Below are 57671 nucleotides of genomic sequence, written 5' to 3'. Positions count from 1 at the left end.
TTCAATCCCCTCTTCCTTGAACCCCTCGGGGTACTTTGCCTTGAGCTCCTCTTGGAGATGGGCCATGTTTTGCATGCCTTCTTGCAGATCAGCCAGAGTGATTTGAATGGTCTGCACATCATTAACGCGAAAAACTGACAAAACCTCCACGGCTAAGGTCTGGACTGGTTTTACAAAAGCAACCAGCGCTAGGGCGGATGCTATGGAAACTGTGATGAGAAGCTTTTTCTTCATGGATGGAATCCCTCCGTTTCTTAATGGGTCAAGTGTAGTATAGCTCCGGAATATGACCTGAATGTGTCCTGAACGCTTCCTGATTGAAATTTTATAGGCAATCATAGTATGCTTGTCTTTAGGGAAGCAAAGGGTATCACTATGCAGTGACGGTTAAGTACCGTAAAACAGCAAAAATTAACAATGACAATTAAGTAAGTTAAAATAGTATAGAGCCAAGACTATCTAAACCCTTTCGACATTCCAGCTGCCTTTGATTTCTATAGTGCCGACTCCGGCACTATATGGTAATACTATTTATGTTCGATCTAATCTTCATCTGGTCACACTGGGGTCACACTGAGGTCACATACGCCAGAGACACTAATATTTACAGTCAGTCATATGCCGCAACTAGTCTCAAACCACGAATACATTAAATACAAGTTCACACTTATACTTACCCCAATAAACTAGCATCTACAGAAATAGTTTTTACACGAATAAACAAGCATTCACATAGAGAAGTAACGTTTTCCCGTGATAAAGGGGGCAGATTATGTTTCACATACTGGTTGTTGAAGATAATGCCAACATTCGAAAGCTGATGGCCGCTCGTCTTGAGCAAGAAGGCTATGTCATCTATCAGGCGGATCATGGCCGAAAAGCTCTAGAAATTCTCGATATACAGCATATTGATTTAATCATCTGCGATATTATGATGCCGCAGATGGATGGTTATGAACTCACCCAAAGCCTGCGGGAGGCGGATTATACGGCTCCGATCCTTATGGTCACTGCCAAGGAGAGCTTTGAGGACAAAAAGAAAGGCTTCCAGTTGGGCTCAGATGATTATATGGTCAAGCCCATTAACCTGAACGAGCTGGTCCTCAGAGTCGCCGCCCTCCTCCGGCGGGCCCGCATCTCCACGGAACGTAAAATCACTATGGGAGATATTGTTCTTGATTACGACACCCTGACCGTCACCACCAAGGATACTGTTCATGAATTACCCAAGAAAGAGTTTTATCTTTTGTTCAAGCTCTTGAGTTATCCGAAGCAGATTTTTACCCGCCAGCATTTATTGGATGAGATCTGGGGGATGGATACGGATGTGGACGAGCGAACCGTGGACAGTCACATTAAAAAACTACGCAAGAAATTTGAATACCTAGAAGAATTCAAGATTATGACCATTCGGGGCTTAGGCTATAAGGCGGAGAAAAAAATATGAAAAGTTTTACAACGTCCATACGAGCGAAATTCACTCTCTTATTTATCAGTATTCTATGTTTATCCTGCCTCGTTTCCTTAACCTTTATGATTGTTGCAGCCTATCATTTTCATAGGTTAGGAACCATCAGCCACCAAGGAAGTATGGTCTTTCTTTTAACGGCGACAGTTGTTCTTTGTGTGGTTATCGGTTCGATACTGATGATTTTTGCTTCAAAACACTTTACGGGACCAATCAAGCTTATTAGCGACAGCACTAAGGTGGTTGCCAAAGGGAACTTTGATGTGGAAATCCAGTATAAGAGTGAAGATGAGATCGGAATCCTGGCAAAGAATTTCAACCTCATGACCCAAGAACTCCGGAGTATGGAGTATCTCCGCAAGGATTTTATTAGCAATGTCTCCCATGAATTCAAGACCCCCATCGTGTCCATTCAGGGCTTCGCCGAAATGATTAAAGACGAGAACCTCCCTCGGGATAAGTTCGAGGAATACACAGATATTATCATCCAAGAATCACGCAGATTGAATAACCTTTCCGCAAATATGCTGCGCTTGTCTAAGCTTGACTATCAGGTGATTCCAGATAAAAAAGTCATTTTTTCTCTGGACGAACAGATCCGCAAAACCCTCCTGCTCTTAGAGGAGCATTGGTCGGCTAAGTCTATCCACTTGGATATCGATTTGGCGAAGGTCAACTACGAAGGAGATGAGGATCTCATCCAGCAAATATGGATCAACCTCATCGGCAATGCCATTAAGTTCTCTCATCCTGAAGGGACCCTCACCATTACTCTGCAGAAATCCCCGGATTCTGTTAGGGTAGTGATCAAGGATGAAGGGATCGGCATGGCGCAGGAGATTCAACCTCATATCTTCGAGAAGTTCTACAAAAGCGACACCTCGCGCTCGGAGGTCGGCAACGGCCTAGGACTGGCAATCGTCAAACGGATTGTGGAGATCTGCCAAGGTACCCTTTCCTTTGCTAGTGAGGAGAGTTTGGGTACAAGCTTTCAGGTCACCCTACCTAAAGCAGCGAGTGTCTCGCCGCCGAAGTTAATATAACAAAGGGTGTGACTTCAGATTGCGGCGATCGTGATAGGATTAACAATATCTTTATGGTATGATTATAAAAAGATTTCACCTTCTAGTAATCTTAACGGAGGGGTTTGAAACAATGAAATATATCAATTTCACAAGGGAACAGCTTCTGGAGCGTATCGAGGCCGTAGAGCTACTGAATAGTGAATTGCTGAGGGAAAAAGAGCAGGAAACCAAGCTAGAGTACGCTTGGAGCGGCAATCTTGGACATTGGTATTGGGATATCAAGACTAATACAGTGACATTTAATCCACTCAAAGTAACTAATTTGGGCTATGACAAAAGCGAAATACCAGAGCATGTTACTTATCAGTTTTTTACTGATAAACTTCATCCGGAAGATTTCCAAAAGACGATGGATGCTATGCTTAACCACTTACATGGAAAAGCAAATGTATATGAGGCTGAATATCGGATTCTCGCTAAAGACGGAAAATATAGATGGTATTATGATCGCGGCAAAATAACACAATATGACGATAGTGGCAAACCAAAATTTCTTGCCGGAATTGTTTTTGATATTTCTGAAAAGAAAGAGTTGGAACTGGAGCTACAAATCAAAAATGAGATTCTAGCAGAGCAAGCCACAATTGATGTACTAACAAAAATCAATAATCACAGGTCACTAATTGATCGCTTAAGATCTGAGATAGCCGATGCGAGCAGAATGGCTAAGCCTTTGTCTATAGCTATTTTTGACATAGATGATTTCAAAAAAGTAAATGACTGTAACGGCCACATATGCGGCGATCAGGTACTTGCTGATGTTGCAGCTCTTTTTAAGAAAACCATAAGAGATACCGATTTTGCAGGAAGATATGGCGGAGAGGAATTCATGGTTATATTTACGGACACCGATCTGGCCAAAGCGGCAAAAATATCAGACCGGATTAGACAGTCTGTCGAAGGTTATTTCTTTGTAAACGATTTGAAAATAACAATAAGCGGCGGTGTAGAGCAGTACAAAGGAGAAGATCTTACAGAGCTTATTCATTCTGCAGACATGAAATTATATGAGGCCAAAAAGAAGGGGAAAAATAAGATAGAGCCTATCTATTGAACTTTATCCCATCAAGATTTCAAAGTCGCCTTAAAACATCAAAGGGCATCATCAAGAGAAACCTAGGTTTCCGCTGATGATGCCCTTTACTACTCTAGCACTATTCGTACTATTTTTAAGTCTACAGCCTACTTCGCCGTCGGATCCTCCATAATCCCCATAAAGAGCGGGCTATTGGTCTCCCAATCGACGATGGCATAGACAAAAGGTCGATCAAAGACGACTTGGGTGAGGTCGATGGGGGCGCTGGTCGCCTCCATTCCTACTCCTGTCACAGCAGCCGCTTCCGTGCCCTTCTCATCTACTTTGATAAAGGTCTTATGCTTGACTTCCCCGATAAAAAGATCCTTCGTATGTTGCTTACTCATCAAGGAAAAATCCGCTTGATTGGGATCAAAGGCGATTTCCATCCCTAAAGTGGCTAGTTCATTCTTCATCTCATCCTCATAACGACTCTCAAACTTCGGCAAGGAGAGCTGAATGTTCTTCATTTCTTTGCTATTGATTAATTTAAACATTTCGGCAACCGATAGCTGATCGATAAATTCCCGGGGAGATTGGCCTGACTCAGGTAATATCCCGACAAAAGCAAAGCGTTCATCCACATAGGGTAAAATGATTCCGGTTGCTTCTTTCCCTTGAAAATAATCGATATTTCCGCGTCTGTTCATAAAGGGAACTTCGACACTGCCGGTGGGGGTAGTGAAGCTACTTGGGTGGGTTTTATCCGCCTTAAACTGATCCTTCCAGTCCCCTTTGAAGTAGATGGCGTTGATCAGATACATCATGAGATCTTCATTTGTTTCCTCGAGGATCTTATCGATGGTCCCTTCTGTCTTTTGCTCCACCCATTTATTGATTACCTTAGGTGCTGAGGGATCACTAAAATCAAGGGTGCTGATCCCCGCCTGATAATAATCCCCATTGGTTTGTAAAAAATTCTGGTCCGCTTCATAGCCTTCTCGAACCCAGATGGAGTTGGCGATATTTACCGCGACCTTACTATCTTTATTCATCAAGGAATTGCTCCAAGTAGCGAGTCCGGCGTTAAGATCCTCCAGTTTTAGGTTTTGGGCAGACAGCGCCTTGAGCATGGCCTCCTTGGTCGCCCCCTCGGCACCATTTAAAGTCATCCCTAAAACAAGGTAGATAGAGGGGGCTGAGATCATCACATTGCCCTCATTTTCCTTGCTTTCCTTGAACATATTCCAGGTAAAGTCCACCAAAGCCTGATTTAACTCGGCATCCATCTTAGGCGGCAATTGGACATTGTTTCCCTTGATTCCTTTCATCAAATCTCCAGACCCAACCGCTGAATTCGTGGTACAGCCAGTCAACGTCATCCCTAACATCAATGCCACTAATAGCCAAGTTATTATAAATTGCTGTTTACGATTCATAGACTTCGCCCTCCTTTTGCTATTAAGACGTAATTACGAGGTGAAACTTGGCAAAGAAGATGAGGGTCTGTCAAATTACTTACATTTGGTAGCACCCAAATTCCCAAACGTTTGGGAATTTGGCGAAAGATGATATCAAGAATACACCTTAGGAGGGCAATTTTGGGGCTGTGCTTTTTAGGTGATGATTATTGTTTTGATTCCTTAACCTGACTGAAACTATATCCAGGGGACACCATTTCAATCGACTTCATTTGTGTTTGAGCAGGAACTCCTTCCGGGATTTCAAAAAATTGATAGAACTCTGTCAGGTCCATCTTTAAGCCCTCGGCCGCTTCGCGTATGGTCATCGAACCTTTAATGCCACTCACATCGACCCCCGGTTCCTCTTTACTCCCTTCTGGTTCACCTTCGGTCCCCTCTGGGACAGCTGCAGCACTCTCCTCTAACTCAGCCTTCTCTTTCGCAGCATCAAAGTCATAATCCGGAGCTTCCCCAGAAATTTCGTTCATTTTTGTCAGCTTGGAAACGTGCTCTGGTATTTCGAGCCTTTCATAAACTTCAGGCAAAGATAAACCTGTAGCTAATGCCGCCTCCTCAATGGTGTAATACCCTTTAACCTCAGAAACGGGAATAGTCTCTCCTTCTTTTAACGGAGCAGGTATCGTCTGAAAGTTCCCCGTCGCATCGGCTACGAGAACCGTGCCAAAGAATAAACCAGCGACCATTGCCAGTGTTAGCAAGGGATGGCTGACCTTATGAGCGACTTTAACCTCCAAGGCACCCTTTTTGGGACACGCGAGAACACATTCATTACAACTGATACACTCCGCATCCGTAACTTTGACGGCTTTTTCTACATCAATATTAACTGGACAGGCCTTATTGCATTTTTTGCAGTTTATACAAAGGTTATCATTTCTCACGACTTTCGTGGGGCTGAACTTCCCTAAGATTCCATATAGGGCACCAGCCGGGCATAGATACTTGCAAAAAAATCGGTCATAAATCAATGAACCAACTACGGTTATCCCGAGCAAAATAAAACCAATAATCGCTTTGGGGTCCTCTTCAATCGCTTCAGGAATCGTTGTAATGTGCCCATAGGCAACATAGGGGTCATAAGGAGATATCCAAAGCGTGCCATAGTACCATGCCATGCCGACCATCAGGATTAAAATAAAGTACTTCAGATATCTTAAGGGTCGGTCAATCACTTGTGGTACAACTCGGCGTTTCTTGAATAACTTTATCCCCAAACGAGCAAATAGTTCTTGCAGCGCTCCAAAAGGACAAAGGAGACCGCAGAAACTCCGTCTAAAAAGAAGAGCTAAGACAACGGTTAGAACGAGCATAACCACAGTTCCGGAATATATCTTTTGGATATAGCTTCCCATAAAAAGAAGGGTATAAAGACTTTCTAATCCTCCGAGAGGACATAAAGCATGGGCGGATGGCGATTTACCCCCGCCAAGAACCTGATGCATAATGGATTCGTAAGTAACTAACCCGAGTATACCGATCAAAACCAACATCCTAAGCCACTTAGCGACCTTGTTAAGATTGAAGCTCGTCTTCGTGTCTAGCTTCGTATTCAGACTCATCATAAACACTCCCTCAATTAAACTTTTGTACTTATGTTCATTATTATAGGGAGTGAATGTGGCAAGACTTTGTCATTAGTTTTAATCAATTATGACATTATTCCGTAACACAAAGGAGTTCATGAGGCGGTAATTAGTTTTTTACGGTGAAAGTTAGGAAAAAAAAAGGGCATAATCAAAACGAAATTCAAGTTTTCATTTTGATTATGCCCTTTATGAGGAGTGGTGGAAAATATGACTATTCATTGTCTGAAGAATGCAGTTTTCGAACCATTCCAGGTGTAGAGTGGGCGTAGGATTTGAACACACGAGACATGGTAATGACGTTCGTATAGCCTACTCTCGTTGCAATTTCAGCGACTGGCAGGTCCGTTTCTTTCAGCAATTGTGTCGCTTTTGTTACTCTTAGATGATGCACATATTCCAAAAAGCCAGTCTGATTATACTTTTTGAACATCCTGGTAATGTTGGACGGGCTTGTGCCAAAACGATCTGCGACCGAGGCTGAACTGAGGTTAGGATCCTGGAAGTTCTCTTTTATGAATGCCTTAATCTGCTCAAAGCGTGAGTCAGAATTCCGATTATCGCCTAATTTGCAGAATTTATCCAGACAGGTTTTCAGCAATTCACGCAGTTGCTTAGAGTTTTGTGCTTCCTTGATCTGTTCAACGTAGCCATGAATGATTTCCTTACGGATGTCGCCCGGCAGGGCTATATCATAAAATGCTAATGCAATCGTATCGACCAGAACGGAGAATTCTATATCTTCTTTTTCTAAAGATCGTCCTGCACGCTCCGAAAATTGATAAAGTATCAGATCGTACTGATTCAAAGTATTTTTGAGCGAAAGTGCTACGGTATAGTCGGACAGTCTTTGTAGTTGTAATAAATTTGGGACCGTGGATTTTTTCTCGTGTAGGATATCTTGTATCTCATCGTAGCGCTGGATAGTACCATATCTCTCTAGGAGTGTGCAGTATTCCGCCACAGCCTTGACCTCACTGTAGCTACGACGTAATTGCCGGACGGATTGATGGGGTTTGCTGATATAGACGGAAATGCTATATTTCACTTTTGCTTGTAGCTTAAGAAACTCGGAAGTTAGGTCATTGCAATCCTTTTCATCAAGTCTAAAAACAAGATAAAGAAGATCGTCCTCCCAAGTGGGTTGGAGAGCATCGTAGCCTACCCGATAGAATTCATCCATTACTTTACCCTCGAAATCGCTTTCCTCCGGAAATTCACCCTTTTCAGCTGTGTCAATACGGATAGCCGCCACCGCCAAGGTGCTTCCGTTGTCATTGATCAACATATCAGGCAAACAATCTTCATAGCCTTCAATGCTTTGCCCTTTCAGCAAGCGCAATATACAATTTCTGGATATCGTTAGATTTTGCGTTTTTATTTTAGTGTCCATTGAATCGAGTGCATCGGCAAGAATACGGTAGTCATCCCTTATCACGCCGCTGTTATTATGTGGTAGTCGTGATATCAGAGCATCAAGGGGATTATATGTTCTTTTCACGAAAAGCAGGGCAAAAGTAAAACATATAACCAACACGCAGAATGCACCGATACAAAGAAATAAGATTGCCATACGCTGCGATTCGTCGATCACATCCCTGGTATAAAGCACAAACTTGGTATGATTGTCTGCATTATAGAGGTAATAACATAGATAACTGTGCCCATTATGTACAAAGGAAAAGGTTCCCTTATCTTCATTTTCCAGCAAATTGTAGTCGTATAACTGACTCAACGTCTGCTTTTCCGTAACCGGCAGACTGTTCCCAAAGATGTCATAATAGGTTACTTCATAGTCGGGCAATAACTTCGTAAGATCATCCGAAAGATATGAATTAGGCCGTCCTTTGGGACCGTAGGAGCGTACGTGCAGGAAATGGACCTCCGGCGTAATAGCAGAAACGAAGGTTGCGTGGTGATCACCATTTTTGTCTGTAATGTATCGGTTGTAAGAATAGTCAATATCCGATGCCTTTATCCCTTCGATTGCCTCGAATACGATAGGATTGGCATAGTTGCGGGCATCCATGCTCTTTTTTTCTGTTCCCATCAGATAGTCGCTATTCTCGAAATAAAGATACCAACTGCGTAAATCAGAAGGATCGGCAGCTTTCAGAGAAGTCAAAAGTTGTTCGGCACGTCCTACATCGGGGCTATAGTTCAATGTATTTAGTTCTCCCAGCTTTGAGAGAAGCACATACTCGTTTTTCAACGCTCTTACCTGGACGGAAAGTCCACGGGCAGGACTTATGGTTTGCGAATACTGAATCTGCGACTCAAGTGCAACGGAAAGTGTGGCTTGTTCTGCTATCCCGGCATGTTGCAACGCATTAAGACTAACAATCAGCGCCGCTAGCACAGGTATCACGATGAATGCTATCAACAGCACAAGAAGAGTATAAAAGGACTTCCCTTTATGCAGCTTTCCATATATATTTATTCTCATCAGTTTAGCCACCTAACTTAGTACTTGCATTTATTCACCTATTAACAATTTTTCAGCTCGGCCCATTTTACCCTTGAGAATCTGTCTTCATAATGAAATAATCAAAATTGTGAAATTTTTGTGTCTTTTCTCTTTATTGTATCTAAGATTAAATGAATGTGAAAGTGAAAACTTTCGATTTGGTTAAAATAGAAAGGAGACTACTAAGCAATGAGTACAAACATGACTCGTAAAGAATTTATTAGGAACGCTGCACTGGGTGCAACCGCTGTCATGACTGCAGGACTTGTTGGTTGTAGCAACGCTACGTCTAGCAGCGCCTCGAAGGAAACCTCTGTTCCCGATTGGATGCCTCCTAAATGGGATTACGAAACCGAGATACTCGTCTGTGGATATGGTGGTTCCGGTGCCATCACTGCAATCAGAGCTACCGATAATGGCGCAAAGGTACTGATTATTGAGAAGCAGAAGCAAGATATCGAAGGAGGTCCAATCCATCAAACCAACTCTTTTCGGATGTCAGCATCAGCTATGATGTCCTTCAAAACCGAACAGGGAGCCATTGATTACCTCACCGAGACTTCCTTCGGCCGCACTCCTGATGACGTAATAAAGTCCTGGGCTAAATACGCTACCAGGACTGCCGATTATCTTAAAAGCCTCGGTGGCAATCCGCGAAATAACGGCGACAAAACCAGCGAATATCCTGAGGAACTTCTCCCGTCCGCTCGCACCTATGACCAGTACATGTTTGCCAATAGGGGCTTGGAGATGTGGGAAGTAATCGACAAGGCCTGTAAAGACCGCAATATTCAAGTAGTATTCGAAACACCTGCAAAGAACCTTATCCAAGATTACGACGGCAAAGTCGTGGGCGTTGTTGCCACACAAAATGGTCAAGATATCTATATCAAGGCCACCAAAGCCGTTATCCTTTCAACTGGTGGCTTCGAGTATGATTTCGAGATGCTTAATCAGTATGTATATTGCAAACCTGTACGCTTCTATGCCAACCCCGGCAATACTGGGGACGGCATTAGGATGGCACAGATAGCCGGTGCAGATCTTTGGCATATGTACTTAATAGGTGGTCGATTGATTCCCTTCATCGATGAACTTGGTCACGGCGTTATGGGCGGCACTCCTACTCCCTCCTTTCTGGTCAACAAGTACGGCAAACGCTTTATGCGTGAGAACTGGAAGTCTCATTCTGCTGTACTTGAAAGCTTTGTCTTCAGCACCGATCTTTGCGATTTTCCGAATGCCCCCTGCTTCTCTCTCTTTGATCAGAGTGCAGTCGATGCTGGCACTGTTGTTGGTACATCCATGGGTTTACTAAAAATCGGCCAATACCAGTGGAGCAAAGATAATAGTGCCGAAATCGAGAAGGGCTGGATTTTGAAGGGCGATACCATTGAGGAGCTTGCCGGAAAGATGGCGGCTGATCCAGATGTTGGCAGCCGCATGGATCCCGCAGTCCTTGCCGAAACTCTTGCCACCTATAATAAATATGTTGAAGCTGGTAAAGATCCCGATTTTGGCCGCAGCACTGCAACCCTGAAAGCAATCACAAAAGCACCCTACTATGCACTGAAACTGTATCCCGGTGGTGTCAATACCTTTGGTGGCCCACGCCGCAATGCGAAAAGCCAAATCGTTCGTCCGGATGGTACCGAAATCCCACACCTCTACGGTACTGGCGAAATGGGCTCCATTCTGGGCTTCCTGTACAGCGGCGGCGGATGGAACATCTGCGAATGCGTCACTTCCGGTCAGCTCGCAGCAGACAATGCCGTCAACGAGACTCCTTGGGAAGAGTTAGCTAAGAAATAATTCAACAAAAAATGCAGAGCCTCCATGTTAATTACCACTTTTACACGGGGGTTCTGCATTAAACCTTATGGATGTTTTTACAAAGGCCAATCGCATTCATCCTTCACTTCATCCTCATAACTGCTCTAAAGCTTCGGCAAGGAGAGCTGAATGTTATTCACTTCTTTTAGACGCCTTGAGCATAAGCATCCTTGGACGCTCCCTCGGCACCATTTAAAGTCATTCCTTTGCTGCTTTAATCGACGCACCTCTTTTTTAAGAGACCATATTTCTCGTTCAATTTTATAAACCAGGCGGCCACTTGCCCTTGAATTAAAAAGGCGAGAGAAACCATTAACGCTGCATTCGACCCAAAGGCCGTCGCTGCTAAGCCAATCGAAATAGAAAGGTTGCGAAGAACGGTAGAAAACACTAAGGTTAAGGCCTCTTTCTCGTTGAAGAATCTTCGTCCGATGAGTATCGCCAAGAGATAGTTGATTGCATAGAACACTAGCTGAACACCCAAAGCCATCATAAAAATATCGAGATGTTGAGCAATTCGTTTCGCGTTCATACTCATACTGATAAAAATAATCAGCAGCATCCCCCATGTACTTGAAGCAGGCAAAAAGGGTTTAATCTGCTTTTGAAAATGCTCCTGAGTGTATCGCTTCATGAGATATTTATACGTTAGCATTCCAAAAATCAAGGGAATTAAAATGACTAAGGCAATCGTTTTAAGGGTTAGGAGAACATCGACGGGGACATACTTGCCTACCATAAGATAGAGATATCCCGGAGCCAGAACCGAGCCAAGAAGTAATCCTGAAGTAGTGAATTGAATAGCTGCAGGCACATTCCCTTTTGCCAGCATAGTAAAGGCAATGGTCATATTACTCGTCGGTAGCAATGCGGTAATTGCAAGACCTGCAAAAAGCTGGGGGTCTTCTAACAGGAATCCCGTTCCCAGCAAATACGCGACCCCGGGAATAACTAAGAAATTTAACCCCATGACAGTTAGAAAAAGTTTACCATGAGACAAATTGAAAACTTCTTTACCCTTAAATCCTATCATTGTCGGATAGATCATGAACATGGTAATAGGCAGCACGAATTGTTTGAGGAGGCTTGTATCCACCCATATCCCTATCAAAAACCCAAGTATCAGCATCATTGGAATAGCTAAAGCGATGTTCTCTGATGGCCAAAAGAACCATCTTTTTAGTAAGCTAGGTTCATTTGTACTCATTCTTAATCCTTCCTCCTCTAGTCTTTTACTTTTTATTTACATAACTCTTTTCTTTTACTTAACTTATTTTTTTACTTGCTTCTAGATGAGAACATTATACCCCCTAGGGGTATAATAATATATATTCTAGATTAATTCAATATGGCAGGAGTATTATTCTTCAGAGAGAACCTCATTGAAATAATGCCACCGTAACGGCAGGGTGCGGTCATTCGAATACGTAATAAACCTTATAAACAGGTCGCCGATTCAATTGTTTATAAACATTCTAAATTTATCTTGACATCTCTCCAGTAAAGAAGGAAACACCCCCATAGAGATTAACCAAGATGTTAACTTCTATGTGGTTGAACTGGATGCTGGCGGAAAAATCGATTTTCCAGTAGCCAAAAGCAGACAGGCTTATTTAGTCCAAATCGAGGGTTCCTCCGTCGTTATTGATGTACACCTTGAGGAAAGGGACGCCCTTGAAATCCTCGAAGAGGATATCACCATAACCGCCCAGAGCAAATCCCACAACTTGGTGATAGAAATGAAAAAACCGCAGTAAGGACCAATTGATAGGGTGCGACCCGAGATGGTCCGTCAGATGTACTAAAGCAAATAGCCCCCCTACCCCTATGGATTTAACGAGAAGACGACTCAAAATCAGATGAATTTTGAGTCGTCTTTTGTAGGTCGGGAAATATAATAGTAGAAATAAGCAGCCTTATTATCCCGCCAGCAGCACGATTGGTATGGACGCCTATCCTTATAAGCTACGCAGGGCATCGATCGGATTCAGCTGACTTGCTTTCCTCGCTGGGGCATAACCAAAGACAATGCCCACTAATCCAGAAAAGCCTACCGCCAGTAGAATGGTGGAAATTGAAATGGAGAATTCTGTACCAATAAAAATAGATGCAACATAGGCAATGAGGGCCCCCAGTATTAAGCCAATCATGCCACCCACAATGGAAAGGAATATGGATTCGATCACAAACTGAAGCTGAATTCGGTTGGGTGTGGCTCCTAAAGCCTTGCGCAAGCCGATTTCCATCGTTCGTTCCGTGATAGATACCAGCATCATATTCATAATACCGATGCCCCCCACCACCAAGGATATCGCAGCGATTCCGGCCAAGAGCATGGACATCATGGCCATCATCGTTTGGAAGGATTCAATCATATCTCCCATATTAAAGATGGTGTAAGCATTCTCCTTATAGTTAAAGGCTGGATTAAGTACCCCCTTGATTTCCGTGACGGTATCATCAGCGAGGGTGGTATCTTTCAGGAAAACATCTAAACTAGAAATACTCTTGACCCCTAAACTGCGCAAAGCCGTGGTATAGGGGATGACCACGGAGTCATTATTGGACCCCAAGCTAAATCCACTGGAAGCCTCTAAGGTGCCAATCACCGTATAGGTCGTCCCGTTCACAACCAGCTCTTGACCCAGAGGATTAACCCCATAATAAAGTTTCTCGACAATATCACTACCGAGAACCGCAACTTGATTTTTACTCTCTAAATCCAAAACATTAATGGGCCTGCCACTTTGCAGCAGGCTTGCATCCGTTTTAAAATAAACCTCGTTTTTACCCTGAATGGTTACATTCTCCAGGACCTTTCCGTTAGAGATAATTCCAGTCCTTCCTGAGATCGTTGGTGATACCCCGCTAATATTTCCGACTTGGGAAATGCTCTTTAAATCTTCATCATTTAGTCCCTGTTTTAGCGGAGTACCCATGACGTTGACGGTGACTTTGTTTGCACCCAGCTCCGTGACCTGATTGCTGATACTGTTAGTTGCTCCCTGTACAATAGTAATCAACGCAATGATCGAAGCAACTCCGATGACAATTCCTAGCATAGTCAAAAAAGAACGCAGTTTATTTCTAATAATGTTTTCATAAGACATCTTGATACTTTCCAGCAGCATCCATCACCCCTCCTTTTATATGATTCATACTATTTTTCTCCAAGAGGACCAAAAATATAGTGATAAAAAATAACATTAAAAAATAGATGCCTTATCGACATCTATTTTTTGTTTAAATAGATATTCTATTGATGAGAAGGGGATTCTATTACCCAGGAGAATTGGCTGGCATCTTCATCGAAGATTTCCAAGTCTGAGGGAATTCGAATCAGAATCCCTCCTGCGCCCATATGCATCGCGCTGCTTTCGTGGGGATTTCTTAGCTCGGGTTGGAACTGACTCACGGTAAAATTGTCATTAAAATTCTTAAACACGATCTTTTGCCGGTCAAGGGAGGGGTCTGTTGCCGAAGCTTCGATCTTAAGTGTCCCCTCCTCTAAGGATATCCTAGGCGGGGCAACCAGCTTGGTGAAATCAATGGATCTGCCATCAACGGTCCTGACATAATGAGGCGCAACATAGGTATTGACTTCGATGATACCATCGGCACTGGCTTTGCGCTCTAGATAGATTTGCTCATAGCCCGTATAGCCTATCTTACTAATTTTTAATTGTGGTGCATTTACTTCTTCTACCTTATAGGTCAACGTACCGTTCTTATATACCCCATCTTGCTCCTCGAAGCGCCCACCCTCGGGAAGATCATATTCCCACCCACCCGCTGACCAATCACTGGGTGCTTCTGCTAAGAGCTCCTTACCTTTTGCATTGGGTGATTGAAAGCCTTCACTTTGATTCAGAAAAGCTGCGAAGAGGGCCATGAGGACCAGCACACCGAAGTAGACACCTGCCGTCAATAGATTGCTTTTCCATTTGCTTCTTTTATTCAGCTTCGGATTGATGTCCTTCATCTTTTTACCTCCGTTTGCCGTGAGATAAGGATACTTAGCCCAAAAAGTAGAACGATGCTGCCGATCACTTTACCCACAAAGAGTCCCAAAGAACTTTCCCCTGTATAAAAGCTCAGGAGATTGCCCATTTGAAAAGCAAGGATGCGTATATAACCGAAGCCAAAAGCGAAGAGAGTGATCCAAAGAATGATCCCCAGCTTCTTGCTCAAGGACTGGCTAACCGTCTGAATAAAATAGGCACCTGCCCCCAAGAGCAGCAAATACAAACAGGCGACCAAGGAGCCCAAGAGGAGATCCCCGGGTACAATCTGCAACCCACCAAAGAGGAATTCCGATTCTTTGAGGGTCATAAGCAGGAGAAAGCGTTGGGGTATTGTCATTAAAGTGGCGGTTATGCCGGCGAAGACCGCATAGGTCAATATCAGCAGGATATTTGAGAGATGGCTGGTAACCCGGTTATTTACTACTGAAAACTCTATGCTTTGATACGGTTGGGAAATCAGAAAGGAAGAGACTACCACCATCCAAATAAACGAGAAGACTAAGAAGACATCTCCGGAATACGTGTTGACAACGACCTGCAGGAATTCATTACTTGAAGACATACCTCCACGGGACCCTAGGGAAAACAGGAGACTCAATAGTTGGATAAAGACAAGAGTAAGGATCAACCCTGAATGTCCCTTGAGCTTATAAAGATATTGCTTTGCGGTAATCTGCTTCAAACTGACGGGTGCTAGCCTAACCTCGTTTAAAGACATCATCGATCCCTCCTTTGGTCTTGGCTGTGAGATAAATACAAAGATCATCCAGTGCTATGGGCACCACTTCCACATCGTGCTGCCGAATCCGCTCATAACCAGCCACAAGATGCTCTGCCTTGACCACTACGTAAAGACTTCCCTTAGCAAACTCTTCGCGGCGAAGAATCCCTTCCCCCGGTGAGCTTCCCTGGAGGTGTTCTTGAAGGAGATCTTCGATGGCCTGGGCATTACCACGGAAGCCTAGGGCGTATTGCTTCATGTCTAGGGTAGACATCTGCAGTTTCTTAGTTCCTTGGTCTAAGAGGAGAATATCCTCTAAAATATCTTCCAGCTCACCTAACAAGTGACTGGATAAAATCACCGTGCGAGGGTGCTCAATATAATCCTTAAGCAAGGCTCGGTAAAAATCCTTACGCACCGCCGAATCCATACCGGTGGTGGGTTCATCCATGAGGGTTAAAGGACACCGCGAGGCAATCCCGATAATAGCCTGGAACGTGCTTTTGCTTCCTTTGGAGAGATTGCTGTACCGCTGATGGGGATTGAGCTGAAAATAATCAAATAAACCTTGGGCAATCGATTGGCTCCAGTTAGGATAAAAATCAGCGACCTCCTTTAAAATATTGAGCAAGGTAAAGGAGTCCGGAAAGGTCATGCTGTCACTCACGAAGATCATGTTTCCAGCGACCGCTAGATTGTCGAAGGGCTTTTGGCCAAAGACCTTAAGCTCCCCCTGGGTGGGTCTAAGATGACCGGCAATCAACTTTAAAAGGGTAGTCTTCCCCGCCCCGTTTCTGCCGATGAGCCCGGTGATTGTGTTGGCTTCAATCGTGAAGGATAAATCTTGAATTGCATGAAGCGCTCCATAGCCCTTCGTTAGATGCAAACCTTCTATTACACTCATCTTTCTCCATCTCCTCCCCGATAGATTTCTTCCCGTGCCTGCTTCATCATCTGGAGCAATTCCTTTTCCTCTACCCCTAAACGTTGGGCCTCGGCCACCACATCCTTGATCATCTGACCGAGGACCTGCTGCTTGCGTTTGGTTAATATATATTCCTTCGCTTGGGTAGACACGAACATGCCCAGACCCCGCTTCTTGTAAACGATTTCTTCCTCTGCCAGAAGATTAAGCCCTTTGGCAGCTGTGGCAGGATTAATAGTAAACATCTCCGCCAATTGATATTGAGAATAAACTCGCTCATCCTCGGCCAGTTGACCGCTTAATATTTCTGTTTCCAACCACTCGGCGATTTGCACATAGATTGGCTTAATGCTATCTGGTTTAAAGATCATGACCCTACCTCCTTTATTAGGAGTCCATTAGTACATTAGTCATGTAATGTACTGTGGTTATAGTTTATGCTATAAGGTTCACTTTGTAAAGGCCTCTTTTGTTATCGCTTCTGCTCATTCTTCACACAAGCCAAGTTTCCTAAATCACTATGTAGGAATTCAGGGTAGCACAAACGAAATATAAGATTAGTTTAATGCTAGACAATCTGTCTATTCGTGGCGGGATAAATTCCCTCACCCCCAGTCGCCTTTCCGATATGGGCAATGGTGCTACCTTTTTCTCTAACTTAGTGGAGATTCGCCTCAGATAAAATGGAAGGGAATATTGCCGGTGAACATAACTCTAGGTGGCGGAATAGGAGGCAAAATTCGATGGAGCAAAAAAAGAAGAGCAGGACTACCGACGACCGGGGGATAACTTTATTTGACCGTATCGCACCGATGTATGGGCTTTTTTTCAAGTACCAAACCCGTAGGTATAAGAGTGATCTAGAAAAGGTTAAGCAAGAATTCCCCTTACCAGTTTACCCAACAGCATTAGACGTGGGCTGTGGCACCGGTGCTTTATGCTTTGTATTGCATAATGCGGGATGGAAAATTACCGGAGCGGAGCCCAGCCGGGGTATGCTTGGGGTGGCTACAAAAAGGCTCGCCAAGAAGGAGATTCCCCTTGTGCGAGCCGATGTGCTTACCGGTCTACCCTTTCCGGACCATAGCTTTGACGTATCCCTAGCATCCTTTGTTGCCCATGGGTTAAATGCCCAGCAGAGAATAGCAATGTACCAAGAGATGAACAGGGTAGCAAAAGGGTATGTCATTCTTATCGATTATAACCAAAACCGTTCCTTTATTACGGATATGGCAGAGACCCTAGAGGGCGGTGATTACTTCAACTTTATTAAGCAAATAGAGCCCGAGCTTAAAGAAGTTTTTGACCAAGTTGACATCATCCCCACGGGGTCCCGTTCGTCATGGTATGTATGCCGGGCGATTTCCTAGTGCTCAACTAGCTCTAGAATTTTATTCTTATCAAATCCTACCACAACTTCTTCGTCAATAAAGAACGTGGGTACTCCACCTATTTTTCTTCGTTGCAGTTCCATAAGCGCCTCAGAATCTACATTGACATCCCTTTCAACATAGGGAATATTGTTCTGCGAAAGAAACTTCTTCGCGATTGTACAATGCGGTCAGGTTTTGGTTGTAAACATGGTTACATTCTTCATACTAAATTCTCCTTTCATGAGATGTATTTAGTATGACGTTTTATCCTATTTTTATTTGTCTTTTCTGGCAAAAGTGAGGCAATAAAAGTTTTCCCCTAACTCGAACTCATCCTGTACTTCAAAATCTATATCAGCTAAGGCACTCAAAACGTCTTCTTTACTGATTCGATGGGGGATGGGAGGGCCCATGGGAGTCTCGCGTTTGTGGAACTCGATTACCGCAATCTTACCCTGATCGTTTAACAATCTCTCGATCTCTTTCATAAAGACGGATTTGCCTTCAATTTCGTGTAAAACGGTTACCAATAAAACAAAATCGACTGATTTTCCTTTTATATCAAAATGGTCATCCTCGACATAGACATATTTAATATTATTAATCTTCTCATCCTTAGCTTTTCCTTCAATGATCTTCAACATCTCAGAATTTGCCTCTACTGCATAAACAACCTCATCGGTCATTTTTGCGGCGGGAAGTGTGAAAATACCACTTCCTGCTCCAATGTCACATAAGACATGACTTCTTTGAAACCCGATTCGCTTCAAAGTTCCTTGCGGATTCAGCTCCTCAAGCCGTTTTGGATTTTCCAACTTCATTTGCTTCTTGTCCATTGTTTACCCCCAACTCCGTTTTTAAAATCAATTCAATCTGAAGTATGCGAATCCTTCGTATGTATGCTGGGCGATTTAGGTGCCACAGAAGGTGCGATAAGCGCAGCTAGAAGGCTCCGGCGGGTTACTATATTCAAGTTGTTCCGGCAAGTGAGCATAAGGTTGCGCAAGAACCTGGAGAAGTTGTCTTAAACTGCGATAATCTCCCTCTTCCACTGCAGCTTGCAAGACAGCCTCTACCTGGTGGTTACGTGGGATGACAGCAGGATTGCTGTTTCTCATCAACTGGTGTGAGGACTGCGTCGATTCCTGTTGTCTGTTTATTCTCCCTAGCCACTTTTCCTTCCACTCGACGAATTCCCCACTGTTAAATAAAGTTGAATCCCCCGGTTTATCAAAGGTTAGGGCAAGGAAGGTATTCGTATAATCTGCCTGATGCTTTTCCATTAAATCAAGAAGGTCCTTAATTAGAGACTCATCCTCCGCCTCTTCATTAAATAGCCCCAGCTTAGCCCTCATCCCAGCCTGCCAATTTTTCTCGTACAGTTCAAAAAACTGGGAAACCTCGGCTTCTGCAATTTTAAGAGCCTCCTCCTCATCTGCACTGAGTAATGGCATAAGGGTTTCAGCCAATCTGGCGAGATTCCAAGCGGCCATATAGGGTTGATTCCTATAGGCATACCGACCTTGACGATCAATCGAACTAAAGACGGTGGCAGGATCATAAGTATCCATAAAGGCGCAAGGACCATAATCAATGGTCTCCCCACTAACCACCATGTTATCGGTATTCATTACCCCGTGAATAAATCCAACCAGCTGCCAGTGAGCAAGGAGTGAAGCTTGACGTTTAATGACTCCCTGAAGCAACATTAGGTAGGGGTTTTCAGCTTCCCTTGGTCCAAAATGACGTTTTAAAGTATATTCGGCTAGGGTCCGGAGATCCTCGACGGTACCCCACTGTGAAACATATTGAAAGGTACCCACACGAATATGACTAGCGGCTATACGGGTGAGTATCGCACCCGGCAACATAGTTTCACGAACAATTGTCTCACCGGTTGTAACTACCGCTAAGGAGCGAGTTGTAGGAATCCCCAACCCAAACATTGCCTCACTAATGATGTATTCACGAAGCATGGGGCCAAGTGCCGCCCGACCGTCCCCTCCGCGCGAGTAGGGTGTTTTACCTGAACCTTTGAGCTGGATATCGTAGCGCTCACCCTCGGGTGTCACCTGTTCGCCCAGCAATAAGGCCCTGCCATCACCTAACATGGTAAAACGACCGAATTGATGCCCGGCATAGGCTTGGGCCAGAGGTTCAGCACCTTCAGGAAGCATGTTCCCGGCAAACACCATTACACCTTCATCGCTTTTTAACAACTGAGCATCAAGCCCCAAGCTCTCTGCCAAGCTTTCATTGAGAATAACTAACTTCGGCGAATTGACGGGGACTGGGCCGAGCTTCGTATAAAGAGAATCAGGAAGATCAGGGTAGGTATTGTCGAAATTCCATCCGGCTTTTACTATTTCTCGCTCATTTATCATAGTTATCTCCTTTTAAAAATGATGGGCCCTAAATATTTACCTATCTATTGTTTGTATTTAGAACAAACAAATTCAGGCAAACGAAAAATGAGCTTATTCTTCCCTAATCTTTATCATAACTCTGAAGCTTACGGTACAGGTTTCTAAGACTAATTCCCAAAAGATTGGCAGCTAGTGGTTTATTGCCGTTAAGCTTTTCTAGCGTAGCAAGAATATAAAGTCTCTCTACTTCTTCTAGCTTGAGGAGATTGTCACTCTGGGCAATAGAGTTAAGTTCATTGATAGGATCAAGCGCTTTCGAGGGCTTTAAGTTGACTTCGACTTTTTCGGGCCAAATATCTGAGGGATTAATGACCCCATCGCTGGCAAGTATTTGTCCTCTTTTTATAAGATGGGAAAGCTCTCGTACATTTCCTGGGTAGTCATAAGCTAACAAGCTTTTCTTTGTTTCTGGAGCTAGCACTGAGGGTTTTGTAGATAATTCTTCTTTATTGGCTTTTTCTAGAAAATATTCAGCAAGGGGCAGGATATCCTCACTCCGTTCACGCAAGGACGGAACTCCCAGGGTCACACCATTTAAGCGATAATAAAAATCCTGCCGAAAACGCTCCTCCTTTATCTCCTCGTGAAGGTTGCGATTAGTGGCGGCAATGACCCTAATGTTAACGCGTCTGAGCCTAGTATCCCCTACACGACGAAACTCACCCGATTCTAAAAATCGTAAAAGCTTTACCTGTAAGCTTAAAGGCATATCCCCAATTTCATCGAGAAAAAGGGTGCCCTGGTCTGCCATTTCTACAAGGCCAATCTTCTGAGCTCCCGCTCCGGTAAAGGCTCCTTTTTCGTGCCCAAAAAGTTCACTTTCCATCAAGGGCTCTGGAATAGCGCCTGCATTAAGGGGGATGTAGGGGCGATTTGATCGTGCACTCCAGGCATGAATCGCTTGGGCCACTAAGTCCTTGCCTACACCGCTCTCCCCTTGAATGAGGATTGACGCATCCGTCTGGGCTACCTTTCGAGTGAGTTCGAGGACTTCTAGCATCTTAGGACTTTTAGCAATAAGGGTAAATCCGGAAGCCTGGCGACGCACAACCTGCCTAAGGCCAGTATTTTCAAGGAGCAATTCCCTTTTTTCCAAGGCCTTTTGCAGTGTCAATTCCAGTTCTGATAAATTGCAAGGTTTTGTGAGGTAATCATAGGCGCCAAGCTTCATGGCATCTATCGCTGACTCGATGGTCCCATGCCCAGTAAGCATCACAACCTGAAGGTCGGGTTGGAGCTCTTTAATCTGGGGCAGAAGCTTCAGTCCATCTCCATCCGGTAACTTGATGTCTAACAAAATCGTATCAAACAAGATGTCCTTTATATAGGCTAGCCCTTCTGCAGCCGTCCCTGTTTGTATTACTTCATAACCATTGCGTTTTAATCTTTTGGCGATTATCTCACGTAAAGCGTCCTGATCATCTATAATCAATACCTTCGGTATGCGTTTCATTTAAGCCACCTCTTTTTGAACGAATAAAGTAATTGTAACAAGGGTTCCTTCACCTTCAACACTTTTAACTTCTATTGTACCATGCATTTTTCGAATAATTTCATAACACACAAACAATCCCAATCCTGTTCCTTTACCTACGGATTTCGTGGTAAAGAAGGGGTCAAAAATACTCTTTTGATCCCGTGCTGAAATGCCAGGACCATAATCCTTTATCTCAATCTTGATGACTTCCTTCTCCCCATCCGTACTATCGTAATCATCCATCGTATTAAGGTTGCTCTTTTCTATCTCCCTATATCCTCTGACTTCTATGATACTATCTCTATCTGATACATCTAAAGAATTCGTTACAATATTAAGAACGACTTGTTGCCACTCATTTTCATTTCCCCATACTAATAAATCTTCTTCAAGCTCATCTATAAGGCGGACATTGTTTTGTCTTGCCCTATAGGCTAAGAGTTCTAATGTTTTTAAAGTTGCTGATTTCAGATCCACCAATTCTTCAGTTGGATTTTTACGAGCAAAGCCTAATAAATTAGAAGTGATTTTTTTACAGTGGGCAATTTGTTCTAAAACAACATGATAACCTTCTGTAATCTCCTCTTCGGTAAGCTCAGGGTCTTTTTCCTCAAGACGATCAAGCAGATCTTCACTATGAGCGGCTACGATAGCTAAGGGGTTATTGATTTCGTGGGCAACACCCGAAGCAAGAAGACCAATCGCAGCCATCTTATCCGTTTTGAGCATTCTAGCCTCTAATTCCACCTCTTGAGTAACATCTTCAATGAGCAGAAGGTATGCTGCATTCTCTGGGTTATCAGGTGACAACTTATACTCCATCTGGCGAAGGTGGCGAGTTACACCATGAGAGGATAGGGTAACATTACGACCATTCTCATACATTGCCCCGTCCTCTGAAGCCCTCGTTACAACCTCCTCGTAAGATAAATTGATAATTTCATTGCCAAACCATTCCGTAAACTTTGGATTCCACCAGATAATCTTTCTTTCAGAGTTTAAAAGGATCATCCCCGCTCCGATTCCGTCGACAACGGTAGTCAAAAGTTCCTTTTCCTCTTTCAGATTTAGATTTTTCTGATCTAAGTAATTCAGTAGTTGATTGAACGATTGGACCAATCGTCCTATCTCATTCCAATTTTCAATAGGCAAATGATTATCTAAGTTACCCGTGGAAATGATTTCTCTAACTCGACTTTCCACGTTTTCGATCGGATCTACAAGTTTTAGCCCAAATCCAATACTTAAGATAAGGACAATAACCATAATTAAAACGGCTATCACTATAAGCTGTAGGGCTAAGGTATGAATAGTCTTAAAGGCTTCGCTGCTAGGCTGTTCAATAAAGATAGCCCATCCAAGGTTGTCTAAGGATACAAAAGACCCAATGACAGAGATCCCTTGGATATTTTTATACCGACTTCCAAAAGAATCGTTTTGTCCCTCAAAAAAGTCTTGAATAGAAGCATTATTTACCTTAGCCTTCTGAACTACAAGGCTAAAGTCAGTATGTCCGATTAGATTCCCCGATTCGTCAATGAGATAAATATACTCCAAAGGATCAAGCAGGGTGCTTTCTACCCTGCTATTGATTTTCTTCAGGTCAATTTTAGCTTGCAGATACCCTATGGGCAGATGCGTTAGAGGATCTTTTAGTTTCAAAGTCAAATACATAGCCGGTCGGCCATCCTGGAAAAAAAATATGGGGCTCGAACCGATCGATTCTTCTTCTTTGAGTTGATGCTCGATTTCTCCCGAAGGAAAGTTCTTTGGTACGGTCTCTGTGCGTGCTACCTGGTCAATAGTAGTGAAATCTAGATTTGCCACTTTTATTTCATCAATAAAGGGCTCCGTTCGCATCAGGGTACCTAAGACAATTCGACGCACACTTTGGTCTTGGCCTAAGAGGGTCCTTGCGTTGACCTCTGTTGTCTGTGCTAAGGTATTCTCTAGATTTGTATAGCGCTCTTCTATCTCACTGGCTAGCATTGTTATCTGTTGATAATTTTGTTCATAAATATTCTCTTCTAAGTGTTGCTTCACAGAGGTAAAGCTTAGATACCCTAAGAAAAAAACGGGAAGTATCGACATGCTGACCCCAAAGAGAAGAACATGAACTCTTATTCGCATCCACCAAGGATTATTGCTGGCTTTCACGCACTTACCTACTTTCTACTTACCCATATCCGTTCAGCCCCAAGATTAACCACAAAGTCTAGCTGGTGCACACCGGTACGCCCCCTTAAGGTTATATCGGTTGTCCTCATTCCTATATTCTAGTTTATCATGTAAATAAAAAGGGATGTAGACTTTTTACAGTCTACATCCTTTTCTCGTTAGTTTTTCATTTTTAATTAAACGTTCGCCCAATAATTTCCCATAACGATTACTGATAAGAGGAAGCCAAGGGGAACATTCACTAATACACCTGTGGTAAATGCTGCAAAAGGCTTCCAACCCACTGAGGTTAGATCTTTGAAACGCGTCGTAAAGCCAATGGACAAGAAGGTAAAGATAAAGGCCCAGTTTCTTAACTCTTTTAGGGGTTTAATGACAACTGAGTCAATGTCTGCTTGCGCAGCGTCACCATTGGAGGCAACTAAGATGGTTACAATAATTGAGGCCACGAAGAAACCGAGAACGAATTTAGGGAAACGTCCCCAGATTTCACCAGCGTTTGGCTTACTTCCATCAACTCTCTTTTCCCATTGGGTAACAGAGATAATGGCCATAAGAAAGGCCCAAATTCCAACGAACATATCACGGCCAACAACTTTCACTAAGGTAAAGGTCTTAATAGATTGCTCACCAATAGCTGCTGCAGCGGCCATTCCGGCTGCATCGGCGAACTCCGAAGTTCCGATCCATGCCCCAGCAGGGCCAGCATCGATACCGAATACTTTAATGAGGATGGGTAAGCTAAAGATCATAACGACAGCCCATACCACAACCAGTGAGATTGCTACAGACACATAGTTTTTATCTGCTTTAACTGCACCACCGATAGCGATTGAGGCAGATACACCACAGATGGAACCACCTGCTGCTAAAGTTGATGCAAAACGGCGGTCAAGTCCGAATAATCTTGTTCCTGCGAAATAAATTGTTGCGAAGGTGGTTATTGAAATTATAGTAGCTTGTAAAAATGCTACAGGACCAGCCTTCATAATAAGGGTAAAGGGGAGGGTTGCACCCATTAGAACGATACCGGTTTTTACAAAAAACTCTGTTTTTAGCGAGGCATCAAGCCAAGCAGGGATCTTCACAAAGTTTCCAATGATAAGTCCAAATGCAAGTGCGAGCAACGGAGCTTCCAAGTTAAAACTTTTAGCGACAGTCCAAGAGCCCATTACTGTTACAAAAAGACTAAAGATGAAAAGAGCCGCGAAACCAACTACAAACTTAGAAACATTATGCCCTAAGATCTTGATCGCGATGGAAAAAAGGAGCAAAAAGCCTAAGAATAAACCAATAATTCCAGGGACATTATTACCCAGATACTCTGTTGCAGTACCGAATTCACTCCAAGTAGGCACTTTAATTGCTATCGCCTTCATGAATGAACTTCCCGATGCCCATAAAAGGATTGTGATAAGTACCATACCCAGTCCAAGCCAAACAGCCCAATAATCTTCCTTTTTCCAGAGAGCTGATAATCCTCCAGAAGGTGATGTGACCTTTTTTTCTTTTTCTACAGCCATAACTACTAAACCTCCATTACCTATTAAAACTTTTAAACCAAATATAATACTACAGAACGAACCCTATTTTTTAATTGTCAATACCACCTCCTATGTGAATATGAAATCTAGCACCACTATAGCTTCACTATAAGTACTCACTGTCCTATTGAATGCAATTACCATGCCAAGTCTCAGAAAATGAAAAAAACAATTTCAAATGCGGTTGATAGATTATTTTTATGCTTTAAATGCTTGTTCAAGTTTTAGCTACCCAACACCATTCTTTTTGACAAAATGACAAAATAGCCAAAATGTCATGACAAAATGTCAATTAATTAGACAAAAAAATCTCCCAGGTTAAATCTAATTCCCTGAGAGATTTCTTATCAAGTTCTAGGATATAAGCTTAAAGAACGCCCCAAAGACGGGTATATTCCACATCTAAGAAAAACTCATCATCTCCAAAACCATTCTCCTCTAAAATCTTGCAAGCCTTATTAAACTCAAAGGATTCGGTCTCCATTAAGATATGGTCCTTCCAGCCAGTGATTGCCCAGTCATCATGAGCATTTTTAAGTAAGTCCATCATCTGGGCGATACGCTCTAGTCGCCAATTCAAAAATTTATTAAAGTTACGAACCGCTTCAGATGAAACATCTTTTACTTTAACAATATCATTAAGGGGCGGTCTTTCCCCTGGTTGCCAATCTTTCTTCTCAAAAAAACGAAAGATAAATCGAGCTCTTTGAACACATGTCACATTATCTGGATGCATAGCGCATTCCCCTTTCCTCATGTTTTCCCGATGACTCACCGGTTTCCTTTATCTTACCGTCATCCAATAGTTACCCATAACGACAACGGATAAAAGATATCCTAATGGTACATTGATTAGAATCCCCGTAGTAAATGCTGCAAACGGTTTCCAGCCTATGGATGTAAGGTCACGAAAACGGCTAGTTAATCCAATCGAAAGAAATGTAAAGATAAACGTCCAATTTCTTAATTCCACTATGGGGCTGATAATATAGGTCGATATATCTTTAATCCTTAAGGAATTTGCGAAGGAAGTTAACACTGTAATAATTATAGATGCAATTATGAAGCCAAGGACAAACTTAGGAAAACGAATCCAAATTTCGGCGGCATCAGGCTTTGAACCTTCATATCGTCTCTCCCAAGTCGTTACCGAGAACAAGGCCATGATAAAGCACCAAAATCCAATAAACATATCGCGGCCAACGACTTTCATCAAGGTGAAGGTTTTTATCGCTTGCTCATTGATGGCTGCGGCCGCAGCCATTCCAGGGGCATCCGCCAATTCGGCTGTACCAATCCATGCTCCAGCCGGACCTGGTGGAATCTCCAAAAAGTTAATCGCTAACGGTAAAACAAAGATCATGACGATAGACCACATGACCACCAGCGAAATCGCTATGGATACTTGTTTTTTTTCAGCTTTAACCGCTCCACCAATAGCGATAGAAGCCGAGACCCCACAGATGGAGCCCCCCGCCGCTAATGTTGCTGCAAAACGATTATCTAACCCGAAAAACCTTGTCCCTGTCCAATAAATGGTCATGAAGGTCGCTACGGCAATAATTGTGGCTTGGGCAAACGCCGTAAAACCCGCTTGGAGAATTAGGTTGATTGGCAGGGAAGCCCCCATCAAAACAATACCCACTTTGACATAGAAATCAGTCTTAAGAGCGTTATTCATCCAATGAGGAACCCTCATAATATTACCGAGAATAAGTCCAATAATCAAAGCTAGTACAGGCGTTTCAATATTATATTTCCTCATAACCTCCCAGGAACCTAAGACAGTGATTCCCACACTTAGGATAAAAAGAACCGTAAATCCTAAGGCAAAAGGCCACATTTTTTGCTTAAGAGCTCTTATCGGCAGCCCAAACAAACAAAGGAAAAACAAATAGAGCACCAGCAATGCGCCAATATGTTCCGTCATATACTGATTAGCTATTTTGAAATCATCATAGTGCGGCACTTTGAGAACGAGCCAAGATAATAGAGTATTTCCTTGGTAAAAAAGCATGATTGCAAATAGTACAACTACTATACCTAGCCATACCGCCCAATATTCCTCTGTCTTCCAAAGCGCCGAAAAACCCTCTTTAGGAGTAGTTCGTTTCCTTGAGAGGGTGATTTTACTCATCTATTAGTTCTCCCTTACCTTTTTAATATATACAATACTAGGTCAACCGGGCTTATTTTTCAAGTAAAAACAAGATGATCCATGGTAATGCACGAATCATCTCATTTCTTGAAGAAAAATCCCGTCAATTGCTCTTACTTTTGCTCCACGATTTGAACCACGATACCATTTGGATCTTCAATAAAGATAAATCGAGTCTTTGGTGAAGGTGAAATCGGTCCACTTTTAATGGGGATATTCTTTTCCTTAAGATACTCCATCGCTTTATCCAGCGAGTCTACTTGAAAGCCGATTGAAAGTCCCGCAGCTTGAGCTACGACGTCATCCTTTTTATTATGCAGCAATTCAATTTTAGGCTTATCCATTTCACCAAGAAAAGCAATCTCCGTATCTTCCCCTGCTTTGAAACGTTGGGCGATTTTCAGGCCTAAAAGCTCATGATAGAACTTGATCGATTCCTCTAAATTACGAACATGCAGAGTTATCCAACAAAAATCCATGATACATTACCTCCTTGTAAGATAGTTTACCTACTTTCGCTACGCGAATTCCCCGATTTTAACCCCAAAGAAAAAGCGATAAGTATCAGAGATATCGCTGCCAAAAACATAAATGTAACGGTAAAATTACCCTGTGTTTGATCAAGAATTGAACCAAACGCAGACGGCCCAACTGTTGTGCCCAAATTCGAGGCAACGGTCAGCATCCCCATGCCCATTCCCACCTCGTGAGGTCTAACTGTCTCAGGAATATGCGCAAAGGCAAAAACAGCTATCGGAGTAAAGCCTATCCCCAAAGCAAACGCCCATAGGGGTAGACCCGGAAAATGCGTAGCTAAGGCCACGAAAGAAATTAAGATAAGTGCAATTCCGATGATCAAATAGGGCTTTTTACGACCGGTCTTATCAAAAGCTACCCCAATGAGCGGCGCCAGGAAAAGCGATGCAAGCATGACCAGACTTGTCAAGAATCCTGCCCGTTGCACAGATACACCGAGCGACTGATAAAATTGGGGACCAAAAGTGACATAAGCTATAAGCTGGAAATTAGCTAAAGCCCAAATAGCAGTAAGCAGCCAAAGGCTCAAACTACCTCTGAACCTTGGGGCTGACTTTTTATCTAAGTCAGGGGAATGGGTAGAAGCCTCCCCTTTTTGCAAGAAGAGCGCGAAGATGACTAAAAGTAAAACTACCCCCAAAAAGCCCGCAACACCCACCAATATTACTCTCCAACCCAGGAGTCGTCCCAAGGAGCCAAAAAAATTGGCCGCTAAGACAGTCCCTAGGGGCACAGCTATGTTAAAGATACCCATCGCAATCCCGATATTCTTTTGATCAAAATACATGGTGATTAAAAGGGGAGAAAGTACTACTAACACCGTAGCCCCTATCCCCGCCACTAATCTAAACACTACTAAGAGTGAAAAGGAACCCGCAAAGGAAAAGGCCACCAAGCCTATCATCATAATAATTAAAGCACCGATGATTAACTTTTTAATGTCAACGCGGTTGGCTAAATATGCCACGACAAAAGGGAGGAAAATCCCGGGAATAGCATAAGATCCCATTAAAATCCCAGCTTGAGAATTAGAAAACGGTACATCCTTCATGATCTGCTCAAATAGGGGTGGCAGAGCTTGCAAAGACAGGGCGAAGCACATCATCATAGCAAAGGAAATAGCTAAGACGACCCATTTATTTGAGTGGTGAACCCGTTGATTGCTCAATCGATAATCCTCCTCAATCATGAAACCGATACTTTGTACTAATGCTCAATATAGTCTAGCAGAAATGTGGTCTAAAAGATAGGGTATAGCGCCCTTTAGGGGTGGAGTTTAACGTCCAAAAAATAGCAACCCCCCCGGCATTGCCTGGGGGGTCGTGAATCCCTATTTTTGTTCGATCTCAGTCACACATTGGGTTTTAATCTTTTCAACCAAGAATTGTAGGGCATCCACTACATGGGGTCGGATATCGCCACCGATCAGCACATACATGATGTCGTCACCCAGCTCAAGCTGACCTTCATTTAGCCATACCCTAACATGGAAAATCCCCGCCATGGTTTTGGTCTCGGCAATCGCCGCCTCAACCTTTGCCTCATCATAAGCAAATTCCATGCCCTTGACCACCGAACCATCATCAAGTCCTTGGCGCACCTTAGCTTTGGGTGTTTGGCGCACCACTCCATTATGAACTAAGAACATCCCTTCCTGTAAAGCAGCCGGACTAGCCTTTGCTTCTTTAAGCCACTCATCAACTGATGGTGATTTTTTCTTCGTGTTTCCATTAGTCATTGCCGCTACACCTCTATTCTATTTCTCTCAGGCTCTCTTTATAGGTTCCTCTTGAGCACTCTTTATAGGCTATCTCCGAAATCACTTCTAAACTTCTGGACAAGGGCTGTGGGCCAATCACTATTCGTATCCAATCTTCCTAGGAAGAAACGTAAAATCTTTGGTTCTTCAACGAATTTCAGACCGCCAATGAGATTGCGGTTTTCGTAGAGCCAAGCAATCCGGTCCACAGCGTACTTGACTTGGGAAAGTGTAAATACTCGGCGTGGCATCGCCAAGCGCAGTAGCTCCATATCGGCAAAGGGTTCCACTCCATTGTCGTCCCTTTCCTCAGACATCGTCCCTCTTTCCATTCCGCGAACACCGCTCACTAGATAAAGGGCTGCTGCTAGAGCACCTGCCGGATAGTCTTGCTGAGGAATATGCTTAACAAACTCCATTGCATTTAAATGACATCCTAATCCTCCTGCTGGAGTGACTACAGGAACTCCTTTTTTCTGAAGCTCTTCCGTCATATAGGCAATAAACTGAGGGCCTTGGTTAATCATGTCTTCATCCATCGTCTCTTCAAGACCTACAGCCATGGCCTCCATCTCGCGGACCGACATACCACCATAGGTAAGAAACCCTTCGTAAAGGGGAACCAGCTCACGCATTTTAACGAAATGCTCTTCATTGTTCGTGCAAATTCCGCCTCCCCGGGCACATCCCAGCTTCCGTGCGGAAAAATAAATGATATCCACCTGATTGGCGATGGCTCGAGTAATCTCGCGAATACTCATATCTTGGCATTGCTCTTCACGAACCTTGATGAAATAAAGATTATCAGCTAAAAGGCTGGCATCTAATATGAGCATCACCCCAAATTCATCACAGACCTTACGGGCTTCCATCAGATTAGCCAGAGAGAAGGGTTGCCCGCCAATAAGATTGGTCCCTGCTTCAAAGCGAACGAAGGAAATGTTTTCTGCGCCCTTTTCTGAGATTAATGCTCTTAACTTGGGAATATCCATATTACCTTTGAAGAGACATTCGCTATTGACCTGATAACCTTCTTCATTCAGTAATTCTTCAACCGTCCCACCATTTCTAACGATATGGGATCTTGTCGTAGTGAAGTGATAATTCATAATAGCGGTTGAACCGGGATTAACGAAGGTTTGAGCGATAATATTTTCGCAAGCTCTCCCTTGATGGGCTGGCAGGTAGAGCGTTTTACCAAAAATCTCACCGACTTTAGTTTCTAACTTCGTAAAGGTTTCAGAACCAGCATAGCTGTCATCTGCCTCCATCATGGCTGCCATTTGCTTGTCGCTCATGGCATTGACCCCACTATCGGTGAGCATATCCATGAAGACATCCCGGTTTTTCAGGAGGAAATTATTAAACCCGGCCTCCTTCAAGGCCTCTAAGCGCCGCTCAATCGGCATGATATTTAATTTTTGCACAATCCGAACCTTGTGCATTTCGAGGGGGATATTTTCACCTGAATAAAATTTTACATTAGACATTTGAACACTCCTTCTCTTTTTTATGTAGATGATGGGAGCTGTTCAGTTGGATGGAACCTCTGACAAATAAAAAAGCACCCCATAGGAGTGCAGGACTAACATAGCCATCTTGGCCTATCTACCATCCTACTGACCTACTAACTTACTCAATTAAAATCCTACTATGCAAAGCATCCTACTGTTCTACCCATTCTACATTAACATTATAAGTCACTCATCAGCTTTTGTAAAACCTAAAGTTCAAACGTATTTCTTAGAACCTCTACCACCGTTCTACTTACCCAAAATCACTCATGGAGAAAGGTTCCTTTATCCGAGCATTCACGACAGACACACCAGTAAACCTCTTGAACATACAAAGACTCAGACCAGTCTGGTTTAATCGCCGTCACCACTTGAACTGTTTCATTACCCCCACAAACTTCACACACGAGGCTGTCGAACCTTTTCTCTATCTTTGTCATCTCGCCTTCCCCCTCAATGTTTTTGTATGTTATCTTATTGCGGGTTCCAGCAAAATGACAGCTAAAATGCTTAAATATTAGTGCACAAGCACTCTCAAAGGATGGTGATTACCTCCAGGAAAGCTTAGACAACCCAAATTCCCAAGCGCTTGGGAATTTGGGCTTGTCCATCGCAGTACCTGTGATGCAGAAATGATATACTGAGCTATTAATTATGTAAAAAGACCGCAGTAATCCGCACAGTTGCAGGTTACCACGGTCTTCTCTTATGACCTTGCTTCCGCCAGAGGCCAGCTTATTTCTTCGAAGAGTTGGGCAAAAAGAAGTACAACCTAAAGGCAAGCGAGATAACGAATATAACCACCCCAAAGGGGAGTAACCCTAAAGCCATCTCCAAAAGAGTGGGGAAATAGGGCCACGAGCTGACAAAGGAAGATACCCCTTCTTGATAAGCACCGGTTGCTACGGGATAAGCCCAGGCCTCAATTCCTGTCCCGTTGATGTTTAAGGTCAAGGGAATGGCGTTGAAGGAAGGAAACATCAGCATCATCCGATGGGCGAAAACCCCGATAAAGAGCAGGATACAGCCGAGGATGAGAGATTTACGGGAGCTATTTCCCTTTTTGGTAAAGAAAAAGATCATGGTAAAGGCCGGCAAAAGGAGCTCTGTGCCATATAAAAACTTATATTCGCCAAAAAGCAGAGCAAAAAGCTCATGACCTTCCGCGCTTCCCCACCAACCATGAACCAAAAGATCCACAGCTACAAAGAAGAAATGAACGATCAAGGCACCGGCGACAATGACCGCTAGGGTCCTAAACGCCTCCTGATATTCGGCAAAGCCCTCTTTACCCACATAGAGAAGAGAGATCAAAAGCACCAGCGCCGTTCCGGAGGCCACTGCCACCGCAATGAAGTCCGGGGGTAAAATGGCTGTATTCCACCAACCTCGTGAGGCTTGGGTGGCAAAAATCAAAGCGGTTACCGTATGGATCAGCACCGCAAAGGGCAGGCCGATGATGGCTACGCGCTTGGACCATTTCTTGGAGAAAAACTGAATTTCTTCTGGGGAGTACTTCTTAGTCCACCCATTTAAAAGGCCTCGACCCTCTCTTTGCCAATCAGGCAAAAGTTGAACATAGACACTCAAGAAGGTGACCACAATATAAGCACTAATAACTATAACGTCCCATACCAGAGGAGAGCTGAAGTTGGGATGGAGGAGCATCTGATAGATTCGGTCAATCCGACCCATATCTGGCAAAATCATGGCACCTGCCCCAAGAGAACAGGCAAAGGCTGATAAGGAAGCAATCCTGGTCAAGGGCTTTAGCTTTTCTAAGTTAAAGAGGTAGACGGAGGAAGAGACAATCAGTCCTCCTGCCGCAATGCCCACAAAGAAGGCAAAGGTGGCGATATAGAGTCCCCAACTGAAGGAATTCCGCATATTGGTGACAATGAGGCCTTCCTTTAATTGATAACCCCAGGCACTCAAGGCTATCAGCAATAGAACTGCCCCTAGCACAAGCATTCCGTTGATTGGCTTACGGGCAACAGGGATCGTCCGTGTAGTGACCACATTATTCTGTGCCAAAATTTTCACCCTTTCCGTTCCTACTCTATTATTCTTTTGTCACTTGTCACTTGTCATTGGTCTTTGTCTTTGTTTTTTGTTATTTGTCCTCTAGATTTTTAGCCTTTAACTTTCGATTTCTACCAATTAAATTTCTGCTTAATTTTCTTCACTAACACCCTTTACTTGGGTCAAATAAATATTTACATCGTGGCTCACTATGTATCCCTATCGATTGGGCATCCCTAACGGTTGGGTATCCCTATCGGTTGGGCTTACTTGCCGGCAGATAATAGACTTTAGGCTGAGTTCCTAATTCCTCCTTCAGACGGAAAGCCTGACGATCGCGGATCAAGCGACTCACCTCTGAGTCCGGATCCTCCAGATCTCCAAAGATCCGCGCCTGAGAAGGGCAGGACTGAACACAAGCCGGTTCTTCCCCTTGGGAAGTGTATTGGAAACAAAAAGTACATTTCTCTACCACCCCTACCGGGCGATTGGGCGTATAAACTAACCGTCCATCCTTGTCCCTAGCCTCTGCTGGGTATCCATATTCATACCCTTCTTTGTAGCCGGCCCGCTTCTTAACTTCCTTGGGATCTTCCCAATTAAACTGCCGCACATTATAGGGACAAGCTGCAATGCAATAGCGACAACCAATACATCGTTCAAAATCCACAAGAACGACGCCCCGCTCATCGGTATAGGTCGCCCCTACGGGACAGACCTTTTCACAAGGAGCGTTATCACACATCTGACAGGAAACCGGCAGGAAGTTCATTTGTAGGTTCCCTTCCTCCCCCACAGCGCTTTGATGATAAGGGCTGCCGGGAGTAAAGACCCGATTCCACCAAGTTCCCGGAGGCTGGGCATTGTGGGATTTGCATGCTACAGCACAGGTACGACACCCGATACATTTATCTAAATCAATGACCATTCCTAATTTCATAGCTGATCACCCACCTTTTTAACATCGCAAAGACATTCATTCCACGCGGTATTGGGCGCCCACATTCCCGGCACGAAGTAGACCTCGTGGGTAGGCTTAATAAAGGGATAGGTTAAGCTGTTATAGGAAGTTTCTTTCAGATAACGACTCCACCAACCCTGCTCGAACATGGCGACCTTCCGGCCAACCCCGGCATCTACCACAGCATAGACCAAGAGCTTGCCTCGATCATTATAGACCTCAACTTCATCGCCCTGTTTGATCCCTTTTTCCTCTGCATCCGTGGGATTGAGCCAAATATGGGCTTTGCCCTCTTGAAGCTCGTTCATCCAGATGTTATTCGAATGGGTGGAGTGTACCCGGTAGATGGCATTACGAGTAACGAAGTTGAAGGTGTATTTCTCCCGCGCTGCGGGGTTTAGAGCATATTCGCTTTCTTCAAAGGGCGGTTTATGGACCGGCAGCTGCTCTCCTGCTTCTATGAAGGCGTCCTCATCCTTATAGAATTCAATCCGCCCGCTTTTTACGAATTGAGCCGTTTGCTCGAGTTTTGCCGGAAGGCTTTGGGGCGGGAAGGGTCGCTTACCATGGACTTGCTCATAAAAAGGAATCTGCCGATCACCCGGCACTTCTGACTTTAAGCGGACGGGGCCTTGCTTGAGCTGTTCAAGGGTGATTCCTGCACAATTTGGCCCGCCGGTTTTCAGCAAAAGCTTGATAACTTCTTCCGCAGCCTGATCCGGTTCCAGTCCGGGGAAAAAGTACTTTTCAAACTCCGGATTGAGGCGTTTGGCCAATTCTCTAAAGATCCAAAGCTCCGGTCTTCCCTCATAAACCGGGGTGATGGCAGGCTGTTGCAGCTGGAGATAAGGATGCACCGGCGACGCCGTGAGATCCGTCTTTTCATACCAAGTGACCCCCGGCAAAACCACATGACTATACTCACAGCTGGTGGTCATTTGGAAGTCAATGTTGGCCACGAATTCTAATTCCCCTGATTGAACCCGCTCCCGGAGGATATTCGACATATTATGTTGATCAAAGGGATTTCCCCAGCCGGTGATTAAGGCCTTGATGCCATCCTTGGGATACTTGGCCTTCATATTTTCTGTCGGACCATTGAGCACATAAAGGAAGGGAAGCCAGTTTTGCTTACGACCTTCCGGGACCCACCATTCACCCACCTTAAGGCGAATCCGGTATTGTCCGGCATAGGTTGAGATTCCTGCCCCCGGTTGCCCGATGTTTCCCGTCAGTACATTGATCAAGGCCAGAGCCCGTCCCTTAAGATCCCCATGATACCATTGATAATTGCTAGCCCCATAGACGATATGAAGAGGCTTGATTGTCGCCATCTCCCGGGCAATGCGCACCAAATCATCTGGCTTCATTCCCGATTCTTTCTCTACGGCCTCAGGGGTATAGTGATTTAAGCTTTCCTTGAGAAGCTGGAAGACAGGCTTAGCGATAACCCTTTCCCCACTTTTGAGTGGCACCTCCACTTCTCCTTCTAGCAGAAGATTTTCAGGCAGGTCCAGCCTTTCTGAATGAACTGTCAAGAAATTCCCATTGTAGGCAACAAAGGCTTCCCGATAGGTCGGGGTATCGGTTGGTTTGGTCAAGCCTTCCACTTCATCGGCTTTGAGACGTTTCCCATTATCTAGGCGCACCAGTAAAGGCATATCTGTAAAGGTGCTAATAAAGTTCTGATCGTAAAGCCCCTCCTCGAGGATAACCTTGCAGATTCCCAAGGCTACGGCAGCATCACTGCTTCCATTAATGGCTATGTACTCATCGGCCTTGGCGGCAGTCGGACTATAACTCGGGTCAAAGACGATAACCTTGGTCCCTTTATTTCTCGCCTCGACGAGAAAATGCGCATCCGGCAAACGGGTAGCCAAAATATTAGAACCAAATACCGCCATATAGCGGGCATTCAGCCATTCACTGGGTTCAAGTTCTTCTGATTGGACCCCGAAGGTCATGGGCCAAAACATCGGCAGGTCGCCGTTTTGATCATAGGCGTGATGGATATTCCATCCGGCTAGAGTGGCCAGACGCGACATGGCTCCCTTATGTACATAGCTGGTCCCTCCCACTTGGAAGGCGACCCCAATAGATTCTGGGCCGTATTTTGCGGCGATTTCCTTCAGCCTTTGGGCAGTATAATCAAGAGCTTCCTCCCACGTGGCCTTCTGCAACTCATCGACACCGGGCTTTCCCTTTTGAATCAAGGGGGTTTGTAGGCGATCCGGACCATACACTAGGTTCATCATAGATAGCCCTTTAAGACAGCCACGCGGGTTATATTCTTGTTCCGGGTAATCTGCCGCCTGCACAATAGCCTTGATCTCGTTATTCTCGACGATAGCATTCAATCCACAGGCCCCTGTACAGTTGGGCGAACAGGTCGTGCGCACAGTCTTGAGCTCAGGAGCGCTCCCGCTCTCCCCAGAAACAACTTCATCAGCAATGGCTTTGTTGGCGAAGCCCACGGCTCCCATGGTACCCACCATTGCTCCTGTAGCCGCTGTCCCTTTTAGAAATTGGCGTCGCGATAGTTTCGCCTTGTTTTTTTCCACTCTTTTCACTCCAGTCCATCACTTTTGTTTTTCTGTATTACCTAACTATATTTTTGCAATAGAAAAAGAAGACCCTACCCCTAACCTACTCCAGCTAAGAATACTTTGTGACACGGCAAAAAGCCGTGATTCAAATCACGGCTCTCAAGGAATATTCAGACACTTTGATTTGTAGGCTCAGCAGAGGAATTATCTCCATTATCCATGTACGGATGCCGGTTATCATGCCAAGGGAGCTGAGCGGAGTATGTGGCAAACTCAAAGGGAGATTTCAGAAAAAACATCCTGTACAAATATCTCTAAACCCGGGAAGACAGTCGATTGTATTGTATCCTCCAGTCGGTGGCTTTGCGGGTAATCAATTTCTCTTTCTTTCGAAAAAGAGTATTGAAGAATACTTTTGTTCTCCGGGTTTACAACCCAGTATTCTGAGACACCGCTTTTCATGTAAAGATTCAATTTAGCAACTAAGTCTTTATTCTTAGTCGATGGAGATAAGACCTCGACAATCAATGTCGGTATCCCTTCATATTTGTTCTTCTCATTAACCTTTTCTTCATCACAAATCACGACTACATCTGGCTGGACAACATTCGGTTCTTCTTCAAACTTGGTCGCATAACCGAAAAGACGTATATCCAACGGGGCAGTTAAGGATCGACAAGGTTTTCCCTTAAAATAGTTATTGAAATGCCATGATATTTCGTTAACAACCACCTGATGGGTAAAGGAAGGCGAAGCTAACAGATAAATCTCGCCCTCAATGAGCTCGTATCTTTGATCAGAGGAATCAACCAGCTCCATATATTCTTCATAGCTCACCTTTTTCATTGTTTGATATTGATGTGCTTCTTCATGAACAATAAAATAGTCCGGTTCTTTATAATGAGTTAGTTTAGCAACACTTCTGCCGTTTTTGGTAATAATAATATCTTCCTTCTCTACAAGAGAAAGATATTTCCCAAAAGCATTTTGCATATCTGTGGTATTAACACGCATAGATTCACCCCATCTCGCAGTCTATTTTGGGTACTATTATAATAAACATTAGCTATTATTTCAAGAAAATAATAGCTAATGTTCCGCCGGTGGCCCATTCAGTTTTTGTAATCAACAGCTTTGCATAGGAGACCCTTTGCCTTTTGGGGCTGAGGGTCTCCTTTTTGACGTCGTCATTACCGTTTGCTCTCCTGGCCAAAGCCCTTTAGCATATCCTCATACCACTCCAGAATTCCTGTGATAAAGATTCTCAATTGCTTAACGAGGATATCGATATCATCCCCTGGTGCTAATTTAAGCAGTCTCAGCTTGTGATCGTCTTTGAGCTTGTTGTGGTTGGAGCTATCCGAACTTTTTGGATGAATGGCCCAGACTTCTCGGACTGGGTTGATATCTTGAGCTCGCTTATGGTGACCGAAGATGAAAAGGGATAAACATTGGGTGCCATAGGAAATCAGTTGATTAACTGCTGGAGTGCGATAGGCCGAACGCAAATAGTCTTCACGGAAAAAGCTACTCAGATTCCGGCACTTCATATCAAAAATCAAAGAGCCGATATAGATACCTTTCTTGTAGACATCGATTCGACCATCGGGGTTATTTTTTTCAGAAGCGGCATAGATAGGACTTTCCGGGGATGTTTTGGAGCTTTCATAGGGGAGTTGCCCATCATAGGTCATTCTCAGCTCCAGTTCGTCCCTTCGAAAAGAGATCACACTCCCTGCTGGAAGGGTCGGAATCAAAATCTGTTCAGAGTTAAAGTTCTGATCATAGATCCAGCCCTTAACCGGTTCAAAACCTAACTCTTTGACCGCCTCACTCATCTGCAGAAAACCCCATATTTCATAGAGTTTATCCGTCCGCTTATATTGATAAGCATAAGCTGGATCGATGGCTACATTAAATTCTTCCCGCTGGAGAGCCTTATAGAGTTTAAAGAGGGTCAGATAGCGAGAATCCGTCAGCAATACTGAGGAGATGGAGGTGGGTCTGACAGGCGATACTTGACCATACCAAGGGGCATATTTAATAATCTCTAGCCCCTTTTTCATTTTTTCTGCTACTTCCTTGTAAGCGAGCAAGTTAGAGAGAACTTTTTGTTTTTGGTCCACAATGAACTCATTTGTTGACCATTGAGCTAAGTGAGAAATCTCCTGCTCCAGTTCCCGCCATAGCTCGCCAGTAGCCTCGATAAAGTCCTCGATGGTTCGGATAAGAGTGCGAATTATGAACTTAATCCAGCGGTTCTCCGGCAAGTCATAATCCACTGTAGGCTTGGGGACTTTAAGGGATTGGTTGTTCTCCGGGTGGGTGGACCTATAGCGGATGGTCACCAGGTCGATGGTTTTTGCTCGCTCATTAGGAACCATCAGATACTCTTTTTTAATCCGGGAGTTGATTTTGTTTAAAAGATCACTTAAAGCAGACATGGTATCAGGAAAATACTTTTTGATAACCATAAACCGATATAAAAGGGCTGGGGGTATCGACTTGTGGTGATATTCCCCCAAGGCAATATTTTTGCGTATTAAGTCCATGGAAAGACCATTAAGGATATTTTCCAGATCGGAGATCATAAGCTGCCACTCAAAGGAAGATAATTGAGTGGGTACAATCTCCACCATAGCATAATAACTCTGTTCTTGTATTCTCACTCTAATAAGATTCAAGCCTGGAATTAGCGGATAATAGTTTTCCTTCAAGATAATAAAGTCGGTACAGGGATAAATAAAGGCTTCACCCTGCTCATCAATTTCTAGGAATCTTTCCGGCAGGGCATCAAGACCATCCATATGAAAACGGGCATTCCTATCCTCAGCTAGAAAATCCAACTGGAGCATAACATTTTCTCGAAGTTTTAGGTACGCTTGTTCCAAGTAAGCTTCCTCTTCTGTGGCATAAAATTGTGGCCGGAGAGCTACCTCGAATTGATGGAAGACAACCTCAAAGGGCAGTTGTTCAAACGGTATAGCCATACATTTTCAACTCTTTCGCTTTTAGCCTCATAATCTCATCAGTTTGCTCAAACTCCGAAACATCTGCGTATTTCTCTAAAAGCTGGAACAATTGCCCCTCTTCTAGCTGATTGACTCGGGAGTTAAAGGCCCCGAGGAGTGGCTTCAGTTGATCTTCTGGACCTCTAAGTTTGGTTAAGATTCTTTGGACGACTTGCAGGTCGAAAGCCTGTTGGCGACTCAGATAAGTACTCTGGGGTAAGTTAGAGATATATTTGGCGATTTGGCGCACCACCCGAGGCCCAAAGCCTAAGTTCTTATTAGTTTCCCTTAAGGCACGATTAAATCCACTAAAGAACTCGATTTCCCGGTCGGTTAACTCGAGGGTAGATTCTTCTTTCTTCAAGGCCGCATATTGGGTGTATGTCACAACTTCAGGCTTCTTCCCAGTTCGGCGTTTATCAAAGTTCAAGCCCTTCAGTTCTGCGAAGTCTAAGACGTTAAGGCTAATTACATTGGCTCTGTCCAGGACCTTGTCAGAGAAATGATAGGTTGATTCATCCAGATTGACTGTCCCCACAAACATAACATTATCTCCGATTAAAACTGTTGGTTCATATTCTTGTCCGTTATATAATCTTTCCTTAACTTCTTCGTTGTATAATCTTAAGCGACGGCGATGGCCCTCCATCTCTAGGACAGAGAGGAATTGGGAAAAGTAATGTTCGACCCTCGCTAGATTCATTTCATCAAAGCAAATTATAAAGAGGCTTTCTTTCTCCTGGGACGCCTTAATCAGGGTGTTGACTAGTCCACAATCTCCCGGTCGATACACCATGTGGATAGCATCTACATAGCCGATCAAGTCAGCGTCATCCGTCCAAGCAGGACGGACAGGAATCATGACCACTTGTTGCTCGATTCCTAATGCTCTTCCGTAAAGCTGCACAAGTTGCGATTTACCGGTACCGCTCATACCAGCCAAGATGACCAGACTGGAAGATTTCATGGCTGTGTGGAAGTTGATTAGATCTTTGGGGTCGTAGGCCAGACCTGACTCTCTGGCCAAACTATTTAAGGTATCTAAAAATGCCTTTTCAATATTCTCCTCTGCCTTTGCCTCCTCTGCCTTTGCCTCTTCTTCCTTTTCTCGTTCCTTATCCGCTGCCACCGGGGCAACCACTGACTTGGCTTGTCCTTCTGCTGGCTTTACGAGGGGTTTTTCCACTGGTCTTTCTACTAACTCTGGGCTGGGAGCCGCTTCAGAGATAACCTTACCTTCAAGGGATTTGGAAGGCTCAGGAGCTTCTTGGACATCGGAAAACTCAAATTCACTGGTTAGATCCATCTGCTTGAGAATCAAATCATAGGTCTCATTGCCGACAAAGATCAGGTCAGGGCTGGCTTGCTCATCGATGATGGCATCTGAAAGCCAAATCTCTTGAAAATCAAAACACTTGAGAGTCTTAAAGGTAAAGTTAAAGCCGCCATGGGCATAGCGATGGCGTTCAAACTCGCCAATGACAATATATTCGCCTTCACTTTTCTTCCAGAGGATAACACCGGGGGTTTCATTAGGGTCTGTGGATACCCCTTTGATTTTCCCAACGAAACGATTGGCTTGGAGTCGCACCATAAATTCGTTAAAGGTAAGCTTGTGTACTTCTTGGCAAAATACCGGAATAGGCACATATGTGGTGTTTTCCGAATAGCCTTGGGGCTTAGGAACTAAGCGCACATTAGCCAAGTTGAACTTATCACTTTTTTGCAGAGGACTAAATATAATTAAGTGTTCACTAAAGAACTCTTTTGCAGCCTTTTTGCGGTTTTCTTCAGTCTCCCAAATTTCATCAACAAAATCATGGACTTCTATATCTGAAGGATAGCCTGTCACTAACCCATTGGGAAACACTGATGGTGTCTCGGATATAGGCCTGATACAAAACTGAACGGAATTCTGTTTGTTAATGAACGCCGCTTCTTTATCGTAACGAAAATACATATATTCATCACTAGGCAATACTCCGACTACATCAAATTCAAGTTGATTATATCGAGCCATTAGCGCGCCTCCCTCTTAAGATAGCTTTTCAACTGTTTTTGGTCGCTGATTATTTGGACTTTTTCTTTTTCAGAATTCATAAGTTGCTTCCTCGTTAAAAAAGGCAAGTCAAAGCTAGCTATTAAGACCTTATCATACTCGTCGAGCATCCCATCTAAGACTGCCTCCGTATCTTGGATGAACTTGACTTCTTGGGAATTCCCAAGTAACCTTCGAACCAAAGATCTTCCCACTAGCGCAACGAGTGGTTTTTCCTGGTCTTTCTCCGTGGCATCGGGGACGCTCTCAGATTTTTCTGGCTCTACACTTGTTTCAATGAACAAGCTCTTTCTGGAAATTTCTTCAACTTGTGCTTCTAAGCCACTATTTATTTCAGCTAATATTTGTTTTTCCTGCTCTAGTTTAGTTACTTTTTTGTTCAACGCCTCATACTGCTTCTTGATTTCTTTGTTTTCTTGAAGCAAATCCTGGTTTTCCTTATGTAACTTCTTCTTTTCTCCCGTAGTTTTCGTTTTCTCGTCTTTATATTTCTGGGTTTCTTCTTCATAATTCTTTGTCACTCGGCTAAGTTTATCTTCGATGTTTTTTAATCGTTTGGTATCACTTTGAATTTTTCCTTCTAATTCTTGTATCGTCTTTTCTAAGCGGCTTTCCCTCTCCATCTGCTCTCTTTGTGCCTTATCATCATCTTCAAAACACTTGAGAAGCCCTTGGTCTTTAATCTTGAAAAAAAGCTCTTCAGCCAGTTGACGATCATGCTCTTCGTTGCTTCCGATGAGTGTAACTAATATTCGGGGAATTTCCCTGTGACTTTTTGCCACCAAGTCGTATAAATCATTTAGGGGCCTGCCCAAAACCTTCTCAGGATCCCCTTCGTATATGTCATGAAGTTCACTAATTAATGGAATAGATTTATTCTTATTAATCAGACTCTTTATCAAGCTGGACCGGGGTGCATTGTTCACTCGAAATCCCGAGACGTTAATCTTTAATACCTTGACTAAATGTCTAATTTCATCATCATTCTTTAGACTCAAAAACCAATCCAGTATCTCCTTATTCACACGTAACCACTCCTATCCAACTAATGTCCTTTTGGGACGAACCCACACCTTATCATTATAATACATTTACTAAATTTGTAAGATGTTTTTGTTTATTATAATAAAAATTTTCAGTTTTTGACGAAAAAGATAATAAGTCAAATAACTCTTCAGAAGAGATTCGTAGGAAACTCAAAGGAAGGTGAATCTGTGAATGTTCCAAGTATACGACGGTGGACTCCGTAGCAAAAGAGGACAGATGTTATTACTTAGGTAAGCATTAACTTCTGCCCTTGTTTATAAGTATCGCTGGGAGAGTTGGCGGAGTATGGTTATCGGAGGAGAGTGCGATGATGTGATGAACCATTCTGTAGAGGATGCAAATTATGCAGGGGTCAATGGGATGCCACTCTGAAATATTTAAACCTTATTTCCCACTGCGCCTTTTGTAATCCTCGTCGATCCGTTCTTTCCACTTCTTATCCAGTGAGCGGCTAGCACGCACACAGCTCACGGCTTCACTGATGACTTCATAATTTAATGACGTGCCTTCACTGTCGGCATGATAATTTGTTGCCCTGTCCTTACCGATGCCAAAGCGTTCCGCCGTGGCGACGGCATCGATATTGGCACCCAAAAAGATAAACTCCCAGCCATGCTTGCTTTGTTGGCGTTCTATCATCCGACGCACTTTGGCATAGTTGAATTCACTACTAGCGTTTTCCAAGCCGTCGGTGGTGATTACAAACATGACATGCTCGGCACGCTCCTCTTCGGCTGTGTGTTTTTGGACATTGCCTATTTTATTGATTGTCTTGCCCACAGCATCGAGCAAGGCCGTATTGCCACGCACATAATACTCTTTGTCGGTGATCGGAGCGATTCCCCGCAGATTAATACGATCATGAAGCAGTTCGTAGCGGTCGTCAAATAACACTGTGGTGATAATGGCTTCGCCGGGTTCCTTCTGCTGCTTAGCAAGCATAGCATTATAGCCGCCGATTGTATCGCTTTCCAGCCCGCTCATGGAGCCACTTCTGTCCAGGATAAAAACCAGTTCCGTTAAATCTTTCTTCATCCTATTATCCTCCAAATCATTTTATTGATTTAAGGATAACAGTGCAGCGCTTGGTTCAGGTCGCTTGGCAAGCGACACATTCCGGGAAGTGTTCCATCAGCTAAACTCCAAGTGGGTGCTGCTCAAAAGCAAAGAGGGCTTCGTTTATCTCGAAAATATTGTAGCTTTCTTCTTCGATGAAGTATTCAATAATAATATCGAATTTGCTACTGTGAGAAAGAGCGTAACCGGCTTTTAACAGGAGGTCTTTCGTTTCATCAAGATTCAACCGCAAAGCGATGGAAAAAGCAATCGCGGTCGGTTTGCTCGGTTTGTAATTGAGGTCATTGCGGATTTTGGAAAACAGCTTGCGGTCGATATTGGCCTTCTTATAGGTTTCGGCATCGGTCAGACCTTTTTCGTCAATCAAGCGCAATAGCATCTGAGAGAAGGTTTCGTCCATGTTCTTTACAATATCGTCTAGCTTGCGTTGGCGCTTAGGCTTTGATTTAGCTGCTCCTATCGGTGAAAGCATGGGTGCTTCGGCCTGATAGTCATTGAGAGAATATCGATCTCGCTGACGGTCCTCGCGGGCAAAGGGCTGCTCCTCGATGTATTTGTCATCAATGTATTGGGTGATTGAGGAAAATAGCTTTTCAGACAATGTAAATGCGCTTTTATCATAGACCACTAAGTACACGGTCATATCATTATGCAAAAGAAAGTCCCCAATTGCGGAAATGGCAGTTTGTATCGCTTTATCCTTGGGATAGCCGAAAGCGCCTGCTGATATCAAGGGAAAGGCAATGCTCTCTAGGTTATACTCCTGAGCGAGAGCTAATGAGTTCCTGTAACTATCTGTGAGTAGCTTCTCCTCATCCTTATGACCACCCTGCCAAACAGGACCGACGGTGTGGATTACATACTTTGCCGGCAGGTTGTAACCTTTAGTGAGCTTGGCTTGTCCGACTTGGCAACCACCAAGAGTTCGGCATTCGGCCAGCAGTTCCGGTCCTGCGGCCCGATGGATTGCGCCATCGACACCACCACCGCCAAGTAGGGATGGGTCTGCGGCATTGACGATGGCATCGGCCAGAACCTTGGTTATATCATTACGGATTATTTCCAGCGGCATTGTGGCCCCTCCTCTGCTTCTTTAAGCTTTTATAGCCCATCTCATCTTTGCTGAGCGGGCACGACTATTCATATTACATTCTTCTGACGATGCCCGGATTACCTCGGTTGAAATCTCATTGTAAACCCCTTCTCGCAACAAACCCTTAAAAGACTTTTTGACAAGTCTATCTTCTCCTGAATGGAAAGACAGTATGGCAACACGTCCGCCTTTTGCAAGGACGTTAGGAAGTTTTTCTAGAAATTCATATAACACTTCAAATTCACTATTTACATCAACACGCAATGCCTGGAAGGTTCTTTGACATGATTTCTTAATCGCTTCTTTCCGATTATCTACCGTAATATGTTTGAGGGCATCTTCAATAATTTGTCGGAGCTTAGTCGTCGTAGAAATATCAGTTCCATTTTTTATTTCAGAAATAATAGCACGGGAAATTAGTGCAGCATAGGGTTCGTCCGCATTTTCAATGAGCATACCTTCTAATTGGTCTTGAGTCATTTTCCTTAAGCGCTCAGCACCAGATATTCCTTTTTCAGGATTCAATCGCAAATCCAATGGCCCCTCTTTTTTATATGAAAAACCTCTGTCAGGATTATCTATTTGCATTGAAGATAGGCCTAAGTCTGCTAATACAAAATCAAACGGACCCGCTTCAGCAGCAACTTGATCAATATTGGCAAAGTTCAGTTGCCTAGTAGTTAATAGATCTGAACCATACCCTAAACGCTGTAAGCGTTCTCTAGTTTTAGCTAATTCAATAGGGTCTGCATCAAGGGCATATATATGGCCCTTTGATTCTAAACATTTTAGCATTTCTAATGTATGACCACCATATCCCAGGGTTGCATCTAAACCAGTTTGGCCTGGTCGAATTTGCAAGAATTCTAGTATTTCTTTAACACATATAGATAGATGCATACCAGCAGGTGTACTGCCCTTTTGAATAACTTTTGCTACAGTATCACCATATTTTTCCGGTTGAAGCTCTTTGTATTTTTCTTTAAAGTTTCTTGGATGGGTTCCCTTATATCGAGCACGTCGTTGGTGCTTCTGCTCTGGATGTTCCATTGGTTACCTCTCTATCTTTTCTTATGTTATTTTCTACTCTCGTTCTGGCATCGAGTTATGCGGAAAACACAGCTCCGTCAGGTAGTTCTGTTCTATCATCAAGAATACACCTTGAAGAACGCTCCGCATCAAAAACGAAGTTATCCCCTTCTTTATGAAATACAAAGGTATGCTGTCCGTCCTTGGTTACCATTTTGTATTCCATTCCCGCTATGCTGTATTCCCCATAATTAAGATAGCTACTTAACAAGGAATAGGTGAATTGGAACCGCCCGTCAGCCATTAGGGTTAGCTTTGGTGAAAACAGGCTATCCTGCTCATTGCCCTGCATTACATAGACCATGGTCGGAATTTCTTCTACCTTAAACGGAATAATGACTTTATCACTTCCCATCGGATAATAGCGGAGATCCTCTAGCTCCCAGGAGTCTGCTTGAAAAGCGTTCATCTGCCGATCCGTAGCTGGATAGGGAAGGGTGGCGACCTCGGTTACCTCACCGTTCATTCGCACCAGCTTTTTACTCTTAATATCATAACTATAATAGTGGTCACTCCAAGTTCCAGCCGAGTGATCCACACCCCCGATAATGATGCTCTTTTCATTGGTACTCATCCCAGGCCAGATCAAATATCCCGGCTCGAAACAGCCCTCACTGAGCGCAAAGTCTGCTTCCACATAACCTTCTTGGTAATTGTAGAGGAAAATGCCATCCAACACCTGAAATCCTACCCGTTCCGGAGTCTCATAGAAAAGCTTAGTAAACTCAGCACGATAGGGCATCAAATGATATGATGGCTGAAAAGCTGATTCCGATTGGGCTACCCTCTCATTAGGTCCCAGAGAGGATAGAAGCAATGCTGATACAGCAATCAAAATTACAATGAGAGTATTGCCGATGCGTTTTTTCATAACCATACCTCCCAATTCCCCCCACAAGGACTCAATACCATATTATACCACGCTTTTTGCGGGTGGAATAACGCAAAAAGAAACAACAATGTCGTACCTCCTTTGAAGTACGCCATCGTTGTTTCTTATCCTTGCCAAATTCTCTTGAAATCTTCTTTAGCTATGGCAACTATGTTCATGTTCGTGGCAAGAGTCCCCGGAATCCTTTAATGATCCTTCTAGCCAATGGAGAGCGACCGTCTTAACATCTCCCGAACATCCACGCAAGACTTCGATCCCTGAGTTTTTCAAAACCCCTACGGCTCCCTCACCCATATTACCCGCGAGCATGACTTTTACTCCCTTTTCAGAAAGGGTTTGCGCGATATTCGATTTGCAACCACAGCCTGCAGGGGATGCAACCGTTTCTTCTTCAAGGATTTCTTTACTATTGTTATCTACTGTGTAAATAGTGAAGTACTCACAATGCCCAAAATGATCATCAATACGATTCTGACGTGACGGTAAAGCAATTTTCATCATTAAAATTCCTCCAAAATACTTTTATTAAGCAGCCCAATGTCTTATAATGTTATTGACATATGCCCTTTACTCACAATAATAAACTTATAAAAGGCATATGTCAATAACCCAACCATGCCGGAGGTGAAAAAAATGCCAAGGCCTAGGAAATGTAAAAAGGTATGCTGTTTACCCGAAAACAATTTATTTGGACCTATTAACAAAAGAGATATCGAAAGCGAAATAATTCCGATGACTGTAGATGAATATGAAACTATTCGTCTTATTGATTTAGAAGGAATGACCCAAGAAGAGTGCGCTGAGCGTATGAATGTTGCTCGCACTACTATACAAAGAATCTATATCGATGCTCGCAAAAAACTGGCAACATCGTTAGTGTATGGAAACAGACTACTCATCGAAGGTGGTGACTATGAGCTCTGTGGCGAAAAGGAACAGCCTGCTTTTAGGTGCCCAAGATGTCATAAACGAAATTGCTTCTAGAACTAGGTCCACTGTTAAATTACTTTCCAACTTTCCTACTTTTACTTTTCGTCGTATCGGCACGTCCTCTAATAGTAGCTCTCATGGAAGGAGTGATCTTTGATGTGCGGTCGCTACTTTATCGCTACCGAACAGGATGACGCAGAAATAAAAAAGATCATTGAAGAAATCAATGATCGCTTTAAAGACACACCCGAATTGTCCAAGATGAAAACCGGCGAGATTTATCCGACAAATATTGTGCCGATTATCACCCCCGAGGCCCCAGTCCTCATGAGATGGGGCTTTCCTCGGTTTGACGGCAAGGGACAAATAATCAACGCTCGGTTAGAAACGGCGTCAGAAAAACCGATGTTCCGCAAGGGATTCGCCGAGCATCGTTGTCTGATCCCCGCCAGCCACTACTTCGAATGGGAAACGATCGGCAAAAAGAAGCAAAAATATGCCATCGGATTGCCGAGCACACTCTACATGGCAGGCATGTACAGATTTGAGAAGGATCTGCCGGTACCCCTCTTCGTCATCCTCACACGCCCCGCAGCTCCCGGCATCATCTTTATCCATGAGCGGATGCCAGTTATTCTACCGAAGGAGCTGAGCGGAGTATGGTTATCCGGTGAGATGGAGAGCCATGATATGATGCATCATTCTGTAGAGGATGTAAGTTATGCTGGGGTCGATGTGACGCCGACTTTATTTTAGTGGGAGACAGGCATTATAGTGTTCTAAATCATAAATGATATCTTACTGTTAGGTTAGTTGATTTACCTTTTGGTGGTGACTTTCGCTTGCTTTAGTTCATCGATTAAGGGCTTATTATCCGGCTTAGATGTATCCAGAGACCAGATGTTAAGATAGGGATCGTCACTTCTAGCAAGCAATGCTTTACCTACATTCTTCCTGAAAATGCTGCCATCCTTATTCTTTCTGATGAAGTGATCGACTAATCTCGCCTTCAATCTTCCATCCACCGTATGGGTCCCCACTCTTACAATCCTATCTAGTTCCCCATATTTTTGACCCTTTTCAAACATCACATAGATTCCATTTTCAAATGAAATATCTAAAATCCTTTGATAATCCAGTCTGGGCATCATATTAAACAATTGATGTATAGCCTTGCATGGATTTTCTTCTTTTTCAAGGGCTATTAAGTTATGAAGAGCTGGTTGCCTTTCACCTTGGCGTTTCCCTTCCAAAGGGAGCCAATATTTGGAGATAGACAGCAATAGATATTTGCAATAGTTATTACCTGCAAGAATAATAAATTCATCATCACTAAGAGACACTTTGCTCGCAAGCTGAGATATAACTTCATTGCTCCATTTTTTCTTCTGCTCATCTGTCTTATCCAATAATGTCTCGTTATATGGAGCTAATATATCATCAATACTCACCAGTCCATATTTCGCAGAAAGAATATAGGTATGGTCAGCAACAATCTCAGCAAAAGCATAGGCAAGACGAAAGGTAGGGCTTTTAAAGTAGAGCTCCTTGGCAGGACATCTATAGTTTTCCTTTAAGCTTGTGCATGAAATTAAAGCTATTCTTGCCAACATCGTACCTTCTTTCATTTGTTTTGGTTAATTCCAGCGTCTTGAATGAGGATAACTTCAACCAGAAAGATATTGATTAGATACATAATAAGGAGAAATTAGCTTTCCATGCGGTATTGAGCAGCGCTTTACATTGTTCTTCTACTAAGTAGAAGTGTGTGGGACGAAGTACAAAAATGTAATCCCGTATTGTTCCCCCAACGAATTTTAGAGCAAACCACTTAGCACCAGTAAGACCTGGATCATGTTGTAACTTTCTAAACTTATCAAGGTATTCTTCCTCCTGTTTACGTTCCCTGTGGTTGTAGAAGATGATACTCTTACCGAGCTTGTAATAATCTTTTAACTCGTCTAAACCGATATATTTATTGCCTTTTCTTTCAGTGAGTGAAACACTTTTTACTTGCAAACCATTATCTGGGTCAAGAAAGACTATCTCACAATCGTTAAGCTTGTTTAATGCAGCATTATGCCAGAGTAGCCTACGCATACGGCGCTTTAAGGGGTCAAGTTCATTGGTTAGATCCAAAATGCTGTCGTAGTACGCCGTATTTCTTGGCAAGATTATAGATTCCTGTACGCTTAGCACATTCCTTTTACCGTTATCAACGACATATTTTAAGAAGTCATAAAGCTCCTCGTCATAGTTTCTATAACTCTTATCCTTAAGATATGAGATATGTTTACCGTCTGAGTTATGATTCTCATCGGGGGCTAAGTACCAGTTTACCCCTAGGGTTAAACCAGTTTTTGTTATACGTCTTAACAATGCGTATTTCCCAAAGTCTCCTAAATCACCTACGTATCTATTTTGCATACTATCTCCAATACACCTACCCACCATGAGGATTTATGGATAGAAAACGTTCTTATTGTCAGCACCCTTCGATTTGTCTAATAAATTTCTGTCGCTTTACGGTTACACTAGCAGTCTACACACAATCTTCCTTCTTCTTTACTACTAGTTCTAAAGCTTCTTCGTACACACTCAACTTATGTATAAATGAGTCTTTCCCACCTTCGAGATAATTAATTATCTGATTCTTTATACCATTTTCACCGGGATAGCCTGTTCTATCTATCCATCCATGCTTGTCATCTGATACCATAACGCATACTTGATCAGCCTTTGCATTTGTAACAATTGTCGCACTATGCGTAGCAATAATAACCTGTCGCTTCTCTTTGACCCCCCTTAATTGCTTGACTAAATTCCTATAAATATACAGATTGTCCAAATTGTCTTCTGGTTGATCTATAATTAGTGGCCTATAGTCTTTCGAGTACTCACTAAAACCGAGAATGAAAGAGAGCATTGCTACAACTTTTTGCCCGAGAGAAAGAATTCTCACATCTTTATAAAATGGACTCATTCTGTTGTTACTTTCTTTATTATTTAAATTAAACTCAAGAGAGAATTCTTCAATGTCTTGAATATACTGTCTCAAATAATAAATTATATTATTAAGGTTATCATCAGTGATAAGCTCAGAGAAAATCGTTTTAATAAGGCTACTCGAATTATCTGAGTTTAGCTCATAAATTCCTTTGTCAATTAAATTTTGATTCATATCTGTACAAAAACCTAATATATTGATTAGTTGTTTCGCTTTATCACTTTTTTTAGAAATCACCATATCAAGGAAATCAAAAATTTCATTCTTATCATATAAGTTCAATAGATACCCAATCACATTCCCTTTAGTAATATTATAATTATGAAAAAGGCTTTCTTCTTTATAATCCATTCCAAAAATCCAGCGTCCAAGATCGGGCTCATTCGGGATTTTCCGTTGAGAATAAACGATTCTAAGGATTCCTTGTTGATTAGCATTAAATGGCCTAATTATAGTATTTACTGCTTCTTGTCTTAGCTGCAATGCGCCTTTCACATCCGAAAGAATTTTTCTCAAGCCTGATTTACTTCTAACGCTAATAACATCAGCTGGCCTCGCCAAAGTCCTGTTCTGAAGAAGAACCTCATATAAGAACTTATTTATTTGCTCGCCACTAGCAGTATTGACCAATTCATTAACCGAATATCGAGTGTCAAAAAACTTCTTAAGCATTTCCTTTTTATTTGGTATAGTCTCGAGCCACAAATCACCATCACGATATGTGACTTTTGATATTTTCATGTATTGTTTAAGCGCAAACTCTTCAACACTCTCTTTGCTATACCGATAGCTATATTGATAACGATCACTCTGGTTTTGACCGAAGTAGCGAAGTATATTTTCACCATTATCTTGTTTGAAGGGCATGCGCATTTCAATTAGATATTCATCCCCCTGGAAATCATACAAAACCCATGTGTTTCCATGTGCGCATATAAAATCAAGCAATTTTTCAGATTCACATCGCTGGCTTAGAACATACTCTAGAATTTCAAGAACACTACTTTTTCCGGCACCACGCCCACCTATCAAACAATTTAGTGCACCCGAGAAATTTAAGCAAAAGTTATCTTTTCCACATATGCCGCTTAAAAAACCATCCTCGCAATTTTCGATATATATACCCTTAATATATTGCCTGTCAGATTTTTCTTCCTTAAAACTTATCGAAATATCATAATCACTAAGAGCCTCTTTGATCGTAATAAAATTCCTTTTACTGCCCTTAATCCAAAAGCACTTATTACCAACTGATTCCAGATCATGCGCATCATTATCAATAAGAAACTTGATTTCATTTGAACGATATTTCATCACTCGTGATTTAATATAGCCATGATTATTGTAATCGGATAACCCAACAAGATGTAGCGTTTCATTTGAAAATAGCTTTTGTTTATAGGCACGGTTTAAAAATTGTTCTTTAAATACATTTGAAGTATCCAAATGTGCAAGATAGCCAATCCCCCCAAAAGAATTAATAAATTGCAATACTTCCCTACTAGTTTCATAAGTACCTTCTTCAATATTAAGCAAATTATCTTTCAGCCAATTATTTATCATTCGATTATTTTCATCAGAACTCTCAAAAACACCTACAACATGGTTCTTATCTGCACACGATATTTCAACGCCCAAAATTACTTCTGGATAAGTATTTCTATTCTTCATTTGGCATAAGTGTTTGATTGCTATTTCAAGCTTTGGGACTCCCTGTATTGTATGATGATCTGAAACTACAACAATTTCGACATCCTTTACAATTAATTCTTCTGCCAAAAGCAAAAAAGATAGTACCTCCTTCCTGCTGTTATAGTCACAAAAGACTCCTATAGGTTCAAAGTCTTCAATTTTCAGTACACTTGGAAAAACGTTACGCCTTATACATAATTCAAATATTTCTTGATCCGTAGATGCTATATATCTGTTTTTATCCCAATCATTCTTTAATTTGTAGTCGTACGATTCAGGAGTGTGGACATGAAAACACGTTTTATAAAAGACACCAAATTTCTCTTTACGCTGCTTTATGGCTTCATAAGCAGCTTTTTCATCATTCAGTGCTTTCTTTATGAAGCTAGCCTCCATTTAAAATACAACTCCTCAAAGTTTTATGATAGTTAACAGAACGTTTAAAAGTAATTAGTCATTAAATACTACTTTCATATGACTCTAAAACACCATAACACTTTCTAATCAATATCTATTTATCTACTCTCGTTCTGACACATTAACTTGGTCTGCTCCATTACGATGTCCACTGCTTTGGCAGTCTTATCCGGCGGGTACCCATATTTCTTCAAAAGTCGCTTGATGGTCATCTTCATCTTAGCCTGAACACTCTCACGGATGGCCCAGTCCACGCTGATATTTTTCTTTATAGACTGGGTTAGATCTCTAGCAATTTGCTTCAGAATCTCATCGCCCATTATCTCTCTTGCAGAATCATTGTCTGCTAAGGCATCATAAAACGCCAATTCATCAGGAGTTAAGCCAGTGCTTTCACCGCGTTTCTCTGCCTCACTAATCTGCTTAGCAAGTTCGATGAGCTCCATGATGACTTGGGTGGTTTCAATAGCTCTGTTCTGATATTTTCTGATCGCAGCATCCAGTAATTCAGAGAATTTCTTGGACTGGACAAGGTTACGCCTTGAGAAGGTCTTTATTCCGCCCTTAAGCAGTCTGTTCAAGAGCTCAACAGCCAAGTTCTTCTGTTTCATTCCCTTTACTTCCTCAAGAAACTCTTCAGAAAGAATGGCAATATTGGGCTTGGAAAGTCCCACTGAACTTAAAATATCGATGACTTCATTAGATGAGATCGACTTTGATATTAACTGATTCAACTCACTGTCTAGCTGAGTCGTTGTTTTCTTTCTATTATCATTGCTAATCATTTTAACTAGGCTTGCTTTAACAGCTTTATGGAAGCCAACCTCCACATTGAGGCTTTCCGCAATATCAGTTGTGGCGCACAGAGAATATGCTCTGGCCATTTCAGTGACCAGTTTGATATAGTCGTTTTTCCTGTCCTCACGAAGGCCGATGATATAATCCATAGTCTCCACGATGGCTTGCATTTTTTCACTAGGCTTGCCCGTAAAGAACTTGCTGTAATCGTGTCCGTGCAACAACTCTTTGATCAAATCATGCCTTATAAGTAGTTCCTGCCCTGCAACTTCGGTATCAACCCCTGTGGTCTTCTTATCGCTTTCAGTATACTGGGCAAGTGCTTCTTTCAGATTCTCAGCAATGCCAATGTAGTCAACAATAAGCCCGCCTTGTTTTTCTTTAAATACACGATTTACCCTAGCAATAGCCTGCATCAAGTTATGCCCCTGCATGGGCTTGTCTATATACATAGTGTGCATACTTGGTACATCAAAGCCTGTCAGCCACATATCGCGGACGATGACCAGTTTCAACTCATCATTTTTATCCTTCATGCGCTTCGCTAAGGTTTCCCTGCTGGCCTTCTTTCCGATAAACTTCTGCCATTCCGCTGGGTCGGATGATGCGCCGGTCATAACCACTTTGATTTTTCCTGCCATCAAGTCATCACTATGCCATTCAGGTCGTATCGTCACAATTTCTTGATATAGATCAATGGCGATTCTCCTGCTCATGGCCACGATCATCGCTTTGCCACCTGCATTTTCCTGAGCCTGTTCCCGCTTTTCAAAATGCTCTACAATATCTTTAGCAATCTGTTTTACACGCTCACTAGCGCCTACGATTGCTTCAAGTCTGGCCCATTTGCTCTTGAGTTTTTCTTTTTGAGTATATTCCTGATACTCAGTGATTTCATCGTACTCAGTATCAACCTTTGGTTTTAGTTCTTCTGGCAGCTCCAGCTTGGCAATTCTGCTTTCGTAGAAAATCTTAACCGTAGTTCCATCCTCAACAGCTCGGGTCATGTCATAGACATCGATGTAATCCCCAAACACAGCTCGGGTATTTTTATCGGTCAATTCCACCGGGGTCCCGGTGAACCCTATATAGGAGGCGTTGGGAAGACTGTCACGCATGTATTTAGCATAGCCATACTTCACATTAGCCTCATCATCACCCTTCATGATCTCGGCTTCAAATCCATACTGACTGCGATGGGCTTCATCCGCCATGACGATGACATTCTTGCGATCGGTGAGAACCATATCTTCGGTACGGTAGAGGGCAGTAGCTTCGGCTGCCCTGTCCAACTCACATTCTTCTTTTGCTTCCTTTGCTACAGGTGCGAATTTATGTATGGTCGTGAAAATAATACCGCCACTGGTACGGTTATTCAGTAAGTCTCTCAGATGAGTTCTATCTGTTGCTTGCACCGGCGTACTTCTTAAAATGCCTTTGCTTTTTAAAAAGGTACCAAACAATTGATCATCTAGGTCATTTCTGTCTGTGATAATTACAATGGTCGGATTTTCAAGTCCCTCGTTGATGACAAGTTTCCCTGCATAGAAAACCATAGACAGGCTTTTACCGCTGCCTTGAGTGTGCCAAATAACACCGATTCTTCTATCCCCGGATTCCTGAGTGGCTCGCTCCGTGCTTTCGATCGCCTTATTTACAGCATGGTACTGATGATAGCCAGCCAATATTTTTATGGTGTCCTGGCTATCGCTTTGGAAAAGCACAAAATGCCTGATGATATCCAGGAAACGGTCACGCTGGAACATTCCCTTGATTAACACTTCAAGTTGAGGAATCGATAAAGGTGCTGTCGTCTCCCCATCAATAGTTCGCCAGGCCATAAAACGGTCTTCATCAGAAGTCAGTGTACCCGCCCTAGCATTTACCCCATCACTGGTTACCAAGAAGGAATTATAGGTGAATAGCGAAGGTATGGTCATTTTATAGGTCTGAAGCTGGTTGTAAGCATCTGTGATATCCACATTTTCATCACTGGCACTTTTTAATTCCATAACTACAAGGGGAATGCCGTTAACAAAGGCAATCACATCTGGACGCTTTTCGACCCCATGTTCGATAAATGTAAACTGGTTGGCTACCATGAACTCATTATTCAGCGGCTTCTCAAAATCAAATACATAGACCTTTTCCGTTCGATAGCTGGCGTCCGCTTGCTTCACCTGCACATCGATACCGTCGGTGATCATCTTTTGAAAAGCCTTGTTGTTCATGATAAGGCTAGGACTTTGGGGAATAGTTATCTGCCTGAAGGCATCTTCCAGAGCATCTGGCCTCATCCTTGGATTGATCCTTTGGAGGGCTTCTTTTAGTCTGTCATTAAGAGTGATGTCGCCGTAATCCCCTCGCTCCGGGTAATCGCCATCTGGTGCAATATCGGGAGCGAAAACTATTTCATAGCCCAGCTCTTCGAACCATTCTAGGGTTGCTTCTTCTAAGTGGGACTCACAGAAGTTCTTCGACATTTATTGCACCTCCTCGATTGGGACCCGGATTTCTCCGGACATGAGTTTGGGAAGTAGGGTATCTCTTGTAGTACTTAACTTATCTATTTCATCTCCATTTTGGTAGATCGAATTGATTATTGTATCAAATATTTCTTTATATCTAATCATAGTTTCATCATCAGGCAAAACAATTAAATACTTGCTAAACAGATTGTTCGTGTCTAAATTCTTGATACCTGTCGTCCCATTTTCAAATAAAAAGAAAATATCTTTGTTGTATAGATAATGAAGAATTGAATAAACAAATGTTGCATAATACTCCTTTTTCATTGACAAAGCTCTACAAAAATTAGTACAAACCATAGGTTTTCCTGCAAAGTTAACAAGTTGATGAGTAATTAAGGCTGTTCTCCCTGTTGACTGGGTAGGGCTTCCACCCGATATTTCAATTATTATTTGTGCTTCTGACAATCTTTTCTTTTCCAGATTCTTTTCTAAGATATACCTAGTAGGTGGTTTTCCTTTTTTACCAGTAGCTATTTCAGGTATATCAGCCCCTCTGATACAAATTACTTCCTGAGAATAGTTACCTTGTGGCACTTCCTTCCCCCAATCTCCACCTAAAGTGTCAGAGATAAGATCACCTATAGTTCCAACTCTCCACCCCTTAGGAATTCTCCCCAACTCGCTGTCTTCAAATTCTCCATCCTGAAAAGGTTCAAAATCCACAAACCAGCTTTTGAAGATTGCTTGTGCTATTTCCTCAAGGTTCTTATTGATGCAGTTGTTGAGTTCAATTTTGTCGTCCAAGCAGGAAAGGGTGGACGTGATAGCTTTTTGTTCGTGGATGGGTGGAATGGTTATCGGCAGACTCCTCAGTAAAGGTAAATTAGTATAACCCTGTACCGATCCACCTTTTACACTAGCTAAAATCTTTTGAAAATAATTACTGCTTAAAACATAATACAAAAAACCCGATTTAAGTTCTTGTGG

The 57671-nt window shown here is 43.0% G+C and carries 47 protein-coding genes and 1 pseudogene (2 of these 48 cut by a window edge); 8 read left to right on the top strand and 40 right to left on the bottom strand.

The features are described from left to right. Positions 1–234, bottom strand: partial view of a hypothetical protein gene (locus DESDI_RS01725; protein WP_015260911.1) — the start only. It extends 834 nt beyond the left edge of the window; 234 of the gene's 1068 nt are visible here — the first part of the coding sequence; its start codon is at positions 232–234; its stop codon lies beyond the left edge, outside the window. A 538-nt stretch (positions 235–772) separates the two neighbouring features. Between DESDI_RS01725 and DESDI_RS01720 the strand changes: the two genes are divergently transcribed. From DESDI_RS01720 to DESDI_RS01710, 3 genes are all read left to right on the top strand, one after another. Then, positions 773–1447, top strand: a complete 675-nt coding sequence (locus DESDI_RS01720) for a response regulator transcription factor (RefSeq protein ID WP_015260910.1) — start codon at positions 773–775, stop codon at positions 1445–1447. Next, positions 1444–2511 (top strand): HAMP domain-containing sensor histidine kinase, encoded by a 1068-nt coding sequence (locus tag DESDI_RS01715; protein ID WP_015260909.1) that lies wholly within the window; start codon positions 1444–1446, stop codon positions 2509–2511. The genes DESDI_RS01720 and DESDI_RS01715 overlap by 4 nt, the downstream gene beginning before the upstream one ends. 112 nt (positions 2512–2623) lie before the next feature. Further along, positions 2624–3607, top strand: coding sequence for a sensor domain-containing diguanylate cyclase (locus DESDI_RS01710; protein ID WP_015260908.1), 984 nt, complete (start codon positions 2624–2626; stop codon positions 3605–3607). Positions 3608–3735: 128 nt separating this feature from the next. Here the strand turns inward: DESDI_RS01710 and DESDI_RS01705 are convergent, their stop codons facing one another. The 3 genes from DESDI_RS01705 to DESDI_RS01695 all read right to left on the bottom strand — a co-directional run bounded on the left by DESDI_RS01705 (position 3736) and on the right by DESDI_RS01695 (position 9081). Beyond that, positions 3736–5007 carry a serpin family protein gene (locus DESDI_RS01705; RefSeq protein ID WP_015260907.1) on the bottom strand — a complete coding sequence of 424 codons (1272 nt, stop codon included), beginning with the start codon at positions 5005–5007 and terminating at the stop codon, positions 3736–3738. Positions 5008–5195: 188 nt separating this feature from the next. Beyond that, positions 5196–6611, bottom strand: a complete 1416-nt coding sequence (locus tag DESDI_RS01700; RefSeq protein WP_156801092.1) for a 4Fe-4S binding protein — start codon at positions 6609–6611, stop codon at positions 5196–5198. Between the two features lie 238 nt (positions 6612–6849). After that, a complete protein-coding gene (locus DESDI_RS01695) occupies positions 6850–9081 on the bottom strand; it encodes a helix-turn-helix domain-containing protein (RefSeq protein ID WP_015260905.1) in 2232 nt (743 codons plus the stop codon). A 210-nt stretch (positions 9082–9291) separates the two neighbouring features. Between DESDI_RS01695 and DESDI_RS01690 the strand changes: the two genes are divergently transcribed. Next, positions 9292–10914, top strand: coding sequence for an FAD-dependent oxidoreductase (locus DESDI_RS01690; protein ID WP_015260904.1), 1623 nt, complete (start codon positions 9292–9294; stop codon positions 10912–10914). Between the two features lie 235 nt (positions 10915–11149). On the opposite strand, the gene DESDI_RS01685 is transcribed toward DESDI_RS01690, so the two are convergent. Beyond that, positions 11150–12142: an arsenic resistance protein gene (locus DESDI_RS01685; protein WP_015260903.1), complete on the bottom strand. Its 993-nt coding sequence runs from the start codon at positions 12140–12142 to the stop codon at positions 11150–11152. Between the two features lie 301 nt (positions 12143–12443). Between DESDI_RS01685 and DESDI_RS01680 the strand changes: the two are divergent. Then, a pseudogene (locus DESDI_RS01680) lies at positions 12444–12692 on the top strand (pirin family protein); the annotation flags it as partial. A gap of 201 nt (positions 12693–12893) precedes the next feature. Here the strand turns inward: DESDI_RS01680 and DESDI_RS01675 are convergent. The 5 genes from DESDI_RS01675 to DESDI_RS01655 all read right to left on the bottom strand — a co-directional run bounded on the left by DESDI_RS01675 (position 12894) and on the right by DESDI_RS01655 (position 16977). Next, positions 12894–14066, bottom strand: a complete 1173-nt coding sequence (locus DESDI_RS01675; RefSeq protein WP_015260902.1) for an ABC transporter permease — start codon at positions 14064–14066, stop codon at positions 12894–12896. 125 nt (positions 14067–14191) lie between these two features. Then, entirely contained in the window at positions 14192–14917 is a 726-nt protein-coding gene (locus tag DESDI_RS01670; RefSeq protein WP_015260901.1) for a hypothetical protein, read from the bottom strand. Continuing rightward, positions 14914–15681, bottom strand: a complete 768-nt coding sequence (locus DESDI_RS01665) for a hypothetical protein (RefSeq protein ID WP_015260900.1) — start codon at positions 15679–15681, stop codon at positions 14914–14916. The genes DESDI_RS01670 and DESDI_RS01665 overlap by 4 nt, the downstream gene beginning before the upstream one ends. Continuing rightward, the gene (locus DESDI_RS01660) at positions 15659–16585 is read right to left on the bottom strand and encodes an ATP-binding cassette domain-containing protein (protein WP_015260899.1); all 927 of its coding nucleotides are present in this window, start codon (positions 16583–16585) and stop codon (positions 15659–15661) included. Before DESDI_RS01660 ends, DESDI_RS01665 begins: the two co-directional genes overlap by 23 nt. Then, the gene (locus DESDI_RS01655) at positions 16582–16977 is read right to left on the bottom strand and encodes a GntR family transcriptional regulator (RefSeq protein WP_015260898.1); all 396 of its coding nucleotides are present in this window, start codon (positions 16975–16977) and stop codon (positions 16582–16584) included. The genes DESDI_RS01660 and DESDI_RS01655 overlap by 4 nt, the downstream gene beginning before the upstream one ends. 372 nt (positions 16978–17349) lie before the next feature. On the opposite strand from DESDI_RS01655, the gene DESDI_RS01650 reads away from it, so the two are divergent. After that, positions 17350–17976 carry a class I SAM-dependent methyltransferase gene (locus DESDI_RS01650; protein ID WP_015260897.1) on the top strand — a complete coding sequence of 209 codons (627 nt, stop codon included), beginning with the start codon at positions 17350–17352 and terminating at the stop codon, positions 17974–17976. Here DESDI_RS01650 and DESDI_RS01645 read toward each other — a convergent pair. From DESDI_RS01645 to DESDI_RS01530, 25 genes are all read right to left on the bottom strand, one after another. After that, the gene (locus DESDI_RS01645; RefSeq protein WP_156801091.1) at positions 17973–18203 is read right to left on the bottom strand and encodes a glutaredoxin family protein; all 231 of its coding nucleotides are present in this window, start codon (positions 18201–18203) and stop codon (positions 17973–17975) included. The two genes, DESDI_RS01650 and DESDI_RS01645, sit on opposite strands and share 4 nt — an antisense overlap. Positions 18204–18254: 51 nt before the next feature. Continuing rightward, positions 18255–18815 carry a class I SAM-dependent methyltransferase gene (locus tag DESDI_RS01640; protein ID WP_015260895.1) on the bottom strand — a complete coding sequence of 187 codons (561 nt, stop codon included), beginning with the start codon at positions 18813–18815 and terminating at the stop codon, positions 18255–18257. 75 nt (positions 18816–18890) lie between these two features. Then, positions 18891–20363: a protein adenylyltransferase SelO gene (locus DESDI_RS01635; protein ID WP_015260894.1), complete on the bottom strand. Its 1473-nt coding sequence runs from the start codon at positions 20361–20363 to the stop codon at positions 18891–18893. A 103-nt stretch (positions 20364–20466) separates the two neighbouring features. Further along, positions 20467–21858: a sigma-54-dependent transcriptional regulator gene (locus DESDI_RS01630; RefSeq protein ID WP_015260893.1), complete on the bottom strand. Its 1392-nt coding sequence runs from the start codon at positions 21856–21858 to the stop codon at positions 20467–20469. Beyond that, on the bottom strand, positions 21859–24039 hold the full coding sequence (locus DESDI_RS01625; RefSeq protein WP_015260892.1) for a PAS domain-containing sensor histidine kinase: 2181 nt from the start codon (positions 24037–24039) through the stop codon (positions 21859–21861). It lies immediately after the preceding gene. Between the two features lie 197 nt (positions 24040–24236). Then, positions 24237–25583, bottom strand: coding sequence for a YeiH family protein (locus DESDI_RS01620; protein WP_015260891.1), 1347 nt, complete (start codon positions 25581–25583; stop codon positions 24237–24239). 388 nt (positions 25584–25971) lie between these two features. Beyond that, positions 25972–26340 carry a hypothetical protein gene (locus tag DESDI_RS01615; RefSeq protein ID WP_041219203.1) on the bottom strand — a complete coding sequence of 123 codons (369 nt, stop codon included), beginning with the start codon at positions 26338–26340 and terminating at the stop codon, positions 25972–25974. Positions 26341–26388: 48 nt separating this feature from the next. Next, positions 26389–27741, bottom strand: a complete 1353-nt coding sequence (locus DESDI_RS01610; protein ID WP_015260889.1) for a YeiH family protein — start codon at positions 27739–27741, stop codon at positions 26389–26391. A 134-nt stretch (positions 27742–27875) separates the two neighbouring features. Continuing rightward, positions 27876–28241, bottom strand: a complete 366-nt coding sequence (locus tag DESDI_RS01605; RefSeq protein WP_015260888.1) for a VOC family protein — start codon at positions 28239–28241, stop codon at positions 27876–27878. 26 nt (positions 28242–28267) lie between these two features. Beyond that, entirely contained in the window at positions 28268–29407 is a 1140-nt protein-coding gene (locus DESDI_RS01600) for an MFS transporter (RefSeq protein WP_427846163.1), read from the bottom strand. A gap of 222 nt (positions 29408–29629) precedes the next feature. Then, positions 29630–30037: a molybdenum cofactor biosynthesis protein MoaE gene (locus DESDI_RS01595; RefSeq protein WP_015260886.1), complete on the bottom strand. Its 408-nt coding sequence runs from the start codon at positions 30035–30037 to the stop codon at positions 29630–29632. 62 nt (positions 30038–30099) lie between these two features. Further along, positions 30100–31548 carry a tryptophanase gene (locus tag DESDI_RS01590; protein ID WP_015260885.1) on the bottom strand — a complete coding sequence of 483 codons (1449 nt, stop codon included), beginning with the start codon at positions 31546–31548 and terminating at the stop codon, positions 30100–30102. A 287-nt stretch (positions 31549–31835) separates the two neighbouring features. Then, on the bottom strand, positions 31836–32012 hold the full coding sequence (locus tag DESDI_RS17755) for a hypothetical protein (RefSeq protein ID WP_015260884.1): 177 nt from the start codon (positions 32010–32012) through the stop codon (positions 31836–31838). A 295-nt stretch (positions 32013–32307) separates the two neighbouring features. Beyond that, the gene (gene nrfD, locus DESDI_RS01585) at positions 32308–33615 is read right to left on the bottom strand and encodes an NrfD/PsrC family molybdoenzyme membrane anchor subunit (RefSeq protein ID WP_015260883.1); all 1308 of its coding nucleotides are present in this window, start codon (positions 33613–33615) and stop codon (positions 32308–32310) included. Positions 33616–33847: 232 nt separating this feature from the next. Beyond that, complete coding sequence (locus DESDI_RS01580; protein ID WP_015260882.1) at positions 33848–34534, bottom strand: 4Fe-4S dicluster domain-containing protein; 687 nt, start codon at positions 34532–34534, stop codon at positions 33848–33850. Beyond that, a complete protein-coding gene (locus DESDI_RS01575; RefSeq protein WP_015260881.1) occupies positions 34531–37116 on the bottom strand; it encodes a molybdopterin-dependent oxidoreductase in 2586 nt (861 codons plus the stop codon). The genes DESDI_RS01580 and DESDI_RS01575 overlap by 4 nt, the downstream gene beginning before the upstream one ends. Positions 37117–37374: 258 nt before the next feature. Further along, entirely contained in the window at positions 37375–38115 is a 741-nt protein-coding gene (locus DESDI_RS01570) for a type II toxin-antitoxin system prevent-host-death family antitoxin (RefSeq protein ID WP_015260880.1), read from the bottom strand. Positions 38116–38291: 176 nt separating this feature from the next. Further along, the gene (locus DESDI_RS01565; protein ID WP_015260879.1) at positions 38292–40091 is read right to left on the bottom strand and encodes a DUF2357 domain-containing protein; all 1800 of its coding nucleotides are present in this window, start codon (positions 40089–40091) and stop codon (positions 38292–38294) included. Further along, positions 40075–42132, bottom strand: a complete 2058-nt coding sequence (locus tag DESDI_RS01560) for an McrB family protein (protein WP_015260878.1) — start codon at positions 42130–42132, stop codon at positions 40075–40077. The genes DESDI_RS01565 and DESDI_RS01560 overlap by 17 nt, the downstream gene beginning before the upstream one ends. Next, a complete protein-coding gene (locus DESDI_RS01555) occupies positions 42132–43196 on the bottom strand; it encodes a hypothetical protein (RefSeq protein WP_015260877.1) in 1065 nt (354 codons plus the stop codon). The genes DESDI_RS01560 and DESDI_RS01555 overlap by 1 nt, the downstream gene beginning before the upstream one ends. A 406-nt stretch (positions 43197–43602) precedes the next feature. Then, positions 43603–44253 carry a vWA domain-containing protein gene (locus tag DESDI_RS01550; RefSeq protein ID WP_015260876.1) on the bottom strand — a complete coding sequence of 217 codons (651 nt, stop codon included), beginning with the start codon at positions 44251–44253 and terminating at the stop codon, positions 43603–43605. Between the two features lie 100 nt (positions 44254–44353). Further along, positions 44354–45367, bottom strand: coding sequence for an O-acetyl-ADP-ribose deacetylase (locus DESDI_RS01545; RefSeq protein WP_015260875.1), 1014 nt, complete (start codon positions 45365–45367; stop codon positions 44354–44356). A 21-nt stretch (positions 45368–45388) separates the two neighbouring features. Beyond that, positions 45389–46438, bottom strand: a complete 1050-nt coding sequence (gene rsmH / locus DESDI_RS01540) for a 16S rRNA (cytosine(1402)-N(4))-methyltransferase RsmH (protein WP_015260874.1) — start codon at positions 46436–46438, stop codon at positions 45389–45391. A gap of 55 nt (positions 46439–46493) precedes the next feature. Next, positions 46494–47348, bottom strand: a complete 855-nt coding sequence (locus DESDI_RS01535; RefSeq protein WP_015260873.1) for a hypothetical protein — start codon at positions 47346–47348, stop codon at positions 46494–46496. A 156-nt stretch (positions 47349–47504) separates the two neighbouring features. Then, the gene (locus tag DESDI_RS01530) at positions 47505–47867 is read right to left on the bottom strand and encodes a NifB/NifX family molybdenum-iron cluster-binding protein (RefSeq protein ID WP_041219629.1); all 363 of its coding nucleotides are present in this window, start codon (positions 47865–47867) and stop codon (positions 47505–47507) included. A gap of 135 nt (positions 47868–48002) precedes the next feature. Here DESDI_RS01530 and DESDI_RS01525 point away from each other — a divergent pair, with 135 nt between their 5' ends. Both DESDI_RS01525 and DESDI_RS01520 read left to right on the top strand, forming a co-directional pair. Further along, positions 48003–48353 (top strand): DUF134 domain-containing protein, encoded by a 351-nt coding sequence (locus DESDI_RS01525; RefSeq protein ID WP_015260871.1) that lies wholly within the window; start codon positions 48003–48005, stop codon positions 48351–48353. Between the two features lie 102 nt (positions 48354–48455). Continuing rightward, complete coding sequence (locus DESDI_RS01520; protein ID WP_015260870.1) at positions 48456–49055, top strand: SOS response-associated peptidase; 600 nt, start codon at positions 48456–48458, stop codon at positions 49053–49055. Positions 49056–49117: 62 nt separating this feature from the next. Here the strand turns inward: DESDI_RS01520 and DESDI_RS17995 are convergent, their stop codons facing one another. From DESDI_RS17995 to DESDI_RS17200, 5 genes are all read right to left on the bottom strand, one after another. Then, a complete protein-coding gene (locus DESDI_RS17995; RefSeq protein WP_172635871.1) occupies positions 49118–49927 on the bottom strand; it encodes a DUF6884 domain-containing protein in 810 nt (269 codons plus the stop codon). Between the two features lie 58 nt (positions 49928–49985). Continuing rightward, positions 49986–50726, bottom strand: coding sequence for a hypothetical protein (locus DESDI_RS01505; protein ID WP_015260868.1), 741 nt, complete (start codon positions 50724–50726; stop codon positions 49986–49988). Between the two features lie 115 nt (positions 50727–50841). Continuing rightward, complete coding sequence (locus DESDI_RS01500) at positions 50842–53394, bottom strand: Spaf_1101 family AAA-like ATPase (RefSeq protein ID WP_015260867.1); 2553 nt, start codon at positions 53392–53394, stop codon at positions 50842–50844. 119 nt (positions 53395–53513) lie between these two features. Continuing rightward, positions 53514–56696 (bottom strand): type I restriction endonuclease subunit R, encoded by a 3183-nt coding sequence (locus DESDI_RS01495; RefSeq protein WP_015260866.1) that lies wholly within the window; start codon positions 56694–56696, stop codon positions 53514–53516. After that, on the bottom strand, positions 56697–57671 hold the 3' portion of the coding sequence (locus DESDI_RS17200; protein WP_015260865.1) for a restriction endonuclease subunit S. It continues 327 nt past the right edge of the window; only the last 975 of its 1302 coding nucleotides appear in the window; its start codon lies off the right edge, out of view; it ends in the stop codon at positions 56697–56699.

It is taken from the genome of Desulfitobacterium dichloroeliminans LMG P-21439 (assembly GCF_000243135.2).
In the GTDB taxonomy this organism is placed as follows: Bacteria; Bacillota; Desulfitobacteriia; order Desulfitobacteriales; family Desulfitobacteriaceae; genus Desulfitobacterium; species Desulfitobacterium dichloroeliminans.
Note: the sequence above shows the minus strand (reverse complement) of the source record. Positions and strands in the feature narration are given on the sequence as shown.

Coding starts and splice junctions, on each gene's coding strand:
- DESDI_RS01720 (WP_015260910.1), top strand. CDS start 773: ATGTTTCACATACTGGTTGTTGAAGATAATGCCAACATTCGAAAGCTG.
- DESDI_RS01715 (WP_015260909.1), top strand. CDS start 1,444: ATGAAAAGTTTTACAACGTCCATACGAGCGAAATTCACTCTCTTATTT.
- DESDI_RS01710 (WP_015260908.1), top strand. CDS start 2,624: ATGAAATATATCAATTTCACAAGGGAACAGCTTCTGGAGCGTATCGAG.
- DESDI_RS01705 (WP_015260907.1), bottom strand. CDS start 5,007: ATGAATCGTAAACAGCAATTTATAATAACTTGGCTATTAGTGGCATTG.
- DESDI_RS01700 (WP_156801092.1), bottom strand. CDS start 6,611: ATGAGTCTGAATACGAAGCTAGACACGAAGACGAGCTTCAATCTTAAC.
- DESDI_RS01695 (WP_015260905.1), bottom strand. CDS start 9,081: ATGAGAATAAATATATATGGAAAGCTGCATAAAGGGAAGTCCTTTTAT.
- DESDI_RS01690 (WP_015260904.1), top strand. CDS start 9,292: ATGAGTACAAACATGACTCGTAAAGAATTTATTAGGAACGCTGCACTG.
- DESDI_RS01685 (WP_015260903.1), bottom strand. CDS start 12,142: ATGAGTACAAATGAACCTAGCTTACTAAAAAGATGGTTCTTTTGGCCA.
- DESDI_RS01675 (WP_015260902.1), bottom strand. CDS start 14,066: ATGCTGCTGGAAAGTATCAAGATGTCTTATGAAAACATTATTAGAAAT.
- DESDI_RS01670 (WP_015260901.1), bottom strand. CDS start 14,917: ATGAAGGACATCAATCCGAAGCTGAATAAAAGAAGCAAATGGAAAAGC.
- DESDI_RS01665 (WP_015260900.1), bottom strand. CDS start 15,681: ATGATGTCTTTAAACGAGGTTAGGCTAGCACCCGTCAGTTTGAAGCAG.
- DESDI_RS01660 (WP_015260899.1), bottom strand. CDS start 16,585: ATGAGTGTAATAGAAGGTTTGCATCTAACGAAGGGCTATGGAGCGCTT.
- DESDI_RS01655 (WP_015260898.1), bottom strand. CDS start 16,977: ATGATCTTTAAACCAGATAGCATTAAGCCAATCTATGTGCAAATCGCC.
- DESDI_RS01650 (WP_015260897.1), top strand. CDS start 17,350: ATGGAGCAAAAAAAGAAGAGCAGGACTACCGACGACCGGGGGATAACT.
- DESDI_RS01640 (WP_015260895.1), bottom strand. CDS start 18,815: ATGGACAAGAAGCAAATGAAGTTGGAAAATCCAAAACGGCTTGAGGAG.
- DESDI_RS01635 (WP_015260894.1), bottom strand. CDS start 20,363: ATGATAAATGAGCGAGAAATAGTAAAAGCCGGATGGAATTTCGACAAT.
- DESDI_RS01630 (WP_015260893.1), bottom strand. CDS start 21,858: ATGAAACGCATACCGAAGGTATTGATTATAGATGATCAGGACGCTTTA.
- DESDI_RS01620 (WP_015260891.1), bottom strand. CDS start 25,583: ATGGCTGTAGAAAAAGAAAAAAAGGTCACATCACCTTCTGGAGGATTA.
- DESDI_RS01615 (WP_041219203.1), bottom strand. CDS start 26,340: ATGCATCCAGATAATGTGACATGTGTTCAAAGAGCTCGATTTATCTTT.
- DESDI_RS01610 (WP_015260889.1), bottom strand. CDS start 27,741: ATGAGTAAAATCACCCTCTCAAGGAAACGAACTACTCCTAAAGAGGGT.
- DESDI_RS01605 (WP_015260888.1), bottom strand. CDS start 28,241: ATGGATTTTTGTTGGATAACTCTGCATGTTCGTAATTTAGAGGAATCG.
- DESDI_RS01600 (WP_427846163.1), bottom strand. CDS start 29,407: ATGATGATGTGCTTCGCCCTGTCTTTGCAAGCTCTGCCACCCCTATTT.
- DESDI_RS01595 (WP_015260886.1), bottom strand. CDS start 30,037: ATGACTAATGGAAACACGAAGAAAAAATCACCATCAGTTGATGAGTGG.
- DESDI_RS01590 (WP_015260885.1), bottom strand. CDS start 31,548: ATGTCTAATGTAAAATTTTATTCAGGTGAAAATATCCCCCTCGAAATG.
- DESDI_RS17755 (WP_015260884.1), bottom strand. CDS start 32,012: ATGACAAAGATAGAGAAAAGGTTCGACAGCCTCGTGTGTGAAGTTTGT.
- DESDI_RS01580 (WP_015260882.1), bottom strand. CDS start 34,534: ATGAAATTAGGAATGGTCATTGATTTAGATAAATGTATCGGGTGTCGT.
- DESDI_RS01570 (WP_015260880.1), bottom strand. CDS start 38,115: ATGCGTGTTAATACCACAGATATGCAAAATGCTTTTGGGAAATATCTT.
- DESDI_RS01565 (WP_015260879.1), bottom strand. CDS start 40,091: ATGGCTATACCGTTTGAACAACTGCCCTTTGAGGTTGTCTTCCATCAA.
- DESDI_RS01560 (WP_015260878.1), bottom strand. CDS start 42,132: ATGGCTCGATATAATCAACTTGAATTTGATGTAGTCGGAGTATTGCCT.
- DESDI_RS01550 (WP_015260876.1), bottom strand. CDS start 44,253: ATGAAGAAAGATTTAACGGAACTGGTTTTTATCCTGGACAGAAGTGGC.
- DESDI_RS01545 (WP_015260875.1), bottom strand. CDS start 45,367: ATGCCGCTGGAAATAATCCGTAATGATATAACCAAGGTTCTGGCCGAT.
- rsmH (WP_015260874.1), bottom strand. CDS start 46,438: ATGGAACATCCAGAGCAGAAGCACCAACGACGTGCTCGATATAAGGGA.
- DESDI_RS01535 (WP_015260873.1), bottom strand. CDS start 47,348: ATGAAAAAACGCATCGGCAATACTCTCATTGTAATTTTGATTGCTGTA.
- DESDI_RS01530 (WP_041219629.1), bottom strand. CDS start 47,867: ATGAAAATTGCTTTACCGTCACGTCAGAATCGTATTGATGATCATTTT.
- DESDI_RS01525 (WP_015260871.1), top strand. CDS start 48,003: ATGCCAAGGCCTAGGAAATGTAAAAAGGTATGCTGTTTACCCGAAAAC.
- DESDI_RS01520 (WP_015260870.1), top strand. CDS start 48,456: ATGTGCGGTCGCTACTTTATCGCTACCGAACAGGATGACGCAGAAATA.
- DESDI_RS17995 (WP_172635871.1), bottom strand. CDS start 49,927: ATGAAAGAAGGTACGATGTTGGCAAGAATAGCTTTAATTTCATGCACA.
- DESDI_RS01505 (WP_015260868.1), bottom strand. CDS start 50,726: ATGCAAAATAGATACGTAGGTGATTTAGGAGACTTTGGGAAATACGCA.
- DESDI_RS01500 (WP_015260867.1), bottom strand. CDS start 53,394: ATGGAGGCTAGCTTCATAAAGAAAGCACTGAATGATGAAAAAGCTGCT.
- DESDI_RS01495 (WP_015260866.1), bottom strand. CDS start 56,696: ATGTCGAAGAACTTCTGTGAGTCCCACTTAGAAGAAGCAACCCTAGAA.